45 protein-coding genes, 2 tRNA genes and 1 pseudogene (1 of these 48 running past the window's edge) are annotated in these 57,671 nt (G+C 58.8%); 35 read left to right on the plus strand and 13 right to left on the minus strand.

Annotation, left to right across the window (positions count from 1 at the left end; genetic code table 11):
• A pseudogene (locus Q6A51_RS21250) lies at nucleotides 1–415 on the minus strand (IS3 family transposase); the annotation flags it as partial.
• Nucleotides 416–723: 308 nt separating this feature from the next.
• On the minus strand, nucleotides 724–2,268 hold the full coding sequence (locus tag Q6A51_RS21255; RefSeq protein ID WP_304575673.1) for a histidine kinase: 1,545 nt from the start codon (nucleotides 2,266–2,268) through the stop codon (nucleotides 724–726).
• Nucleotides 2,269–2,397: 129 nt separating this feature from the next.
• On the opposite strand from Q6A51_RS21255, the gene serB reads away from it, so the two are divergent.
• Complete coding sequence (gene serB / locus Q6A51_RS21260) at nucleotides 2,398–3,612, plus strand: phosphoserine phosphatase SerB (RefSeq protein WP_201018200.1); 1,215 nt, start codon at nucleotides 2,398–2,400, stop codon at nucleotides 3,610–3,612.
• A gap of 48 nt (nucleotides 3,613–3,660) precedes the next feature.
• Here serB and Q6A51_RS21265 read toward each other — a convergent pair whose 3' ends face one another.
• The 4 genes from Q6A51_RS21265 to Q6A51_RS21280 form a co-directional block, all read right to left on the minus strand.
• On the minus strand, nucleotides 3,661–5,445 hold the full coding sequence (locus tag Q6A51_RS21265; RefSeq protein ID WP_201001755.1) for a molecular chaperone: 1,785 nt from the start codon (nucleotides 5,443–5,445) through the stop codon (nucleotides 3,661–3,663).
• A gap of 261 nt (nucleotides 5,446–5,706) precedes the next feature.
• Nucleotides 5,707–6,570 (minus strand): archaetidylserine decarboxylase, encoded by an 864-nt coding sequence (asd, locus tag Q6A51_RS21270; protein WP_201018198.1) that lies wholly within the window; start codon nucleotides 6,568–6,570, stop codon nucleotides 5,707–5,709.
• 48 nt (nucleotides 6,571–6,618) lie between these two features.
• Nucleotides 6,619–7,434: a rhodanese-like domain-containing protein gene (locus Q6A51_RS21275; protein ID WP_201018197.1), complete on the minus strand. Its 816-nt coding sequence runs from the start codon at nucleotides 7,432–7,434 to the stop codon at nucleotides 6,619–6,621.
• A 44-nt stretch (nucleotides 7,435–7,478) separates the two neighbouring features.
• Nucleotides 7,479–9,014, minus strand: coding sequence for an HDOD domain-containing protein (locus tag Q6A51_RS21280; RefSeq protein ID WP_201018196.1), 1,536 nt, complete (start codon nucleotides 9,012–9,014; stop codon nucleotides 7,479–7,481).
• A gap of 200 nt (nucleotides 9,015–9,214) precedes the next feature.
• Here Q6A51_RS21280 and motA point away from each other — a divergent pair, with 200 nt between their 5' ends.
• Together motA and motB are read left to right on the plus strand one after the other, a co-directional pair.
• Nucleotides 9,215–10,066 (plus strand): flagellar motor stator protein MotA, encoded by an 852-nt coding sequence (gene motA / locus Q6A51_RS21285; protein ID WP_025258287.1) that lies wholly within the window; start codon nucleotides 9,215–9,217, stop codon nucleotides 10,064–10,066.
• 3 nt (nucleotides 10,067–10,069) lie between these two features.
• Nucleotides 10,070–11,086, plus strand: coding sequence for a flagellar motor protein MotB (gene motB / locus Q6A51_RS21290; protein WP_201018195.1), 1,017 nt, complete (start codon nucleotides 10,070–10,072; stop codon nucleotides 11,084–11,086).
• A 45-nt stretch (nucleotides 11,087–11,131) separates the two neighbouring features.
• Here motB and rsgA read toward each other — a convergent pair whose 3' ends face one another.
• Nucleotides 11,132–12,163, minus strand: a complete 1,032-nt coding sequence (rsgA, locus tag Q6A51_RS21295) for a small ribosomal subunit biogenesis GTPase RsgA (protein ID WP_201001761.1) — start codon at nucleotides 12,161–12,163, stop codon at nucleotides 11,132–11,134.
• Nucleotides 12,164–12,270: 107 nt separating this feature from the next.
• Between rsgA and orn the strand changes: the two genes are divergently transcribed.
• Nucleotides 12,271–12,804 (plus strand): oligoribonuclease, encoded by a 534-nt coding sequence (gene orn / locus Q6A51_RS21300; RefSeq protein ID WP_201001762.1) that lies wholly within the window; start codon nucleotides 12,271–12,273, stop codon nucleotides 12,802–12,804.
• A 99-nt stretch (nucleotides 12,805–12,903) separates the two neighbouring features.
• Nucleotides 12,904–13,515 carry a trimeric intracellular cation channel family protein gene (locus tag Q6A51_RS21305; RefSeq protein WP_201001763.1) on the plus strand — a complete coding sequence of 204 codons (612 nt, stop codon included), beginning with the start codon at nucleotides 12,904–12,906 and terminating at the stop codon, nucleotides 13,513–13,515.
• Between the two features lie 48 nt (nucleotides 13,516–13,563).
• Here the strand turns inward: Q6A51_RS21305 and queG are convergent, their stop codons facing one another.
• A complete protein-coding gene (gene queG / locus Q6A51_RS21310; protein WP_304575674.1) occupies nucleotides 13,564–14,646 on the minus strand; it encodes a tRNA epoxyqueuosine(34) reductase QueG in 1,083 nt (360 codons plus the stop codon).
• Between the two features lie 63 nt (nucleotides 14,647–14,709).
• Here queG and Q6A51_RS21315 point away from each other — a divergent pair, with 63 nt between their 5' ends.
• The 12 genes from Q6A51_RS21315 to Q6A51_RS21370 all read left to right on the plus strand — a co-directional run bounded on the left by Q6A51_RS21315 (nucleotide 14,710) and on the right by Q6A51_RS21370 (nucleotide 29,728).
• Entirely contained in the window at nucleotides 14,710–16,206 is a 1,497-nt protein-coding gene (locus Q6A51_RS21315) for an NAD(P)H-hydrate dehydratase (protein WP_304575675.1), read from the plus strand.
• Nucleotides 16,194–16,664, plus strand: coding sequence for a tRNA (adenosine(37)-N6)-threonylcarbamoyltransferase complex ATPase subunit type 1 TsaE (tsaE, locus tag Q6A51_RS21320; protein WP_201018191.1), 471 nt, complete (start codon nucleotides 16,194–16,196; stop codon nucleotides 16,662–16,664). Before Q6A51_RS21315 ends, tsaE begins: the two co-directional genes overlap by 13 nt.
• 2 nt (nucleotides 16,665–16,666) lie before the next feature.
• Nucleotides 16,667–18,094, plus strand: a complete 1,428-nt coding sequence (locus tag Q6A51_RS21325; RefSeq protein ID WP_201001767.1) for an N-acetylmuramoyl-L-alanine amidase — start codon at nucleotides 16,667–16,669, stop codon at nucleotides 18,092–18,094.
• Entirely contained in the window at nucleotides 18,094–20,034 is a 1,941-nt protein-coding gene (gene mutL / locus Q6A51_RS21330; RefSeq protein ID WP_304575676.1) for a DNA mismatch repair endonuclease MutL, read from the plus strand. The genes Q6A51_RS21325 and mutL overlap by 1 nt, the downstream gene beginning before the upstream one ends.
• The gene (gene miaA / locus Q6A51_RS21335; RefSeq protein WP_201018190.1) at nucleotides 20,035–21,006 is read left to right on the plus strand and encodes a tRNA (adenosine(37)-N6)-dimethylallyltransferase MiaA; all 972 of its coding nucleotides are present in this window, start codon (nucleotides 20,035–20,037) and stop codon (nucleotides 21,004–21,006) included. It abuts the gene before it with no gap.
• Nucleotides 21,007–21,097: 91 nt separating this feature from the next.
• The gene (gene hfq, locus Q6A51_RS21340) at nucleotides 21,098–21,358 is read left to right on the plus strand and encodes an RNA chaperone Hfq (protein ID WP_025258296.1); all 261 of its coding nucleotides are present in this window, start codon (nucleotides 21,098–21,100) and stop codon (nucleotides 21,356–21,358) included.
• A gap of 12 nt (nucleotides 21,359–21,370) precedes the next feature.
• Nucleotides 21,371–22,672 (plus strand): ribosome rescue GTPase HflX, encoded by a 1,302-nt coding sequence (hflX, locus tag Q6A51_RS21345; protein ID WP_201001769.1) that lies wholly within the window; start codon nucleotides 21,371–21,373, stop codon nucleotides 22,670–22,672.
• A gap of 96 nt (nucleotides 22,673–22,768) precedes the next feature.
• Nucleotides 22,769–23,944, plus strand: coding sequence for an FtsH protease activity modulator HflK (hflK, locus tag Q6A51_RS21350; protein WP_201001770.1), 1,176 nt, complete (start codon nucleotides 22,769–22,771; stop codon nucleotides 23,942–23,944).
• A complete protein-coding gene (gene hflC, locus Q6A51_RS21355; protein WP_201018189.1) occupies nucleotides 23,944–24,813 on the plus strand; it encodes a protease modulator HflC in 870 nt (289 codons plus the stop codon). Before hflK ends, hflC begins: the two co-directional genes overlap by 1 nt.
• A 272-nt stretch (nucleotides 24,814–25,085) precedes the next feature.
• Nucleotides 25,086–26,273 (plus strand): ATP phosphoribosyltransferase regulatory subunit, encoded by a 1,188-nt coding sequence (locus tag Q6A51_RS21360; RefSeq protein WP_198724385.1) that lies wholly within the window; start codon nucleotides 25,086–25,088, stop codon nucleotides 26,271–26,273.
• Nucleotides 26,274–26,327: 54 nt separating this feature from the next.
• Nucleotides 26,328–27,620 (plus strand): adenylosuccinate synthase, encoded by a 1,293-nt coding sequence (locus tag Q6A51_RS21365; protein ID WP_117167321.1) that lies wholly within the window; start codon nucleotides 26,328–26,330, stop codon nucleotides 27,618–27,620.
• Between the two features lie 173 nt (nucleotides 27,621–27,793).
• Complete coding sequence (locus tag Q6A51_RS21370; protein WP_304575677.1) at nucleotides 27,794–29,728, plus strand: methyl-accepting chemotaxis protein; 1,935 nt, start codon at nucleotides 27,794–27,796, stop codon at nucleotides 29,726–29,728.
• 118 nt (nucleotides 29,729–29,846) lie between these two features.
• Here Q6A51_RS21370 and Q6A51_RS21375 read toward each other — a convergent pair.
• Nucleotides 29,847–29,933, minus strand: a tRNA-Leu gene (locus Q6A51_RS21375).
• A gap of 165 nt (nucleotides 29,934–30,098) precedes the next feature.
• A tRNA-Leu gene (locus tag Q6A51_RS21380) sits at nucleotides 30,099–30,185 on the minus strand.
• Between the two features lie 225 nt (nucleotides 30,186–30,410).
• Between Q6A51_RS21380 and rnr the strand changes: the two genes are divergently transcribed.
• From rnr to azu, 12 genes are all read left to right on the plus strand, one after another.
• Nucleotides 30,411–33,029, plus strand: coding sequence for a ribonuclease R (rnr, locus tag Q6A51_RS21385; RefSeq protein WP_304575678.1), 2,619 nt, complete (start codon nucleotides 30,411–30,413; stop codon nucleotides 33,027–33,029).
• Nucleotides 33,026–33,787 carry a 23S rRNA (guanosine(2251)-2'-O)-methyltransferase RlmB gene (rlmB, locus tag Q6A51_RS21390; protein WP_201001774.1) on the plus strand — a complete coding sequence of 254 codons (762 nt, stop codon included), beginning with the start codon at nucleotides 33,026–33,028 and terminating at the stop codon, nucleotides 33,785–33,787. The genes rnr and rlmB overlap by 4 nt, the downstream gene beginning before the upstream one ends.
• A gap of 215 nt (nucleotides 33,788–34,002) precedes the next feature.
• Complete coding sequence (gene rpsF, locus Q6A51_RS21395; protein WP_002551828.1) at nucleotides 34,003–34,428, plus strand: 30S ribosomal protein S6; 426 nt, start codon at nucleotides 34,003–34,005, stop codon at nucleotides 34,426–34,428.
• A 28-nt stretch (nucleotides 34,429–34,456) separates the two neighbouring features.
• Nucleotides 34,457–34,687 carry a 30S ribosomal protein S18 gene (gene rpsR / locus Q6A51_RS21400; RefSeq protein WP_002551829.1) on the plus strand — a complete coding sequence of 77 codons (231 nt, stop codon included), beginning with the start codon at nucleotides 34,457–34,459 and terminating at the stop codon, nucleotides 34,685–34,687.
• 37 nt (nucleotides 34,688–34,724) lie between these two features.
• Nucleotides 34,725–35,615: a YybS family protein gene (locus Q6A51_RS21405; RefSeq protein WP_304575679.1), complete on the plus strand. Its 891-nt coding sequence runs from the start codon at nucleotides 34,725–34,727 to the stop codon at nucleotides 35,613–35,615.
• A gap of 19 nt (nucleotides 35,616–35,634) precedes the next feature.
• Nucleotides 35,635–36,081 (plus strand): 50S ribosomal protein L9, encoded by a 447-nt coding sequence (gene rplI, locus Q6A51_RS21410; protein WP_025258306.1) that lies wholly within the window; start codon nucleotides 35,635–35,637, stop codon nucleotides 36,079–36,081.
• Between the two features lie 125 nt (nucleotides 36,082–36,206).
• On the plus strand, nucleotides 36,207–37,601 hold the full coding sequence (dnaB, locus tag Q6A51_RS21415) for a replicative DNA helicase (protein ID WP_200995018.1): 1,395 nt from the start codon (nucleotides 36,207–36,209) through the stop codon (nucleotides 37,599–37,601).
• A 240-nt stretch (nucleotides 37,602–37,841) separates the two neighbouring features.
• Nucleotides 37,842–40,151: a YgiQ family radical SAM protein gene (locus Q6A51_RS21420; RefSeq protein ID WP_201018185.1), complete on the plus strand. Its 2,310-nt coding sequence runs from the start codon at nucleotides 37,842–37,844 to the stop codon at nucleotides 40,149–40,151.
• A gap of 248 nt (nucleotides 40,152–40,399) precedes the next feature.
• Entirely contained in the window at nucleotides 40,400–43,672 is a 3,273-nt protein-coding gene (locus Q6A51_RS21425; RefSeq protein ID WP_304575680.1) for a transglutaminase family protein, read from the plus strand.
• A 101-nt stretch (nucleotides 43,673–43,773) separates the two neighbouring features.
• Nucleotides 43,774–46,272: a circularly permuted type 2 ATP-grasp protein gene (locus Q6A51_RS21430; RefSeq protein WP_304575681.1), complete on the plus strand. Its 2,499-nt coding sequence runs from the start codon at nucleotides 43,774–43,776 to the stop codon at nucleotides 46,270–46,272.
• Nucleotides 46,272–47,165, plus strand: coding sequence for a transglutaminase family protein (locus tag Q6A51_RS21435; RefSeq protein ID WP_201001780.1), 894 nt, complete (start codon nucleotides 46,272–46,274; stop codon nucleotides 47,163–47,165). The genes Q6A51_RS21430 and Q6A51_RS21435 overlap by 1 nt, the downstream gene beginning before the upstream one ends.
• Nucleotides 47,166–47,551: 386 nt before the next feature.
• Entirely contained in the window at nucleotides 47,552–47,998 is a 447-nt protein-coding gene (azu, locus tag Q6A51_RS21440; protein ID WP_304575682.1) for an azurin, read from the plus strand.
• A 105-nt stretch (nucleotides 47,999–48,103) separates the two neighbouring features.
• Here azu and nadE read toward each other — a convergent pair whose 3' ends face one another.
• Together nadE and pncB are read right to left on the minus strand one after the other, a co-directional pair.
• Nucleotides 48,104–48,931, minus strand: coding sequence for an ammonia-dependent NAD(+) synthetase (gene nadE / locus Q6A51_RS21445; protein ID WP_304575683.1), 828 nt, complete (start codon nucleotides 48,929–48,931; stop codon nucleotides 48,104–48,106).
• A gap of 27 nt (nucleotides 48,932–48,958) precedes the next feature.
• Nucleotides 48,959–50,182 carry a nicotinate phosphoribosyltransferase gene (gene pncB / locus Q6A51_RS21450; protein WP_201001783.1) on the minus strand — a complete coding sequence of 408 codons (1,224 nt, stop codon included), beginning with the start codon at nucleotides 50,180–50,182 and terminating at the stop codon, nucleotides 48,959–48,961.
• 685 nt (nucleotides 50,183–50,867) lie between these two features.
• Between pncB and Q6A51_RS21455 the strand changes: the two genes are divergently transcribed.
• The 6 genes from Q6A51_RS21455 (at nucleotide 50,868) to Q6A51_RS21480 (ending at nucleotide 57,479) form a co-directional block, all read left to right on the plus strand.
• Nucleotides 50,868–52,004, plus strand: coding sequence for an ABC transporter substrate-binding protein (locus Q6A51_RS21455; protein WP_201018159.1), 1,137 nt, complete (start codon nucleotides 50,868–50,870; stop codon nucleotides 52,002–52,004).
• 165 nt (nucleotides 52,005–52,169) lie between these two features.
• Nucleotides 52,170–53,084, plus strand: a complete 915-nt coding sequence (locus Q6A51_RS21460) for an ABC transporter permease subunit (RefSeq protein WP_025258316.1) — start codon at nucleotides 52,170–52,172, stop codon at nucleotides 53,082–53,084.
• A gap of 2 nt (nucleotides 53,085–53,086) precedes the next feature.
• On the plus strand, nucleotides 53,087–54,388 hold the full coding sequence (livM, locus tag Q6A51_RS21465) for a high-affinity branched-chain amino acid ABC transporter permease LivM (RefSeq protein WP_201018158.1): 1,302 nt from the start codon (nucleotides 53,087–53,089) through the stop codon (nucleotides 54,386–54,388).
• Nucleotides 54,385–55,260 (plus strand): ABC transporter ATP-binding protein, encoded by an 876-nt coding sequence (locus Q6A51_RS21470; protein ID WP_201018157.1) that lies wholly within the window; start codon nucleotides 54,385–54,387, stop codon nucleotides 55,258–55,260. The genes livM and Q6A51_RS21470 overlap by 4 nt, the downstream gene beginning before the upstream one ends.
• Nucleotides 55,257–55,973 (plus strand): ABC transporter ATP-binding protein, encoded by a 717-nt coding sequence (locus Q6A51_RS21475; RefSeq protein ID WP_304575684.1) that lies wholly within the window; start codon nucleotides 55,257–55,259, stop codon nucleotides 55,971–55,973. The genes Q6A51_RS21470 and Q6A51_RS21475 overlap by 4 nt, the downstream gene beginning before the upstream one ends.
• A gap of 741 nt (nucleotides 55,974–56,714) precedes the next feature.
• Nucleotides 56,715–57,479: an SDR family oxidoreductase gene (locus tag Q6A51_RS21480; protein WP_201001789.1), complete on the plus strand. Its 765-nt coding sequence runs from the start codon at nucleotides 56,715–56,717 to the stop codon at nucleotides 57,477–57,479.
• Between the two features lie 127 nt (nucleotides 57,480–57,606).
• Here Q6A51_RS21480 and Q6A51_RS21485 read toward each other — a convergent pair whose 3' ends face one another.
• A protein-coding gene (locus Q6A51_RS21485) for an AGE family epimerase/isomerase (protein ID WP_304575685.1) crosses the window boundary here: on the minus strand, nucleotides 57,607–57,671 show its final stretch. The gene runs 1,066 nt beyond the window's last position; only the last 65 of its 1,131 coding nucleotides appear in the window; its start codon lies off the right edge, out of view; its stop codon occupies nucleotides 57,607–57,609.

Raw genomic sequence — 57,671 nt, forward strand, 5'->3', positions numbered from 1 at the left:
GCCCTACTAATGCTCAGGTCCTGGATTTGCCCTTGCGAGAGGACTTGCCGGGTCGCTTTTTTACGACAGAAACACCGTAGTCATTTTTCAAAACGTTAACGACGGCTTCAAAGAACTGAGCCTTCTGGTTGCTCAGCGCCAGCTGTTCTTCAAGCTCTTTGATCCGCTGCTCGGGTGTCAGCGGGAGGGTTGGCTCGGTCATGGACCTGCTCCTCGACTCTCGAATTGATGCGCCTTGGCTCCAATCCTGCCGACCGTGCTTGCGTAACCACACCAATACTGTCGACCGACCCTGGATGCCATAGCGCCGTTGGGCTTCTTTATAACCCAACTCGCCTTTTTCAACCTGGTCTACGACCGATAATTTAAAGGCTAGCGTGTAGTCGCGCTGGCTGCGCCTTTTGCCCGAATCCATTGAATCCTCCTGAGGAAAGGTCAGAAGGTGTAAACCTTATTCAGGACGGGACAAACCCCACAAAAAAGCCCGCAGCGATGCGGGCTTTTTTGTGGGCTACTGATCAGTTAAGAGGCTGATTTCAAAAAACGGGTGGCTGGAGTCACAATCCGTGGGAGGGGCCTTGGCCGCGACAGCCCGGTTTCAGGCGCTGAAAATGTGTTGCCTGTAAGTTGGTCGTCGCGGCCAAGGCCCCTCCCACAGGTGAATATATATGCCTTAACTGATCGGCATTAATTCTACACCGCGCCCAGTGGACGCGAATTCATTCAGGCCTTGTGCGTCTCATGCATGCGTGCCAGCTGGCGTTCCAGCATCGACGGGTAAGGCTCCATCAGGCGCTCGACGCAGCAGGCACCTTCCGGGCTGGCGATCGGGCGGATGCGGGCGCGCTGGCGGATCAGGGCGTCGTCGTTGATCTTGCGTTCCACCAGCAGCAGGTTGCGGCTGTGCTGGGACAGCGCCAGTGCGTCCTGGGCGGTTTCGGTCAGCAGCAGATCGATCTGGCTCAGGCCGGACAGGCCTTCACCCAGCGTCAGGCCCAATTGCAATTGCAGCGTGATGCCACTGTCGGCAACTTCGATCTGCAAGGCGTGGCTCAATGCGCGCAGCAACTCGCCGCAACAGATCGCATTGGTCAGGTAGTCCTCACCGCTTTCCTGGCTGTGGAACAGCATCAACGTGCTGCCGTCATTCAAGGTATGCAGCTCGCTGTCATACAGCGACGCGGCCTGATCGAGGCAGTCACGATAGCGTTGCAGCAGATCGGTCAGGCGAGCGCGAGGCAGGCGGCGCAGTTGATCCTGAGCGCCCAGTTGCACGGCCAGCACGGCGCTGTGTTGGGGTTCGCTCGGGGTGGACAGTGCCGAAGCAGGGCGAATGGCCGGTGCGTTGCTGGAGCTGTCACGAAGATCGGCAAACGGATCTTCCTCGTCCTCTTCATCTTCTTCGGCCACGAAGCGGCGTTGCGCGGGAGGTGCGATCACACGAGGCTTTGGCGTTTCATCGAAGCTGGTATCGCGAGCTGAAAATGAAGGCGCAGGTTTCTCGTCCTCAGGCTCCAGATACGCATCGTCGTCTTCGCTGTATTCGGGTTCCGGTGGTGTTTCAGGCTCTGGAACCGGTGGTGCGAAGGAGGAGCGCAGTTGACGCGCCAGATCGCCGATTTCGTCCTGGCGGTCGGTGGCAGGTGTGTAAGGGTCGATATCGCGCAGCCAGATCCGCAGTTGCAGCAGTGGCGTGGAGATATGGCGACCCAGACGCAGGCTCAGGGTCAGCGCCAGCGCGAGCAGGATGCCAGCCAGAATACCCATGCTTTGCAGGCTGATGGTCATGGGCTGCTGGAATTGCGTCATGTCCAGGCTGATACGCAGGTGACCGGCCATCACGTCCTGGAAAGTGATCTTTATTTCATAAAGACCCTGGGCTTCACCCAGCAGGCTGTTTTTTGGACGTTGACCGGCCTCCGCGAGAATGCGGTTATCCACGCTATAGATGGCAGCGTGGGCCACCAGCGGGTTCTTGACCAGATTGCCCAGCAGCACGTTGAGGCTGAGGATGTCGTTGGACACCAGCAGCTCGGTCGCCGAGGTTGCGGTCTGTGTGGTCAGGGCCTGCCCCAGTGCGTCGGCCTGTTCGTGCATGGCCTGCTTGAATTGCAGGCCCATGACGCCGGCGTAGATCACCAGCGCCAAGGCGACCAGGATCACGTTATGGCTGGCAATACGCAAAGCAATCGGTACACGGCGGTGGCGCAGCGCACGAAAGATCAGCAGGAAGAAATTATCGGTTTTAACGGGCGTGGGCCGGTTCACAGAGCACGGCTCTTTCGGTGAAGTTGCGCGCAGTATAACGACCGTCCCAGTAGCGGCAAAGCGCTGGCTGTGCCCGGCGGTCACAGAAAGTGGTTAGAATGCGGTTTTTTTCCACTGCTGGGGTGCGCCTTGCGCGAAATCGTCCTGATTAACATCACTGGTGTCGACCGTCCGGGTCTCACTGCGGCCATCACTGGCGTTCTTGCCCAGGGGGGCGTGAACATCCTCGATATTGGTCAGGCGGTGATCCATGACACCTTGTCGTTTGGCATCCTGGTCGAAATCCCGGATACCGAACAGGGTTCTTCCGTCCTCAAGGACATCCTGTTCACGGCCTACAAGCTCGATCAACAGGTACGTTTCACTGCGGTGTCCGAAGAGGATTATCAGCAATGGGTCGACGGGCAAGGCAAGGCACGGCATATCGTGACCCTGCTGACGCGCAAGGTCACTGCCGAGCAGTTGCAATGCGTCAGTTCGATCACTGCGAAATACGGGCTGAATATCGACCATATCGATCGCCTGTCCGGGCGCATGCCCCTCGACACCCCGGCTGACAAGGGCAAAGGCTGCATCGAGTTCTCCGTGCGCGGCGAGCCTGCTGACCCCAAGGCCATGCAGGCCGAGTTCCTCAGTGTGGCCCAGGACTTGAACGTCGATATCGCGTTCCAGCAGGATTCGCTGTTCCGTCGTAACCGCCGTCTGGCCGTGTTCGACATGGATTCGACCCTGATCGAAGCCGAAGTCATCGATGAACTGGCCAAGGCGGCTGGCGTCGGTGAGCAGGTCTCGGAAATCACCGAGCGCGCCATGCGTGGCGAGCTGGATTTCCGTGCCAGCTTCAAGGAGCGTCTGGCTTTGCTCAAGGGGCTGGATGTGAACGTGCTGGATGAAATCGGTGCGTCGCTGCGTCTGACCGAAGGCGCTGAAACCCTGTTTGCCGAACTCAAGCGCCTGGGCTACAAGACGGCGATTCTCTCCGGCGGCTTCACTTACTTTGCCAAGCAGTTGCAGGCGAAGCTGGGCATCGACTATGTGTTTGCCAACGAGCTTGAGGTGGTCGACGGCAAGGTGACGGGCGTGGCCGTCGAGCCGATTGTCGATGCGCAACGCAAGGCCGATCTGCTGCGTGAGCTGGCGAACAAGGAAGGTTTGAGTCTGGAGCAGACCATCGCGGTGGGTGATGGCGCCAATGACTTGCCGATGCTGGCGATTGCCGGTCTAGGGGTGGCGTTCCGTGCCAAGCCGTTGGTCAAGCAGTCTGCCAGACAGGCGATCTCGACTTTGGGGCTGGACGGCGTTCTCTACCTGCTGGGCTTCCGCGACCGTGAGGGGCGAGGCTGATAAGCCCGTCCTGTGTGGCTGTCGTAATCCTCTGAAGGGTTGCGACGGCTACAGCGAACTCCACAACGAATCGAATTCCTGCCCCGGCTTCGGTTTCTCGCTTTCCGTCGCCTTGGGCGCATCGTAGATCTTGTACTCGAACTGGTTATAGCTGGCGCTGCTGATGTGCCGGTTGCTCAGCGCTGCGCGACGTTCTTCGCCGTTGACGTTGATCATCACCTGGCTGCCTTCCTGAAACGGCAGGCGTGGAGCCAGAACTGTCGGCGGCTTGCCCATGGCGCGTACTTCCGGAAGCATCAGGGTGCGCAGGTACTGGCTGTTCTGTTCTTCACGTATCAACTGCATGCCACAAGGCTGGGCAAACGGGGCGATCAATTCGATACCCATCTGGGTGCCGCCGCTGCGCACCTGTCGGACCCAGCGCACGATGGCGATGCTCCAGCCCTGACCGGCATCATCCTGAATCCCCACCAGTTCGCCAGCCTGTAATTGTGGCGGGACGTCCTTGGGCCATGCCAGGCAATAGCCGCCTGGGCTGTGGTTGACGATGTTCAGCTCGAAAGTCGCAAAGATATTCTGGGCATTGGAGGCTGACTCACTGTCGCCCTCCGCTGACTGATATTCGATTTCCTCGAAGGGCAGCAAGACCGACGAGGTGTTGCCGCGATGGGTATCGAAGGCGTTCGACCACGGATCGTCGGCGTTATCGTTGACCACCTTGAGGCTGAAATCCGCAACGCTGGCCGCGGCAGGCAGCAGCAATTGTTCGGTGAACGATTTCTGCCCGCCGACGTAATAGTGCAGGGCGCTCATGCCGATGCACAGCTTCAGCGTGCCCTGGCCTACGGTGCGCTGAAAGGTGCGCTCGGCTACATCGCCCCAGGCCGCTGCCAGATGTTGCAGCAGATCGGTGGTGACGCGAGGCGGGATAAGCAGTTTTGACTGCGAGCGCTGATCGGCAGGCAGTCCCAGGTATCTGTTGATCGCATCGGCCAGCGCGCGTGAGTTTATCCCCAGAAGCTTGGGCAGTTGCTCCTCGGCGAACAGGGTGCGGTACATCGGTGGCTTATCGGACGCAGGGTCCAGCGCGAACAGGCTGTTTTCATCGGCAGGCGACTGTAGCGTGACCATCGCGCTCCATGCTTCCAGTGATTCCGCCATCTTGCCGATATTCAACTGGCGCATCTGATTGCTGCGTGAGCAGCCCATCAGCAATGCGACGGCATAGGTCTGTTCGACGCTCAGGGTGCGAGTGTGGGTGCCCAGCGGTTCGTTCACCGGCGTGGTGTGCAACTGGTACTGGCGTGCGATCTGATAGATATGGTGCAGCTCAAGCCACAGACCGTCCTGAACCGGGCAATACAACTGGCTGGCGCGGATCAGCGGGCCGTTGAGCGCATGCATGGCGCGTTGCAGCGCGGTGGTGAGCAAGGCACCTTGTTCCTTGCTGTAGCGCGCCGCCACACTCTGGATGATCTGTTTGTAACCGGTTGCCAGATGATTCTGCAGGGCCTGGCAGAGGTTGGCGACCTTGCGCGGACGCTCATCGAGCACGATGGCCTGATTGAGAAAGTGCCGTTCCAGATGGCTGCAGACGAAATAGACTTCCGGGCGCAGCAGCTCCAGCAATTGCAGGCGGTTTTCGCCGGGAGTCATCAACTGGTTGAGTTCGGACAGCCCTTGATAGAGCTGGCGGGCCATTTCGCCGATGTTTGCTTTGGGCAGGCTGGAGATCCAGCGTTTCAAGTCGCGGGGATTGGGTTCACAGAATGACAGGCTCGACTGTGTTGGCGTGGGGGCACGCAACAACAGAGGTAAGCTCAAATTACTCATGTGACAGGCAAACTCCAGCTACTCCACAGGCCCGAACGGTGGCTTTTGTTGACGAACTTCAGACATCTTCGCATTGAGATGTATCGCGTATGCGCCAATTAAAGTGCGCTGCCTCCTGCAGCACCGATAGCGCGACTTTAACAGCATCGACACGTTCTCGCAGCTTTTGTGGCCTGATGCCAGTATTTGCCTGCTTTCCTGAGAGCACAAGCCTGAAGGCACAAACTCCGACGAGCTTGTACCTTCAGGTCATCGCAATGTTCAGGCCTGAGTCGCAGTTGCCATGGCTTGTCCCATTTGCACCTTGGAACCGGCGGTCAGTTCCTCGGCCCACTTAACCTGATCCGGGCCAAACAGCACGATAGCGGTCGAGCCCAGTTTGAAGCGGCCCATTTCTGCGCCTTTTTCCAGGTGGATAGGCGCACGTGCCGCTTCGTCGTAGCTCACGGTCTTCAGTTCGCGCTTGGGTGGCGTGACCAGCCCGGCCCAGACTGTTTCGACCGATGCAACGATCATTGCGCCGACCAGTACTACGGCCATCGGGCCGCGCTCGGTGTCGAACAGGCAGACCACGCGCTCGTTACGGGCGAACAGTTCTGGAACATTCTCGGCTGTAGTCTGGTTTACCGAAAAGAGGCGGCCTGGCACGTAGACCATTTCGCGCAGGGTTCCGGCCAGCGGCATGTGTACGCGATGGTAGTCCTTGGGCGACAGATAGACAGTCGCAAACTGGCCGCCCATGAACGGCGCGGAGAGTTTCGGATCGCCGCCCAGCAGCTCAAGTGCGCTGAAGCTGTGACCTTTGGCCTGGAAGATGCGGCCATGCTCGATAGTCCCCAGCTGGCTGATGGCACCGTCGGCCGGGCAGAGGATTGCGCCGGGAGTGGTGTCCAGCGGGCGAGCGCCGGGTTTCAGGGCGCGGGTGAAGAAGTCGTTGAAGTGCTCGTAGGCGGTGAGGTCTTCGACCAGGGCCTGAGACATGTCCACCTGATAGCGGCGCGCAAACCAGGCAGTGAAAGCATTCTTGAACCAGCTCACTCGGCATTCGGCAACATAGCCAGCCAGGCGAGACAGAAAATGGTGAGGCAGCAGGTGCTGACTAAGGATGAACAGACGCTCTTTCATTTATATTCCTAAAGCTTGATGGAGGTGCCGACTCGTTTGGAGTTGATCTCACTTCTCGATCGGGGTGTCTGGATGATTGCCCCATTCACCCCAGGATCCGGCATAAGCCTTGACCCGTGGATAACCGAGTGCCTTGGCGATCAGGTAAGTGAAGCCTGAGCGGTGGTGGGTCTGGCAATGGGTGATCACTTCCTTGTCGGCGGTGATGCCCAGGTTTTCCAGAATCTGCGGCATGTCCTGGCGGATACGCAGGTTGCGGGTCTTGTCCATGCCGGCAGTCCACTCAAAGTTGACTGCGCCAGGGATATGACCGCCTCGGGCTGCCACAACCTTTTCCCCTGAATATTCGGTCGGACCACGTGCATCCCAGATCGCCAGATCGGCGGCACCGAGGCGCGACTGCACGTATTCGCGGGTTGCCGTGGGTTCGCCATGCAGGGTCAGGGTGACGGGAGTGCTTGCAGCCGCAGGCACATCGGTGGTCAGCGGCAGTGACTGCGCTTCCCAGGCCAGCAGGCCGCCGTCCAGATAGTGGTAACGGGTGTGGCCGATGACATCCAGTAGCCAGATGAAGCGTCCGGCCCAGCCACCGCCTTCGTCGTCATAGACCACATAGACGGCGTCCGGATTGTGGCCGAGTTCGCTGAACAGTCTTTCGAGATCCCCATAGGCTGGCAGCAGGCCTGGCGCAGGTGGCTGGCCCAGTTGGGTACGCTTGGGATCGACGAAGCGGGCGCCGCGGATATGACCAGCCTCGTAACGGGCGCTGCTGGTCAGATCGACGAGGATCAGTTGCGGGGCGTCAAGGCGCTCAAGCAGATCTTGTGGCTCGATGACCAACGGCAAACCAGTGAAGACGGACATTTGCAGCCTCCGATAAAGAGAAAGTGCGAATTGTACGCCAGGCCTCAGGCTTTGCGTTGGCTAAAGATGGCCAGTGATCGTTCAATACATTGCGCGGTTTTTCCGAATGCCTGAACGGATATTTCCGACAATGGACCGCCTCCCTGGTCGGCGACCACCAGCAGCAGGACTCTGCCGTTGTTACCCAGCGAGCGGATCAGCCAGTGCTCTCCTTTGAAGATGCCTTTCAGGGCTGCGGGCAGCAGTGCAGAAAACTGTGCGAGGTTGGTCGGGGTGATCCGCAACTGGGTCGGCTGCGTCATCAAGCGTTGCAGGAGCGTGCTTTCTTTTATGGAGAACTGCAGGCCCGAGACTTCTTGCGGCAGGCCACCAGCCAGATGCACGCGCAGCACGCTGCCTGTCTTGTCCGCCATCAGCAGCATGACCCGCTGCATGCCGCAGGACATCAACGTGTCGCGAGCGGTCGTGGTCAGGTGGATGGAATTGATGAATGGCGTGGGTTCGACCAGCAGTTCGGCACACTGCTTGCGCCATTGTTGCAGCGCGTCGGCCGTCGGTGGTGGAGCGATCTCGTTGTCACGCCTGATGCGCCGGGCATCCCAGGGCCAGATCAGCGATTCGGCCGGATGCCACAGATCTGCTTCCGAATGCACGCGGGCACTGCTGGCGGCGTTCTGGTGGATCTGTTGCTGAACTTCATCCAGTGGCTGTTGCAGATAAAGGCTTGCGAGTCGCTCCCAGCGCAGGCAATGAGGGCTGTTCCACGCCTGCTGGGCAGACAGCGCCACGCCATTGCCCAGCAGCACGGTATTGGCCGGTTGATTCAGCCAGCGGCGCAGGTTCGGATCGGCATCCATCAGTTGTTGCTGGCGCAACGGGTCGTGATCTTCTCGGGCGATGTGCAGGGCCTTGACCAGCTCACGTCGCTCGTTGATCAGCACTTTATAGCCGCGGGTCACCCAGACCGGCAGGCGCCAGAACTCGGCCAGCGCCAGGCACAGGTCCAGCAGGCTGACGCCGAACAGCTCCTTCTCGACCACACGGCTGGGCTCGCCTTTGTGAATGACCCGCACTTCCCAGTCCTCCAGAAGTTTGGGGTGCGCGAGTGCCATGGGCCACAGCGGCGACAGAAACAGCAGGCTGCCCAGATGAATGTCCTGCCAAAGGCGCGCAAGCCGGCTGGCGAACAGGCCGTTGGCCTGTTGCGTGGCATGCTGGCTGATAAGGATCAACTGGCGGAAGGCGGCCGGTATGTCCTGGGGTTCCCTGGCGGGCAGGCGACCGAGCAGGACTTCGGTACGTGCCAGTCCCAGGCGGTTGATTGCAATCTCAAGGCTTTCAGCCGGTTCCACCATGCCATGGCTCTTGTGGTTGGCTTCACGCAGCACGCTCAATACCAGTTCCGGGCTTTCCTGCATCATGTCGGCGATGTCGCGCAGCGAGCGGCGGCTGTCTTTCAGAGCTTCGCGCACATGATTGTGGTTCACCACCGGGATGGGCAGGTCCACGGCATCCAGATGCCTGATCCAGGCATCGAGTGTTTTGGGTATCGAGTGCTTCACAGAGCTTGCGGTCGACATTGGAAGGCCTTTACAGCTGATTTTTTTAAGCAGCGCAGGCTGCGATTCTTAGGGGCTGGACAGCTGTTTTCAAGCTCTTGTTCAAGGGCCGAACTGGTTTTTAACAAGAACTGACTATAGTCTGGACCAATGAGGCCGATACGTAGAATAAGAGTTTCCGCACATGTCCCTGAACCCGACTCGATAAGTATTTTCTACCTATGGCTAAAATTATCGGCATCATCGTCGTTTTCGCGAGCGTGCTCGGCGGATACGTTCTATCCCACGGTCAGGTCGCAGCACTGTTTCAGCCTTATGAAGTGCTGATTATCGGTGGTGCGGCTCTGGGTGCATTCCTCCAGGCCAACCCTGGCTATATGACCATGCACGTCTTTAAGAAATCCTTGCAGATGTTCGGTACGCGCTTCACACACGCTTACTACCTCGAAGTGCTGGGGCTGGTCTATGAAATCCTCAACAAGAGTCGTCGCGAAGGCATGATGGCGATTGAAGGGGATATCGAGGAGCCGGCTTCCAGCCCGATCTTCGCCAAGTACCCTGGCGTGCTCAAGGATGCACGCATGACGGCCTACATCTGCGATTACCTGCGGATCATGTCGTCGGGCAACATGGCGCCCCACGAACTTGAAGGCCTGTTCGACATGGAATTGTTGAGCATGAAGGAAGAGCTTGAGCACCCTTCCCATGCCGTCACCGGTATCGCCGACGGTATGCCCGGTTTCGGTATCGTGGCAGCGGTACTGGGTATCGTGATCACCATGGCTTCCCTGGGCTCCGGTGACAAGGCCGCCATCGGTATGCACGTAGGTGCGGCTCTGGTAGGTACTTTCTTCGGTATTCTGGCGGCCTATGGCTTCTTCGGCCCGCTGGCCACTTCCCTGGCTCACGATGCCAAGGAAGAAATGAACGTCTACGAATGCATCAAGGCTTCCCTGGTGGCTTCGGCTTCCGGCATGCCGCCTTCACTGGCCGTGGAGTTCGGTCGCAAGGTTCTGTATCCAGCGCACCGGCCCAGCTTCAGCGAGCTGGAACAAGCGGTTCGCGGTCGTTAAGCCATGGAAAATAATCAGCCGATAATCATCAAGCGCGTAAAGCGCTTTGGTGGCGGACACCACGGTGGCGCCTGGAAGATTGCCTTCGCTGACTTTGCGACAGCGATGATGGCGTTCTTCCTGGTGCTGTGGCTGCTGTCTGCTGCTACGCCCGAGCAGTTGATTGCGGTCGCCGGTTACTTCAAGGACCCGGTCGGCTTCACTGACAGTGGCTCGCCTTATGTGATTGACCTGGGCGGCTCGCCTGAGATGTCGCCTAACCAGACCCTCAACCCCGAGGTCAAGACCACGCCGTCCCCGGATACCGTGCCTATCGAGTCGGATACCTCCGAATCCAAGGCCGAGCAGGTCGAGCAAGAGCGTCTGGAGATGCTGTTGCAGGAACTGCAGAACAAGGTTGAAGAGAACCCGCAACTGCAGAAGTTCAAGGACCAGATCCTGTTCGAGATCACTCAGGATGGCTTGCGGATCCAGATCATGGATGCCGATAACCGGCCTATGTTCGACTCCGGCAGTGCGCGTCTGAAGCCGTATTTCGAGGATATTCTGCTGGCCATGGCCGACACCATTCGCACGGTGCCGAACAAGATCAGTATCAGTGGTCACACCGATGCCAAGCCATATGTGGGCAGCGGTGAGTTCGGTAACTGGGAGCTTTCGGCAAACCGTGCCAACGCTGCGCGTCGTGCGCTGGTGGCAGGTGGTTATCCTGATCCGCAAGTGGCACGGGTGGTGGGATACGCTTCTTCGGCGCTGTATGACCGTGAGCATCCGTTCAACCCTGTGAACCGTCGTATCGATATTGTCGTGCTGACCAAAAAGGCCCAGCAGCGTATCGAGGGTGATCAGAATACCGGCGGTGCGCCGCAGACTCAGCCTGCTCCGGCAGCGCCTGCGGCTCCGGGAGCGTCCACGACTGCGCCACCCGATCCGCAGGCCTATGCCCAGCCTCATGAAATTCGGCAAAAGCTGAATATCTTCGAGGAAGGACAGTTACGGGCTGAACCGGCCAGGAACTGACAGATGCAAAAACGCCGCGATCATCGCGGCGTTTTTGTATGGGTTTCAGTAGCTGTCTTGCGGCAGGCTGGCAATGATCGAGCGGTAACTGTTCATGCGCTGCTGCTGTACGCGGCCATCTTCAAGAGCCTTGAGCAGGGCGCAGCCCGGTTCGCGGTCATGCTTGCAGTCGCGGAAACGGCAGGTGCCGATCAGGTCGTTGAACTCGATGAAGCCGGCTTCCACGTCGGCGCGGCTGACATGGCCCAGACCGAATTCGCGGATACCCGGTGAGTCGATCAGGTCGCCGCCACGGGGGAAGTGGAACAGGCGTGCGGTGGTCGTGGTGTGCGTGCCCTGGCCGGACAGCTCCGACAGCGGGCCGACACGTGTCTCGACTTCTGGCAGCAGGCTGTTGACCAGCGAAGACTTGCCCACGCCGGACTGGCCCACGAATACGCTGATATGGCCGTCGAGGCGGGTTTGCAGTTGTTGCATGCCGTCGCCCTGATGCGCCGACACTTCCATGACCGGATAACCCAGTGTGCGGTACACCGCCAGCAGGGCGTTGAGCGCCGGAGCGTTCTGCTCGTCGATGAGGTCTGCCTTGTTGAGCAGCAGCAAAGGGTGAATGCCGGCATGTTCGGCTGCAACCAGATAACGGTCGATCAGGTTGGCGTGAGGCTCGGGCATCGGCGCGAAAACAATCACGATCAGGTCGACGTTGGCCGCTACCGGCTTGAGCTGGCCGCGAGTGTCGGGACGGCAGAGTTCTGTTGTGCGTGGCAGTTGCGCCACGATAACGCCGATCCCCTGATTGCCGGCACGCCAGACAACCTGATCGCCGGTGACCAGCGCTGGCAGGTTGGCGCGCAAGTGGCAGCGGAAAACCTGGCCGCGTTGTTCGCCGTCCTGGGCTTCGACTTCAACCTGGACCCCGAAGTGAGCGATTACCAGGCCGGTCTGCTCAGGGCCGAGGTCGCCGCCCTCCAGGGTTTCCAGAGCCAGCGTCTCGCGTTTTGCAGCGCGGGCGGCGCGTTCGCCCTGGATCTTTTCGATGCGCCAGTTCTGGCGGCGATTGAGTTGGCGTTTGGCCATGGGTGTTCCGAGTTGATGAAGCGAATGATTGGGTCTTACATTGAATCGGGCGGAGTCTAGCATGCCGGGGTGAGCTAAACTGCCCGGCTACACCAAGGAGTCGACACATGCAGAACAAGCAGAACCTGATCTGGATCGATCTGGAAATGACCGGCCTGGACCCGGACACCGATGTCATCATCGAAATGGCAACGATCATCACCGACAGTGAGCTCAACACCTTGGCCGAAGGGCCGGTGATTGCCATTCACCAGAGTGATGAAACGCTGGCCAGGATGGACGAGTGGAATACCCGTCAGCATGGTGGCTCGGGCCTGACCCAGCGGGTGCGCGAAAGCACCATCAGCATGGCCGAAGCCGAAGCGCAGACCCTGGACTTCATCAAGCAATGGGTCCCGGAGCGCAGCTCGCCAATCTGCGGCAACAGCATTTGTCAGGACCGCCGCTTTCTGTATCGCCACATGTCGGCGCTGGAAAACTACTTCCATTACCGCAACCTCGACGTTTCCACGCTCAAGGAGCTGGCTGCACGCTGGTCGCCGGAGCTGCGCTTCAAGAAAGGCAACACCCATCTGGCGCTGGACGATATTCGTGAATCGATTGCCGAGCTGCGTTTCTATCGCGAGCATTTCATCAAGTAATGAATTGCAGCATGAGTGTGGCGAATAAACCTCGTCGCACTCTTTCAGTGCGTTGATCCGCTGGTTAGACTGCGCGCCTTTGTCGCAGGTGTGGTCGCCATGTTGCTGATGCTTTATCTGATTGCCATCACGGCTGAAGCCATGACGGGCGCCTTGTCTGCCGGGCGTCGCGGCATGGACTGGTTTGGCGTGGTACTGATCGCTTGCGTCACCGCGCTGGGCGGCGGCTCGGTGCGCGATGTACTGATCGGGCATTACCCGCTGACCTGGGTCAAGCACCCGGAATATCTGGTCCTGACCAGCGTGGCTGCGCTGGTGACCATCTTCATTGCCCCCTTGATGCGCCATCTGCGCTCGCTGTTCCTGGTCCTCGATGCCCTGGGGTTGGTGGCTTTCACACTGATTGGTTGCATGACGGCTCTGGAAGCCGGGCACGGCATGCTGATCGCAGCGGTCTGCGGCGTTATCACCGGCGTGTTCGGCGGCATCCTGCGGGACATCTTCTGCAACGACATCCCCCTGATCTTCCGGCGCGAACTCTATGCCAGCGTGTCATTCCTGGCGGCCTGGTGTTTCCTGCTGTGCCGCTATCTGGAACTGCCAACCGAGCAAGGCATCCTGATTACCCTCTTCGGCGGCTTCCTGCTGCGCCTGCTGGCGATCCGCTTCAAATGGGAAATGCCGAAGTTCATCTATAAGGATGAACACTAGTAGGAGCGAATTTATTCGCGAAGCCCGTTTTCGCGAATAAATTCGCTCCTACATTGGGTGGTGTTGTTTCAGTGCCCATTCCACATGCTCGCGCACCATCTCTGACGGGTAATCGCGGCGGGCTTCCAGGGCCTGGAGGACGGGGATGGTGGAGGGCGCGTTACCCAGTCCTACTGCCAGATTACGCAGCCAGCGTTCATAACCGGCACGTCGCAGTGGCGAGCCTTCGGTATTGCTGAGGAATTTTTCTTCATCCCAGAGGAAGAGTTCGGCCAGCCCCGCATTGTCCAGGTTGTGGCGTGGTTTGAAGTCGCTTTGGGTTGTCGGGCGGGCAAAGCGGTTCCAGGGGCAGACGATCTGGCAGTCGTCACAGCCGAATACCCGGTTGCCGATCAGGGGGCGCAGCTCTTCGGGAATGGACGTCTTGAGTTCGATGGTCAGGTAAGAAATGCAACGCCGGGCATCCAGCACGTAAGGGCCGACGAATGCAGCGGTGGGGCAGATGTCCAGGCAGGCCGTGCAGCGCCCGCAATGTTCGGTCGCGTGCGGTGCATCCACAGGCAGCGGTAAGTCCACGAACAGCTCGCCGAGGAAGAAAAAACTGCCTGCCTTGCGATTGAGCACCAATGTGTTCTTGCCGATCCAGCCCAGCCCGGCCTGTTCGGCAATGGCCTTTTCCAGCACCGGTGCGCTGTCGACGAATGCTCTGAAGCCAAACGGGCCGATAGCCTGCTGGATACGCTCGGCCAATTGCTGGACACGCTTGCGCACCAGCTTGTGGTAATCGCGGCCCAGGGCGTAACGCGAGACGTAGGCTTTTTCCGGCTCGGTCAGGCGCTGAGCCATTTCGGTGTCGCCCGGCAGATAGTCCATGCGCAGCGACACCACGCGCAACGTGCCCGGTACCAGTTCATCCGGGTGGGAACGTTTGCTGCCGTGGGCTGCCATATAGTCCATTTCGCCGTGATAGCCCGCTTCGAGCCAGCGTTCCAGGTGCTGCTCATGCTCTGCCAGGTCGAGCCCTGATATACCGATTTGCTGAAAGCCCAGCTCACGGCCCCACTCCTTGATCGATTGCGCAAGGCTGGTGAGGTCGTCGGCGGTTGGAAGTTCAGCAGTAATAGCAGGCATGTGCAGAGAGAAACCGGGTCCAAGGTGCGTATAATTCTGCCAGACATCGGAGCCCGGATACGCATGTTCGACACTAAACCTCATTTACCCGACGCGCTGTACAGCGCTGCGCAGGTCCGGGACCTCGATTCCCGGCTGATCGCTGCGGGTACGCCGGGCCTGGAATTGATGCAGCGCGCCGCCCATGCGACCTGGCGGGCGGTGCGTCGGCAGTGGCCGCAGGCTGGTGAATTGACAGTGCTGACCGGGCGCGGCAACAACGCCGGGGACGGGTATCTGGTGGCGTCCTTGGCCCGGAAGGCTGGCTGGCGGGTGAGGGTGCTGGCTGTCGGTGATCCGGCTGCGCTGGCGGGCGATGCGGCGACGGCCCACGGTGAGGCTGTCGCAACAGGTGTCGATATTCAGCCATGGTCCGCGCAACCGCTGTCTGGTGTGGTGCTGGATGCCTTGCTCGGTACAGGCTTGAGCGGCGAGGTGCGCGAGCCTTATCTTTCAGTGATCAATGCGATCAACGCCAGTGGCTTGCCGGTCGCGGCTGTGGATATCCCGTCAGGCTTGAGTGCCGATACCGGGCGCACCCTGGGTGTTGCCGTACGTGCCGACCTGACCGTGACCTTTATAGGGTTGAAGTTGGGGTTGCTGACGGGCGATGCGGCGGATCTGGTCGGAGAGTTGGTTTTCGACGATTTGCAGGCTGATTCAAGTCTGGTCGTGCAAACGCCAATCAGTGCGAAACGCCTGGATACATTTAACCTGCCGGCGCTGACGCCGCGTCCCCAGACAGCTCACAAAGGCCTGTATGGGCGTGTCCTGGTCATCGGAGGTGATCACGGTTTTGGTGGCGCTGCCTTGCTGAGTGCCGAAAGCGCCTTGCGTAGCGGCGCCGGCATGGTCACCCTTGCGACCCGTAGCGAGCATGTGTCTGCTGCATTGGTGAGAATGCCTGAAGTCATGAGTGCAGCCATTCGATCAGCCAATCAGTTGCTGGCTTTGATCGAGCCAGCCGCTGTGCTGGTGGTCGGTCCCGGATTGGGGCAGGCGAGTTGGGGGCGCAGTCTGTTGTCGGCAGCGGCTGATGCCGGGCGACCGCAGGTCTGGGATGCCGATGCCTTGAATCAATTGGCGGGTGGCTTTGTGAGCCTGCCGGAAAACAGCGTCATTACCCCGCATCCCGGTGAGGCTGCGCGGCTTCTGGGGATCGGCACCCAGGAGGTCCAGGCGGATCGCCCGACGGCGGCTCGTGCCCTGGCCCGTAAATTCAATACCGTTTGTGTGCTCAAGGGCAGCGGCAGCCTGATTGCCGATGTCGATGGACGCCTTGCCTTGTGTGATCGCGGTCATCCCGCTATGGCTACCGCAGGCCTGGGCGATGTGCTGGCCGGCCTGATCGGCGCGCTGATGGCGCAACACATGACGTCATTCGATGCGGCGTGTCTCGGTGTCTGGCTGCATGCCCGCGCCGGAGAACAGGCCGGTGTTTCAGGTCGCGGGCTGGCGGCAAGCGATACAATTCCAGCCATTCGTCAGTTATTGGAGGAGTTACAACCGTGTCTGAGTTAACGCTGCATTTGACTGGCGAAGAGGCCATGATGGGCTTTGGCTCGCGTCTGGGTCAGGTCACCCAGGGTGTGGGCGTCATTTTCCTTGAAGGCGACCTTGGTGCAGGCAAGACCACGCTTTCCCGGGGCCTCATCCGCGGGCTCGGGCATGTCGGCGCAGTCAAAAGCCCTACGTTCACGCTGGTCGAACCCTATGAAATCGGCTCGATACGTGCCTTTCACTTCGACCTGTATCGTCTGGTTGACCCAGAGGAACTTGAGTTCATGGGCGTGCGGGATTACTTCGATGGGGATGTTCTCTGCCTGATCGAATGGCCTCGGCGCGGCACGGGCTTTTTGCCAAAGCCTGACCTGACCATTACCATTAGGCCGCACGAGCAAGGTCGGTCTGTAACATTGAGCCCGCAAGGCTCGCGTGGCGAAACTTGGTGTGCCACTTTGGCGTTGGAATTCAAATAGATATGGGGTTAGGTATGCGCATGCGCGCGCTGGTTACTGTAGTGGGTCTGCTGGTGATGGCCGTGGCCGTCGAAGCGCTGGCTGCTACGCAAGTACGAAGTGTCCGCTTATGGCGTGCACCGGATAACACCCGGCTGGTTTTCGACCTGTCCGGGCCAGTCCAGCACAGTGTCTTTACTCTGACATCGCCTGATCGTCTGGTCATCGATATCAACGGTGCGACGCTCGCCGGGCCGCTGAACGTGGCAACGGCCAATACGCCTATCACCAGCATGCGTTCGGCTCAACGTACCCCGACTGATCTGCGGGTGGTCATCGACCTGAAAAAGGTGGTCACGCCCAAGAGCTTTACCCTGGCTCCCAACCAGCAATACGGCAACCGTCTGGTGGTGGACCTGTTCGACAATCCTGCCGATGCCAATCCGACTCCGACTATCCCGGATAACGTGGCCAATACCGCACCGGCTGTTCCCGTGAGCCCGGCCAAGCCTGAAATCAAGCTGGCACCCGTGCCCAACGGCAAGCGCGACATCGTGGTCGTGATTGATGCCGGCCATGGTGGTGAAGACCCCGGAGCCTCGGGTGGCAGCGGGCAGCAAGAGAAACATGTGGTGCTGTCCATTGCCAAGGAATTGCAGCGCCAGATCAATGGTGAAAAGGGCTATCGCGCTGAACTGACGCGCACCGGCGACTATTTCATTCCATTGCGCAAACGCACTGAAATCGCTCGGGCCAAGGGCGCTGATCTGTTTGTTTCCATTCATGCGGATGCTGCACCCTCCAAGGCGGCGTTCGGTGCCTCGGTGTTTGCCTTGTCCGACAAGGGCGCGACCTCCGAAACGGCGCGCTGGCTGGCGGACAGTGAAAACCGTTCCGACCTGATCGGTGGTGCCGGTGCGGTCAGTCTCGACGACAAGGACCGGATGCTGGCAGGCGTGCTGCTGGACCTTTCCATGACGGCTTCGCTGTCGTCGAGCCTGAACGTCGGGCAGAAGGTGTTGAGCAATATCGGGCGGGTGACTTCGCTGCACAAGTCCCGTGTCGAGCAGGCCGGATTCATGGTGCTCAAGTCCCCGGATATCCCGTCGATTCTGGTTGAGACCGGCTTCATTTCCAACGCCAACGAAGCGAACAAGCTGACCACTGCTTCTCACCAGCAAGCATTGGCACGCTCGATCAACTCGGGCGTCAAACAGTTCTTCCAGCAAAACCCGCCTCAAGGCACTTATATTGCCTGGCTGCGGGACAACGGTAAGCTGGCGCAGGGGCCTCGTACCCATGTCGTGCGTTCCGGTGAAACCCTGGCGATGGTGGCTGCCCGTTATGACATGAGCGTGGCGACCTTGCGCAGTGCCAACAACCTGAAGACCGATGCGCTGCGTATTGGCCAGGATCTGAGCATTCCGAGTGCGGAGGTCGCGGCACAATAATGAGTGACCTCCTTCTCGATGGCGACCAATCCGACGCCTTGAATGCAGCAGTGAATGCTGCCCGAATCGAACTGCTCAGCCCTCGGCTGGCCAACCAGATCGCCGCGGGCGAAGTGGTCGAGCGCCCGGCCTCGGTCATCAAGGAACTGCTGGAAAACAGCCTGGATTCCGGTGCTCGGCGCATTGACGTCGATGTCGAACAGGCCGGTATCAAACTGCTGAAGGTTCGTGATGACGGTAGTGGTATTTCTTCCGATGACTTGCCGCTGGCGCTGGCGCGACATGCAACCAGCAAGATCCGCGAACTGGAAGACCTTGAGCGGGTCATGAGTCTGGGGTTTCGGGGCGAGGCACTGGCGTCGATCAGTTCCGTGGCGCGTCTGACCCTGACTTCCCGTACTCGCGATGCCGACAAGGCCTGGCAGGTCGAAACCGAAGGCCGTGACATGGAGCCGCGGGTGCAGCCCGCCGCACACCCGGTCGGTACTTCGGTGGAAGTGCGTGATCTGTTTTTCAATACCCCCGCCCGCCGCAAGTTCCTCAAGGCCGAGAAAACCGAATTCGACCATTTGCAGGAAGTCATCAAGCGCATGGCGCTGGCGCGTTTCGATGTCGCTTTCCATCTGCGTCATAACGGCAAGACCGTGCTCAGCCTGCATGAAGCCCATGACGAAGCGGCGCGGGCGCGTCGTGTCGGGGCAATCTGCGGGCCGGGCTTTCTGGAGCAGGCGCTGCCGATAGAGATCGAGCGCAACGGCTTGCATCTGTGGGGTTGGGTTGGCTTGCCGACTTTCTCGCGCAGCCAGGCCGACCTCCAGTATTTCTTCGTCAATGGCCGTGCCGTGCGCGACAAGCTGGTGGCTCACGCCGTTAGGCAGGCCTATCGCGACGTGCTGTTCAATGGTCGCCATCCGACGTTCGTGCTGTTTTTCGAGCTTGATCCGGCGGCAGTGGACGTCAATGTCCACCCGACCAAGCATGAGGTGCGTTTCCGCGACGGGCGCATGGTGCATGACTTTCTGTACGGCACCTTGCACCGTGCTCTTGGCGATGTTCGTCCCGACGATCAACTGGCCAGTGCGCCGATCCCTGTGGTCGAGCGTCCCAGCGGACCTCAGGCCGGGGAGTTCGGGCCGCAGGGCGAAATGCGTCTGGCGAACAACGTGCTGGAACAGCCGCAAGGCGAGCCTTATGCGCGACCGGCGTCTGGCGGTTCGGGTGGCGGCTATCAATATCAGTACTCACCGCGTCCGACAGCGGCGTTGCCTACGGCTGAGGCGCAAAGTGCCTATCGCGAGTTTTTCGCACCGCTGCCCGAGGCTGCGCCGGCTTCACTGCCCGAGTCGCAAAGCGATATTCCGCCACTGGGTTACGCGCTGGCGCAGCTCAAGGGTATTTATATCCTGGCCGAAAACGCCCACGGGCTGGTGCTGGTGGACATGCATGCCGCCCACGAGCGCATCATGTATGAACGCCTGAAAGTCGCCATGGCCAGTGAAGGCTTGAGCGGGCAGCCATTGCTGGTGCCCGAGTCGCTGGCGGTCAGTCAGCGCGAAGCCGATTGTGCCGAAGAGCATATTGCGACCTTCCAGCGCCTGGGCTTCGAGTTGCAGCGCCTTGGCCCGGAAACCCTGGCGATCCGGCAGATTCCAGCGTTGCTCAAGCAGGCCGAGGCTAACCGTCTGGTCAGTGATGTGCTGGCCGATCTGATGGAATACGGCACCAGCGACCGGGTTCAGGCGCATATCAACGAACTGCTGGGCACCATGGCGTGTCATGGCGCGGTTCGGGCCAATCGCCGTCTGGCCATTCCCGAAATGAACGCTCTGCTGCGCGACATGGAAAACACCGAGCGCAGTGGCCAATGCAATCATGGTCGACCAACCTGGACTCAGATGGGCCTGGACGATCTGGACAAATTATTCCTGCGCGGTCGTTGAATGAATGCTTTACCTCCGGCCATCTTCCTCATGGGGCCAACCGCTGCCGGCAAGACCGATCTTGCCATCGAGCTGACTAAAGTCCTGCCTTGCGAGCTGATCAGCGTCGATTCGGCGCTGGTCTATCGCGGCATGGATATCGGCACAGCGAAGCCTTCCCGTGAGCAACTGGCTGAATTTCCCCATCGTCTGATCGATATTCTCGACCCGTCGCAAAGCTACAGCGCCTCCGATTTTCGTACCGATGCCCTGGCCGCCATGGCCGAAATTACCGCACGGGGAAATATTCCTTTGCTGGTAGGCGGCACTATGTTGTATTTCAAGGCTCTATTGGACGGGCTGGCGGATATGCCGGCTGCCGATGCAGAGGTCAGAGCCGAGCTTGAAGCCCAGGCCAGGGCTCATGGATGGCAGGCGTTGCACGATCAGTTGGCCGCTGTGGACCCTGTGTCTGCGGCACGAATCCATCCCAACGATCCGCAGCGTCTGATCAGGGCTCTGGAGGTTTATCGAGTCAGCGGGATGAGCATGACTGCGCATCGCGAGCAACAATCTGAGCAAACTGCTCAAGCCGCAGCGTCCGGGCGTCAGCAATTGCCCTATACTGTCGCCAGTCTTGCGATAGCTCCGGCTGATCGCAAGGTGCTACATGACCGTATCGCGCTACGCTTTATGCAAATGCTGGATCAGGGGTTTCTGGACGAAGTACTGGCTTTGCGCTCAAGAGGAGACCTTCATTCGGGGTTGCCATCGATAAGAGCTGTCGGTTATCGCCAGGTCTGGGATCACCTGGATGGAAAGCTGACACGGGATGAAATGCAGGAGCGGGGCATCATTGCAACGCGCCAGCTGGCCAAACGGCAATTCACCTGGCTACGCAGTTGGGAGAATTTGCACTGGTTGGACAGCCTGGCACGCGACAATCTGCCACGCGCCTTGAAATACCTGGGATCGGTCTCCATATTGAGCTGAGTCCTTGCAATAGCCGTCTATCCTTGGGGGGTGGCGGTTCAAGCCAATTGAATTCGTTTTATTATTATTGATCCTTAAAGGAGTGCGGCACATGTCAAAAGGGCATTCGCTACAAGACCCTTACCTGAATACCTTACGTAAAGAAAAGGTAGGGGTTTCGATCTACCTGGTAAACGGCATCAAGCTGCAAGGCACCATCGAGTCTTTTGACCAGTTCGTCATCTTGCTGAAAAACACTGTCAGCCAGATGGTCTACAAGCACGCCATCTCCACCGTTGTTCCTGTCCGTCCGATTCGCCTGCCTAGCGCTACCGATTCCGATTCGGGTGATGCTGAGCCAGGTAACGCCTGATAGGAGTCTGCCTTGTTCTTTGAGCGCCACAGTGGTGGTGAGCGGGCAATTCTCGTTCACTTGGATGGTCAGGACCCTGAGGCGCGCGAAGATCCGCAGGAGTTTCAGGAGCTGGCCATATCGGCTGGTGCCGATACCGTCGCGTTTATCAGCGTGCCGCGTCATCGGCCATCGGCCAAATACCTGATTGGCACTGGCAAGGTCGAAGAGCTTCGCGACCAGGTCAAGGTCGAGCAGGCCGATCTGGTTATTTTCAATCACACACTGACGCCCAGCCAGGAACGTAACCTCGAACGTGTCTTCGAGTGTCGCGTGCTGGATCGCACCGGTCTGATTCTGGATATCTTCGCGCAACGTGCGCGCACTCACGAAGGCAAGCTGCAGGTCGAACTGGCCCAGCTTGAGCACATGAGTACCCGTCTGGTTCGTGGCTGGACCCACCTTGAGCGACAGAAAGGTGGTATCGGTCTGCGTGGTCCGGGTGAAACCCAGCTCGAAACCGACCGCCGCCTGCTTCGGGTTCGCCTGCGGCAGATCAAGGCGCGCCTGGAAAAGGTTCGCAGTCAGCGAGATCAGGCCCGCAGAGGGCGCAAGCGTGCCGATATTCCTTCGGTTTCACTGGTGGGCTATACCAACGCCGGCAAATCGACGCTGTTCAATGCCGTGACCGATTCCGAGGTTTTCGCGGCCGATCAGTTGTTCGCAACACTCGATCCGACCCTGCGCCGCCTGCAACTCGATGACCTGGGGCCGATTGTGCTGGCCGATACCGTGGGTTTCATTCGCCATCTGCCGCACAAGCTGGTCGAGGCTTTCCGGGCGACGCTCGAAGAATCAAGCAACTCGGATCTGCTGCTGCATGTCATCGACTCCCATGAGCCTGAGCGCATGGCGCAGATCGAACAGGTCATGGCGGTGCTGGGCGAGATCGGGGCCGAGGGCTTGCCGATCCTTGAGGTGTATAACAAACTCGATTTGCTGGAAGGGGTCGACCCCCAGATACAACGCGATGCCGATGGCAAGCCGCAGCGTGTCTGGTTGTCTGCCCGTGATGGCCGAGGGCTGGACCTGCTCAAGCAGGCTGTAGCCGAGTTGCTCGGTGACGATTTGTTTGTGGGCACCTTGCGTTTGCCTCAGCGTTTTGCTCGACTGCGCGCACAGTTTTTTGAGCTGGGCGCGGTGCAGAGCGAGACGCATGACGAAGAAGGTGCCAGTCTTCTGGCAGTACGTCTGCCGCGAGTTGAATTGAATCGTCTGGTGAGTCGCGAAGGACAGCAGCCGCTGGAGTTCATTGAGCAACACACTTTGCAATAAAAGCGCGGTAAAGCCATTGTACGGCTTTAACGGGCATTCTGTAGCATTGGTCGGCGCGCCGTGGGCGCGTCTTTGCTTTATCAGATGGAGAGCGCTATGGCTTGGAATGAGCCGGGTGGCAACTCGAATAATCAAGATCCCTGGGGTGGAAAACGCCGTGGCGGCGACCGCAAGGGACCACCTGATCTCGACGAGGCCTTCCGTAAGCTGCAGGAAAGCCTGAATGGGTTGTTCGGCGGCGGTAAGAAACGCAGCAGTGACGGCAATGGCGGTGGTTCGGGTGGCGGCGGTGGCTTCGGCCTGCTGGGCATCGGGCTGGTCGTGCTTTTCGCTTTCTGGCTTTACAACGCTGTCTATGTCGTTGATGAGCAGGAGCAGGCTGTCGTTCTGCGTTTCGGCCAATACTACGAAACCGTCGGTTCGGGTCTGAATATCTATTTCCCGCCGTTCGATCGCAAGTACATGGAAAACGTCACTCGCGAGCGTGCCTACAGCAAGCAGGGGCAGATGCTGACCGAAGACGAGAACATCGTCGAAGTGCCGCTGACCGTGCAATACAAGATCAGCAACCTGCAGGATTTCGTGCTGAACGTCGATCAGCCTGAAATCAGCCTGCAACACGCCACCGAAAGTGCGCTGCGCCATGTCGTGGGTTCCACGGCGATGGACCAGGTGCTGACCGAAGGTCGTGAGCTGATGGCGAGCGAAATCAAGGAGCGTCTGCAACGATTCCTCGATACCTATCGCACCGGTATCACCATTACTCAGGTGAACGTGCAGAGCGCTGCTGCGCCGCGTGAAGTACAGGAAGCCTTCGATGACGTGATCCGTGCCCGTGAAGACGAGCAGCGTGCGCGCAACCAGGCTGAAAGCTATGCCAATGGCGTGATCCCGGAAGCCCGTGGTCAGGCTCAGCGCATCATCGAAGATGCCAATGGCTATCGCGATGAAGTGGTTTCCCGCGCCAAGGGTGAGGCTGACCGCTTTACCAAGCTGGTTGCCGAATACCGCAAGGCACCTGAAGTTACCCGCCAGCGTCTGTATCTGGACACCATGCAGGAAGTCTTCAGCAACACCAGCAAGGTTCTCGTGACCGGCGACAAGGGTCAGAACAACCTGCTTTACCTGCCGCTCGACAAGATGATCGAAAGCAGTCGTGGCGGTAGTGCCGGAAATACTTCGGGTTCCGGTAGTCCATCCGCGACTGGAACGGATGTCGGTACTCGAACCGATACCCCGCAGCGCGATGTACGTACCAGGGAGAGTCGCTGATGAGCAATAAATCGCTGATCACCCTTATTGTTGGCGTGGTGCTGGCAATAGTTGCCTGGAACAGCCTCTATATCGTGTCCCAGACCGAGCGTGCGGTTCTGCTGCAATTCGGTCGTGTGGTCAAGACCGATGTGCCGCCGGGCCTTCATGTGAAGATTCCTTACATGAACCAGGTGCGCAAGTTCGATGGTCGTCTGCTGACGCTCGACGCGCCTACCCAGCGTTTTCTGACGCTGGAAAAGAAAGCGGTCATGGTCGATGCCTACGCCAAGTGGCGCGTGAAGGATGCGGAGCGTTTCTACACCGCGACTTCCGGCCTCAAGCAGATTGCGGATGAGCGTCTGTCGCGTCGTCTGGAATCCGGCCTGCGTGACCAGTTCGGCAAGCGCACCCTGCACGAAGTCGTGTCGGGTGAGCGTGACGCGCTGATGGCTGACATCACCGGTTCCCTGAACAGGATGGCGGAGAAAGAGCTGGGTATCGAAGTGATCGATGTCCGGGTCAAGGCCATTGACCTGCCCAAGGAAGTCAACCGCAGCGTTTTCGAGCGCATGAGCACTGAGCGTGAGCGCGAAGCGCGTGAGCATCGTGCCAAGGGTAACGAGCTGGCTGAAGGTATTCGTGCCGATGCCGATCGTCAGCGTCGCGTGTTGCTGGCTGAAGCCTATCGTGAGTCTGAAGAGACGCGCGGTGATGGTGATGCCCAGGCTGCTGCGATCTACTCCAGGGCTTATGGTCAGGACCAGGAGTTCTATGCGTTCTACCGTAGCCTGCGTGCCTACCGCGAAAGCTTCACGAGCAAGAGTGACGTGATGGTGCTTGATCCGGGCAGCGAGTTTTTCCGCTTCCTGGAAAAAGCCAAACCGTAATTCATCAACCCGCCGGGCGGCAAAACCGCCCGGTGGGGTGATCGTACGGTAAAACGTGTGTATGATGCGGCAGCCGGGAAATTCCCGGCTTTTTTGCGTCTGCACGATTGATTGGCCGCAGCCGACTTGGCGGGCGGCAAGATTTTTCGAGGAGAGTGGTCTGCAAGGCCTGTCTCGGGTGTTTGTCGTGCCCGTAATACGGGGCGACCGCTCTCTGCTTCACTCAAGGCTTGCCTCATGGCTGGCCACCCGGATCATAGGGGAATGGCGTAATGGCAACGGTTGACCGCTGGCTGCTACCAGATGGCATCGAAGAAGTACTGCCACCAGAAGCGGCGCGTATCGAAGTAGCGCGCCGTCAGGTGTTGGATCTGTTCCAGAGCTGGGGCTATGAGTTTGTCGTCACCCCGCATATCGAATATCTGGAGTCCCTGCTCACTGGAGCAGGTTCCGATCTGGATCTGCGCACCTTCAAGGTGATCGATCCGCAGTCGGGGCGGCAAATGGGGTTTCGTGCCGATATCACGCCTCAGGTGGCGCGTATCGATGCGCATACCCTCAAGCGTGAAGGGCCAAGTCGTCTCTGCTATGCAGGCAGTGTCCTGCATGCTCAGCCGCGCGCACTGTCATCCTCGCGCAGCCCGATTCAACTGGGTGCCGAGTTGTATGGCGATGCGAGCCCGAGCAGCGATGTCGAAGTCATCAGCCTGATGCTGGCAATGCTGCAACTGGCGGATGTGCCTGATGTCCACATGGACCTCGGGCATGTCGGCATCTATCGTGGGTTGGCACGTGCTGCCGGTCTGTCGGGCGAGGTCGAGCAACAGCTTTTCGATGCGCTGCAACGCAAGGCCATCGATGAAGTGATCGCCCTGACCGCCGATCTGCCGCAAGAACTGGCCACTATGCTGCGTGCGCTGGTCGATCTGTGTGGCGGTCGTGAGGTTCTGGCTGCTGCGCGTGACCGTCTGGCGAATGCGCCTGCACCTGTGCTGGCTGCGCTGGACGATCTGCTGAGCATCGCCGATCGTCTGTCTGCACGCTTCCCGCAGTTGCCTTTGTATTTCGACCTCGGTGAGCTGCGCGGTTACCACTACCATACCGGTGTGGTGTTCGCGGTGTTTGTACCGGGTGTAGGTCAATCGATTGCCCAGGGCGGTCGTTATGATGATATCGGCGCCGACTTCGGTCGCGCCCGTCCGGCTACCGGTTTCTCCACGGACCTGAAAACCCTGGTGACACTGGGTCGTGCAGAAATCGAACTGCCATCTGGTGGTATCTGGATGCCGGACAGTACGGATGCAGCACTCTGGCAGCAGGTTTGCCAGTTGCGCAGCGAGGGGCAGCGTGTGGTTCAGGCTTTGCCTGGGCAACAGGTGAGTGCAGCGCGTGAAGCCGACTGTGATCGGCAATTGATTCAGCATGGCGAGCGTTGGCAGGTAATGCCGCTGGCTTCTTGAGTATTCCTGCCGGCCGCCGCCGGCACCAAGTTTGCGTGAATGAGGACAAGTGTTATGGGTAAGAATGTCGTAGTCCTGGGCACCCAATGGGGTGATGAGGGCAAAGGCAAGATCGTTGATCTGCTGACCGAACATGCTACCGCCGTGGTTCGCTATCAAGGTGGCCACAACGCAGGTCACACTCTGGTGATCGATGGCGAGAAGACCGTATTGCACCTGATTCCGTCCGGTGTTCTGCGCGAAGGCGTGCAGTGCCTGATCGGTAACGGTGTAGTGGTTGCGCCCGACGCGCTGCTGCGCGAAATCGTCAAGCTTGAAGAGAAAGGCATTCCGGTGCGCGAGCGTCTGCGCATCAGCCCTTCCTGCCCGCTGATCCTGTCGTATCACGTTGCGCTGGATCAGGCGCGTGAAAAGGCTCGTGGCGAACTGAAGATCGGTACTACAGGTCGCGGTATCGGCCCGGCTTACGAAGACAAGGTTGCCCGTCGTGGCCTGCGCATCGGTGACCTGTTCCACCGTGAGCGTTTCGCGGCCAAGCTGGGCGAGCTGCTCGACTACCACAACTTCGTGCTGGTCAATTATTACAAAGAGCCTGCCATCGACTTCCAGAAGACTCTCGACGAGTGCATGGAATACGCTGACCTGCTCAAGCCGATGATGCTCGACGTCACTGCTGCGCTGCATGAAATGCGTCGCGATGGCAAAGACATCATGTTCGAGGGCGCCCAGGGTTCGCTGCTGGACATCGACCACGGTACTTATCCGTACGTCACCAGCTCCAACACCACGGCTGGCGGTATCGCCACCGGTTCGGGTTTCGGTCCGATGTACCTGGATTACATCCTGGGTATCACCAAGGCCTACACCACTCGCGTTGGTTCGGGTCCTTTCCCGACCGAACTGTTCGATGACGTAGGTGCTTTCCTGGCCAAGCGTGGTCACGAGTTCGGTGCTACCACTGGCCGTGCCCGTCGTTGTGGCTGGTTCGACGCTGTCATCCTGCGTCGTGCTATCGAGATCAACAGCATCTCGGGCCTGTGCCTGACCAAGCTGGACGTTCTCGATGGGCTGGAAACCATCAATATCTGTGTTGGTTACGAGAACGAAGATGGTGCTGTAATCGAAGCGCCTACCGATGCCGACAGCTACAACGGCCTGCGTCCGGTCTACGAGCAGATGCCAGGCTGGAGCGAATCCACTCTGGGTGCCAAAACTCTGGCAGAGCTGCCTGAGAATGCTCGTGCCTACATCAAGCGTGTCGAAGAGTTGGTAGGCGCGCCTATCGACATCATCTCCACCGGCCCTGACCGCAACGAAACCATCGTTCTGCGTCATCCGTTTGCTTGATCGAACTGCTTGAGTTGTAAGAAAGGGCCGCATTTTGCGGCCCTTTCTCGTTTCTGGCTGTCTGGTATTCCAGGCACGGGATTGTGCTTGCCGAACGGCACGACGCTTGCTACATAGAAGTGTCAAAAAAGGTGCCATTATTTTAATGGCACCCATGGTGGAGGGATTCTCCTGTGTCAGCTGTGCTCTCTCTTTTACGCAGCCGCTTGCTGCGTCCGGTTTTCATCGCGCTTGGCATTGCTCTTTTGGTGCAGGTGTTGGTTGCAGTTGCTCTTACCCGGAGCACCGTTACGGCTCTTGAGGCGGATCTTGCCAGCAGGTTGGGGGTAGATTCGCAACATTTGTCCTCCGAGCTGGAGCGGGCGAGTAGCGAGGTGACATCGAGCCTCGATGCGCTCTCAGCAAGTACCCGTCAGCGCTTGAGTGCCGGTTTATCCACGCGCCTCAAGGACGAGCAGGGGCAATTGCGCGCCACTCTGGAAAAGAGCCTCAAGGATTCGGCTACCGATATGGCCGAGTTGCTGGCGGCGGTGGCGCCACGGGCCATGTGGGATAACGACACGCCAACATTGTCCGAATTCGCCCGTCGTGCTCAGCGCAATCCCAATGTGCTGTTTGTCGTTTATGACGATGCTGCGGGTGAGCACCTGACTCGCTACCTGAACCGTGACAATGTCTTGATCAAGGCGTTGCTTGCCAAGGGTGAAGGCGAGCGGGCCATGGACAAGGTTCTGAATGCTGCGAAAAACGATCCGTCGGTTTACTACATCGAGGCGCCTATCAGCCCTAATGGTGTGGAGATCGGCAAGGTGCGCATGGGCGTTTCCACGGCGGCGGTCGAGGAAAACCTGGCTGCCCTGGACAAGCGCTTCTCGTCTCTTATCACTAATGGCGAGCAACTGGTTTCCGACAGTCTGGCGAGCGCATCGAAGGACAGCTCTGCTGCATTGCGCACTCGCTTGCAGTCTGCTCAGGCAGCGGCGACGGCGATGACCAGCAATACCAGCCTGGCCGTTCAGGGTGCTGCGCAAGAGTTGCGCTGGAGGATCGGGCTTGGCCTGGCGCTGGTCGGGTTGGGTGTGCTGCTGTTATTGGCCGTTGTGCTTGGGCGTCGAGTGGTCAGCAAGCTGCACCTGCTGATTGCTGCCCTGAATGATCTGGCGGCGGGTGAGGGCGATTTGACCAAGCGCGTCAGGCTCGACAGCAATGACGAGATTGGCGATATGTCGGCGGCGGTCAACCGCTTCATCGACAAGTTGCAGCCCATCGTTCGTGAGGCGGGTGATGTTGCACAGCGTACCGGTGTTGAGATCGGTGTGATGAGCCAGCGTAATGCCGGCGCTGATGCGGCTGCCGAATTGCAGCGCGATGAAGTGGCTGCCAGCTTGAAGGCGCTTGAGCAGATGGCTGATGAGGCGCAGTCGGAAAGTCATGCCATGCAGGCGGCCTTGCGGCAGGTGGTCGACATCAAGCAGGCGACCAACGAAAACACTCGTACCTCGAATCAGGTGGGAGGGTTGATCGAGGCGCTGGCGGGGCAGGTGGAGACAGGTTCTCAAGTGATCGAGCGACTGGCGCAGCAAAGCGAGCAGATCGAAGTCGTGCTTGAAGTCATTCATGGGATTGCCGAGCAGACCAACCTGCTGGCCTTGAACGCGGCCATCGAGGCGGCGCGAGCGGGTGAGACGGGGCGTGGTTTTGCGGTGGTTGCAGATGAGGTGCGCGCGCTGGCCAGCAAGACACAAAGCTCTACCGGAGATATCCAGGAGCATATCGGAGCCTTGCAGCGTGGTGCCAAGGAGGCGGTGGCTGCCATTGGTCTTGCCGGGCGTCAGGCCAAGGAAGGGCTGGCGGTTCTGCGCGACAGTGCGAAGCTGCAGCAGACGGTGCAGGAGTCGGTCGAGCAGGTGCATGCCGCAATCGGTCTGGCTACCAAGGCGGCCGAGCATCAGGCGCAGGGTGCTCAGGCTGTGCGGGGGCGTGTTGAGGTGATTCATGCCCAGGCCGAGCGGGCTGCCAAGGCGGTGGTCGAGACTACGGCCAGCGGCAAGGTGCTCAACGGGCTGGCTGCGCAGTTGAAGGCGAGTCTGGGGCAGTTCAGGGCCTGACCTTTCGCGAATGAATCCGCTCCTGCCGGCCCTGTAGGAGCGAATTCATTCGCGAACCTTCAAAATTCCAAACCCCGGAAAGCACAAAACCGAGCACAAGGCTCGGTTTTGTTTGAATTGGTGCCCAGAAGAAGACTCGAACTTCCACGACCTTGCGGTCACCAGCACCTGAAGCTGGCGTGTCTACCAATTTCACCATCTGGGCAGCATCAGCAGCGTTGCACGCCGTTGATGGGGCGCACTATACGGAGAGCGTTTCGATCTGTAAACCCCTGTTTTGGTTTTAATAATCAAAACCCTGAAATGCAAAAACCCGCTTTCGCGGGTTTTTGTGGGAGTCTGAAGATTGCTGTAATCTGCAGCTCTGAATTGGTGCCCAGAAGAAGACTCGAACTTCCACGACCTTGCGGTCACCAGCACCTGAAGCTGGCGTGTCTACCAATTTCACCATCTGGGCAGCATCTAGAGGCGTTTGCCTGTCGATGGCGCGCACTATACGGAGCGTCTTTTGAGCTGTAAACCCCTGTTGCCAAAAATAATTGGAAAATTTCGCAAGCGGTGTCCAGTACGGTTCTGCGCGCTATCCAGAGGTTTTTTTAGTGGGCAGCGTGAGTCTGAAATTTCCCGTTTCAATAGGTGTATGCCAAACTAACCCACATATAGACAAGGTGAAAACTCTCTAATGGCCGATTGGCAGTCCCTCGATCCCGAGGCCGCTCGTGAAGCGGAAAAATACGAAAACCCTATTCCCAGCCGTGAGCTGATTCTGCAGCACCTTGCCGAGCGCGGTTCGCCGGCCAGTCGCGAGCAACTGGTCGAAGAGTTCGGCCTGTCCACAGAGGATCAATTCGAGGCCTTGCGTCGTCGTCTGCGGGCGATGGAGCGTGACGCTCAATTGATCTACACCCGTCGTGGAACCTACGCACCGGTGGACAAGCTGGACCTGATCCTGGGTCGTATCACCGGGCACCGTGACGGTTTCGGTTTCCTGGTCCCTGACGATGGCTCCGACGATCTGTTCATGAGCCCGGCGCAAATGCGTCTGGTGTTCGACGGTGATCGTGCTCTGGCACGTGTTTCGGGGCTTGACCGCCGCGGTCGCCGTGAAGGCGTCATTGTCGAAGTCATCTCCCGTGCCCATGAAACCATCGTGGGTCGCTACTTCGAAGAAAGTGGCATCGGCTTCGTCATTCCGGACAACCCGAAGATCCAGCAGGAAGTGCTGGTGACGCCTGGGCGCAACAACAACGCGAAGATTGGCCAGTTCGTCGAGGTGAAAATCACCCACTGGCCGACGCCGCGCTTCCAGCCGCAGGGCGATGTGGTTGAAGTGGTGGGCAATTACATGGCGCCCGGCATGGAAATCGATGTCGCGCTGCGCACCTACGACATTCCTCATGTCTGGCCTGAGGCCGTGCTAAAGGAAGCGGCGAAGCTCAAGCCGGAAGTCGAAGAAAAGGACAAGGAAAACCGCGTCGATCTGCGTCACCTGCCATTCGTGACCATCGACGGCGAAGATGCTCGTGACTTCGACGATGCCGTTTACTGTGAAGCCAAGCCTGGCAAGCTGCGCCTGTTCTCGGGTGGCTGGAAGCTATACGTGGCGATTGCCGACGTATCGAGCTACGTGAAGATCGGCTCGGCGCTGGATGCCGAATCCCAGGTGCGCGGCAACTCGGTGTATTTCCCCGAGCGCGTGGTGCCGATGTTGCCTGAGCAGCTTTCCAACGGCTTGTGCTCGCTGAACCCGCTTGTTGATCGTCTGGCCATGGTCTGCGAGATGACCATCTCCAAGACCGGCGAGATGACCGACTACGTGTTCTACGAGGCGGTGATCCACTCCCATGCGCGCCTGACCTACAACAAGGTCAGCACGATACTGGAGCAGCCGAAAACGAGCGATGCCAAGGCCCTGCGTGGCGAATACGCCGACGTGGTTCCGCATCTCAAGCAGCTTTACGCCTTGTACAAGGTGTTGCTGGGCGCGCGTCATGTGCGTGGTGCAATCGATTTCGAGACTCAGGAAACCCGGATCATTTTCGGCTCCGAGCGCAAGATCGCCGAAATTCGTCCGACCACTCGCAACGATGCCCACAAGCTGATCGAAGAGTGCATGCTGGCTGCGAACGTGGCTACGGCCGAGTTCCTGAAAAAACACGAAATACCTGCGCTCTATCGTGTTCATGATGGTCCGCCGCCAGAGCGTCTGGAAAAGCTGCGCGCTTTCCTGGGCGAGCTGGGCTTGTCGCTGCACAAGGGCAAGGAAGGGCCTACGCCGAAGGATTACCAGGCGTTGCTCGAAACCGTGCGTGATCGCCCGGATTACCACCTGATCCAGACCGTGATGCTGCGTTCGTTGAGTCAGGCGGTCTACAGCTCTGACAATAACGGCCACTTCGGTCTGAATTACGAAGCGTATACACACTTCACTTCGCCGATTCGTCGCTATCCCGACCTGCTCACGCACCGCGCTATCCGCAGCGTGATCCGCTCGAAACAGGATACGCCGCACGTCCGTCGTGCAGGTGCTGCCACGATTCCGAAGGCGCGCATCTATCCTTACGACGAAGCCACGCTGGAGCAGTTGGGCGAGCAGTGCTCGATGAGCGAGCGCCGTGCCGACGAGGCCACGCGCGACGTGGTCAACTGGCTCAAGTGCGAGTTCATGAAGGATCGCGTAGGCGAGTCGTTCCCGGGTGTGATTACCGCTGTGACCGGCTTTGGCCTGTTCGTCGAGTTGACCGATATCTACGTCGAAGGTCTGGTACACGTTACGGCCTTGCCGGACGATTACTATCATTTCGATCCTGTGCATCACCGCCTTGCGGGTGAGCGTAGCGGTCGCAGCTTCCGCTTGGGCGATACGGTCGAAGTGCGTGTCATGCGCGTCGATCTGGATGAGCGCAAGATCGACTTCGAGATGTCCGAGAAGACTGCCAGTGCGCCTGTCGGTCGCAAGCGTCGCGGTCAGGAAACGGCACCGGCACCTGCTGCCGAGAAGGACAAGTCCGTTTCGGCCAAGCCGGCCGGGCGTCGTGGTTCTTCGGCCAAGGAAGCGGTATCCGAAGCCTATCGTCCCAGTGATGCCGCAGCGAAAAACGCTGAAGTGCGCAAAAGTCGGGAAATGAAAAAGGCTCTTCTGGAGCAGGCAAAGACCGGTGGCAAGGCCTCGTCGGGTAAATCCGGCAAGCCTGGAACTGCTACGTCGAAACCCAGTAAACATCGTAAGGGCCCGTCCAAGTCGGGTTCTGCTCCAGCCGCGAAAAGTAGCGGGGCGCGTAAACCCAAGGCCAAGTCATGAGTCAGTTGGAAAAAATCTACGGCGTGCATGCCGTAGAAGCGTTGCTGCGTCACCATCCAAAGCGGGTCAAGCATATCTGGCTGGCTGAAGGCCGGAATGATCCGCGTGTGCAGGTTCTTGTCGAGCTGGCTGGTCAGAACCGCGTCACCATCGGGCAGGCCGAGCGTCGCGAAATGGACGCCTGGGTCGAGGGTGTGCATCAGGGTGTGGTTGCCGATGTCAGTCCGAGTCAGGTCTGGGGCGAGGCAATGCTCGATGAGCTTCTGGATCGTACCGAAGGTGCGCCGCTGATTCTGGTACTGGACGGTGTTACCGATCCGCATAACCTCGGCGCGTGCCTGCGCACCGCCGATGCGGCTGGCGCGCTGGCGGTGATTGTGCCCAAGGACAAGTCGGCGACCTTGACGCCTGCGGTGCGTAAAGTGGCGTGCGGCGCGGCGGAAGTCATTCCGCTGGTTGCCGTGACCAACTTGGCCCGCAGCCTGGAAAAACTCCAGCAGCGTGGTCTGTGGGTTGTCGGCACTGCTGGCGAAGCCGAACAGGAACTGTATCAGCAGGATCTCACCGGTCCGACCATCCTGATCATGGGTGCCGAAGGCAAAGGCATGCGCCGCCTGACCCGCGAACACTGCGATTATCTGGTGCGCCTGCCGATGGCTGGTAGCGTCAGCAGCCTGAACGTTTCAGTCGCGACCGGCGTCTGTCTGTTCGAAGCGATGCGTCAACGCAGCGTCAAAGCGGCCGCCACGCGGAAGTAGGCGTTAGCTGCAAGCTGTCGGAGTGCGGCTTGCAGCTTATGGCTTGCCGCTTGAAGCTGCTTCTTTCCCTTGCAGCTTCTTTCCCCCTTCTCTACAATTGCGCCCCTTGCTGTCACGGCAGGCGCTTTCGTGTCTGTCCCTGAGCAAGACTAACAGTGTCATTCACTCCTTGTCTGACCGCTTTGGCGGCAGGCTACAACCCGTAAGGAGCATTCATGCGTCATTACGAAATTATCTTTTTGGTCCACCCGGATCAAAGCGAGCAAGTCGGCGGCATGGTTGAGCGTTACACCAAGCTGATCGAAGAAGACGGCGGCAAAATCCACCGTCTGGAAGATTGGGGTCGTCGTCAACTGGCCTACGCAATCAACAATGTTCACAAGGCTCACTACGTGATGCTGAACGTTGAGTGTACTGGCAAGGCCCTGGCCGAGCTGGAAGACAACTTCCGTTACAACGATGCTGTGATCCGTAACCTGGTCATCCGTCGCGACGAAGCCGTAACTGGCCAGTCCGAGATGCTCAAGGCTGAAGAGAACCGCAGTGAGCGCCGTGAGCGTCGTGACCGTCCTGAGCACTCCGACAGCGCCGATGGCGATGACGGTGACAACAGCGACGTTAGCGATAACGCTGACGAGTAATCCACGGACCTTTTGAGGAGCCTATTACATGGCACGTTTCTTCCGTCGTCGTAAATTCTGCCGCTTCACCGCTGAAGACGTGAAAGAGATCGATTACAAAGATCTCAACACTCTGAAAGCTTACGTATCCGAGACCGGCAAAATCGTTCCAAGCCGTATCACCGGTACCAAAGCACGTTATCAGCGTCAGCTGGCCACCGCTATCAAGCGCGCCCGCTTCCTGGCCCTGCTGGCCTACACCGACAGCCACGGCCGCTGAGACCGGGCAGTCGACAAAGTAGTAAGGGATCGAATGTATGCGTGCCTTAGCTGAATTCATCATGCGGGGACGTGTGCAGGCCACGCTGGTTGTGGCCGGATCTGCGGCATTGCCGCTGTTGTTCTGGTTGAGTGCCGCTGCGGCTAGCCTTGTGCTGCTGCGGCGCGGTTCGGACGCCATTGGTGTCGTCGGTGTGGGAGTGCTGTCAGCATTGGTTTGCTGGTACTTCCAGAAAGATCCCACTGCCCTTCTGGTGCTGCTGGGGTCTTGTGGCCTGTCGCTGGTTTTGCGCGCAGGTCATTCCTGGAATCGCGTGCTGCTGGTCAGCGTGGCAGTCGGAGTGTTGTGTGCAGTGAGTCTCGGGACGTTATTCAGTCCCATGGTCGATAGTCTGGCGCGTGAGTTCGAGAGAGTTCTGCCCCAGGCTTTCGGTGAGGTCTACGAGAAGCTCTCGGCTGACCAGCGAGCGTCCCTCGCTTCACTGACTGCACCCCTCGTTATCGGTTCGATGGCGGTGATGTTTCAGATTTTCAGTGTGTTGTGCCTGATTCTTGGGCGCTATTGGCAAGCGTTGTTGTACAACCCGGGTGGTTTTGGTCGTGAGTTTCGTCAGATCAGAATCCCCAAGGGACTGGCGTTGTCGCTGTTGGTAGTCATGTTTGTAGGGCCGTCCTTCGGCACACAAATGCTGATTCTGTTGCCGTTATGCAGCGTACCGCTGGTCTTCGCCGGGCTGGCCCTGATTCACGGGCTGGTGGCGCAAAAAAGACTGGCCGGTTTCTGGCTGGTGGGGTTGTACGTCACGCTGATGCCATTCATGCAGCTGATAGGTCCGTTGCTCGTGGTTACGGCCATTGTCGACAGCCTGATTGATTTTCGCGGTCGTCTGGGGTCGAAGGACTCTGATAACGCGAACGGTGAAGGTTAAAAGTTAAGAGGATTTTCACATGCAACTGATCCTTCTGGAAAAAGTCGCGAACCTGGGCAACCTGGGCGACAAAGTAAACGTTAAGGCTGGCTACGGTCGTAACTACCTGCTGCCATACGGCAAAGCAACCGCTGCAACCGCTGCCAACCTGGCTGCGTTTGAAGAGCGTCGTGCAGAGCTGGAAAAACTGGCTGCCGAGAAGAAGGCTTCTGCCGAAACTCGCGCTGCCCAACTGGCTGAGCTGGAAGTGACTATCACTGCCACCGCTGGTGACGAAGGCAAGCTGTTCGGTTCGATCGGTACTCACGACATCGCTGATGCACTGACCGCCTCTGGCGTTGAAGTTGCAAAAAGCGAAGTTCGTCTGCCGAACGGCACTATCCGTAACGTCGGTGAATACGATGTTGCCGTGCACCTGCACAGCGACGTTGAAGCAACCGTTCGCGTTGTCGTGGTAGCAGCTTAAGCAGTACGCAATCGTCTGGCGGCTAGTCCGTTAGAGGGTTAACATCGGGCACGATCCTGTTTTACAGGTCGTGCCTTTTGTCTTTCTGCTAGCCCCTATTCTGTAAATCTCGAATTCAAGTGGCCATGAACGATATTTCCGCCCCCGAGCAATACGATCTGCAAACCGCTGCCCTCAAGGTGCCTCCGCATTCCATCGAGGCCGAACAGGCTGTACTCGGTGGCTTGATGCTGGACAACAACGCCTGGGAGCGTGTGCTCGATCAAGTTTCCGATGGCGATTTCTATCGGCATGACCACCGCCTGATCTTTCGCGCCATTGCCCGGCTGGCCGATCAGAACAGCCCGATTGACGTGGTCACCCTGTCTGAGCAACTGGACAAGGAAGGCCAGACATCCCAGGTCGGTGGTCTGGCATATCTCAGTGAGCTGGCGAAAAACACGCCATCGGTCGCCAACATCAAGGCTTATGCCCAGATCGTTCGTCAGCGGGCGACCTTGCGCCAGTTGATCGGCATCAGCAACGAGATTGCCGACAGTGCGTTCAACCCTGAAGGCCGTACCGCCGAGGAGATTCTCGACGAGGCTGAGCGGCAGATCTTCCAGATCGCCGAGGCGCGTCCGAAGACGGGTGGGCCGGTGGGGGTCAATGACCTGCTGACCAAGGCCATCGACCGTATCGACACGCTGTTCAACAGCGATAACGCGATTACCGGCCTGTCTACGGGCTATACCGATCTGGACGACAAGACCAGCGGCCTGCAACCGGCCGACCTGATCATCGTTGCGGGTCGTCCGTCCATGGGTAAGACCACCTTCGCCATGAACCTGGTGGAAAATGCGGTTTTGCGCAGCGACAAGGTTGTGCTGGTCTACTCGCTGGAGATGCCAGGTGAATCGCTGATCATGCGTATGCTTTCCTCGCTGGGCCGCATCGACCAGACCAAGGTGCGGGCCGGTCAGCTGGATGACGACGACTGGCCGCGTCTGACATCGGCCGTGAACCTGCTCAATGACCGCAAGCTGTTCATCGACGATACGGCAGGTATCAGCCCGTCCGAGATGCGTGCCCGTACCCGTCGTGTTGCCCGCGAGCACGGCGACATCGCGATGATCATGATCGATTACCTGCAGCTGATGCAGATTCCGGGCTCGGCCGGTGACAACCGGACCAACGAGATTTCCGAGATTTCCCGCTCGTTGAAAGCCCTGGCCAAGGAATTCAACTGCCCGGTCATCGCGCTCTCGCAGCTCAACCGCTCTCTGGAGCAGCGTCCCAACAAGCGCCCGATCAACTCCGACTTGCGTGAATCCGGAGCGATCGAGCAGGACGCCGACGTCATCATGTTCGTGTACCGTGACGAGGTTTACCACCCGGAAACCGAACACAAGGGTATCGCCGAGATCATTATCGGCAAGCAGCGTAACGGCCCTATCGGTACGTCCCGTCTGGCGTTCATCGGCAAGTACACCCGCTTCGAGAACCTGGCGCCGGGCAGTTACAACTTCGATGACGAGTGATGTGTAGGTGTAATGCCGATCAGTTAAGGTCATAAATCACTTTGTGGGAGGCAGCTTGCTGGCGACTTCAGTGTACAGACGCAGAATATCTGTCGGTTTTGAGGCTTTTTCGCCAGCAAGCTGCCTCCCACAAGTTTTGTTTGTGCCTTAACTAATCCGACCACTATCGTCGGATTTGATCATTTTTTGTGCTATATTCCGCGCCCGCGATTTTTCCAACGTGCAAACGTAGGTCCTGACATGCAAGCAGCCAAGCCGTTATTTGACTATCCCAAGTACTGGGCCGAATGTTTCGGGCCTGCACCTTTCCTGCCGATGAGCCGGGAAGAAATGGATCAGCTTGGCTGGGATTCCTGCGACGTCATCATCGTCACCGGCGATGCGTATGTGGATCACCCGTCTTTTGGCATGGCGATCATTGGCCGCCTGCTCGAATCGCAGGGTTTTCGCGTCGGGATCATCGCGCAGCCTGACTGGCAGTCCAAAGACGACTTCATGAAGCTCGGCGAGCCGAACCTGTTCTTCGGTGTCGCTGCTGGCAACATGGACTCGATGATCAACCGCTACACCGCGGATAAGAAGACCCGCTCCGACGACGCCTATACACCGGGCGGTATGGCCGGCAAGCGTCCTGACCGTGCGAGTCTGGTCTACAGCCAGCGCTGCAAGGAAGCCTACAAGCATGTGCCGATCGTGCTGGGCGGTATCGAAGCCTCGCTGCGCCGTATCGCGCATTACGATTACTGGCAGGACAAGGTTCGCAACTCGATCCTGATCGACGCCTGCGCCGATATCCTGCTCTACGGCAACGCCGAGCGTGCGATTGTCGAGGTCGCTCAGCGTCTGTCCTACGGCCACAAGATCGAAGACATCACCGATGTTCGCGGCACGGCTTTCATTCGCCGTGATACTCCGGCGGGCTGGTACGAAGTCGACTCCACGCGCATCGACCGTCCGGGCAAGATCGACAAGATCATCAACCCGTACGTGAACACTCAAGACACCCAGGCCTGCGCCATCGAACAGGAAAAAGGCCCGGTAGAAGATCCGAACGAAGCCAAGGTCGTGCAGATCCTGGCAAGCCCGCGAATGACCCGTGACAAGACGGTCATTCGCCTGCCTTCGGTCGAAAAAGTACGTAACGACGCCGTGCTGTATGCCCACGCCAACCGTGTGTTGCACTTGGAAACCAACCCGGGCAACGCCCGTGCGCTGGTACAGAAGCATGGCGAGGTCGATGTCTGGTTCAACCCGCCGCCCATTCCGATGACTACCGAAGAAATGGACTACGTGTTCGGCATGCCTTATGCGCGTGTTCCGCACCCGGCGTACGGCAAGGAGAAAATCCCGGCCTACGACATGATCCGTTTTTCGGTCAACATCATGCGCGGCTGCTTCGGTGGCTGTACCTTCTGCTCGATTACCGAGCACGAAGGCCGGATCATCCAGAACCGTTCCGAAGACTCGATCATTCGTGAAATCGAAGAAATTCGCGACAAGGTTCCAGGTTTTACCGGCGTTATTTCCGATATGGGCGGCCCGACCGCGAACATGTATCGCATTGCCTGCAAAAGCCCGGAAATCGAGTCGGCCTGCCGCAAGCCGTCCTGCGTCTTCCCCGGTATCTGCCCGAACCTGAACACCGACCATTCGGCGTTGATCCAGTTGTACCGCAGCGCCCGTGCCTTGCCGGGTGTGAAGAAGATCCTCATCGCTTCCGGCCTGCGCTATGACCTCGCGGTCGAGTCGCCGGAGTACGTCAAGGAACTGGTGACTCACCACGTAGGTGGTTACCTGAAGATCGCCCCGGAACACACCGAGGAAGGTCCGCTCAACCAGATGATGAAACCGGGCATCGGCAGCTATGAAAAATTCAAGCGCATGTTCGAGAAGTACTCAAAGGAAGCAGGCAAGGAGCAGTACCTGATCCCTTACTTCATCGCCGCCCACCCGGGCACCACCGATGAAGACATGATGAACCTGGCGTTGTGGCTCAAGAGCAATGGTTTCCGTGCCGATCAGGTGCAGGCGTTCTATCCGTCGCCAATGGCTTCGGCGACTGCCATGTATCACTCGGGCAAGAACCCGCTGCGCAAGGTCACGTACAAGAGCGACGGCGTCACCATCGTCAAGAGCGAGGCGCAGCGTCGTCTGCACAAGGCGTTCCTGCGCTATCACGACCCCAAGGGCTGGCCAATGCTGCGTGAAGCACTGGAGCGCATGGGGCGTGCCGACCTGATCGGTCCAGGCAAGCATCAGTTGATCCCGCTGCATCAACCGGCGACCGACAGCTACCAGAGCGCCCGTCGCAAGAACTCGACGCCTGCTGGCAGTCACAAGGTCGGCAAGGCTGCCAAGACCAACCTGATCCAGACCCAGCACACTGGCCTGCCGCCACGTGGCAGTGATGGCAGCAAGCCTTGGGACAAGCGTGAGGAAGCCAAGGCTGCCGCGCTGGCCCGCAACAAGCAGGCCGCCAAGGAGCGTATGGAAGCGGCCAAGGGCGGGAAGGGCAAGAAGCCAGCCCGCAAGCCAGTGGTTCCCCGCTAACGGCTCATCCCTCTCCCTTGTAGGAGCGAATTCATTCGCGAAAGGCTTCGCGAATGAATTCGCTCCTACGCAGTTGTACCCCTACTGCCTCATTTCCGTGCGACCCTTGCACCGCTAATCTGAATTGGCGCGATTTTGGTGCTGTGCTTAGCTGATCCAGTCACTTCAATATCGCTGGCGCTGGCTTTGCCCCGCATGGCATAAGTCTTGCGCGGTTCAATTACCGTCCAGGCCGCAGGAGGCACGCCGTGTCGATTCATATTGCCTTGCACCATGTCACGCATTACCGCTACGAACGTGCGGTTGAACTGGGTCCCCAGATTGTTCGCCTGCGTCCGGCCGCTCATAGCCGAACCCGCGTGTTGTCGTACTCCCTGAAAGTATTGCCCGAAAACCATTTCATCAACTGGCAGCAGGACCCGCAGGGCAATTACCTGGCGCGTCTGGTATTCCCCGAGAAAACCAAAGAGCTGCGGGTTGAAGTCGATCTGGTTGCCGAGATGGCCGTGTTCAATCCTTTCGACTTTTTTCTTGAGCCCTACGCGGAAAAGATTCCGTTTTCTTATGCCAGCGAAGAACAGCGCGAACTGGCGCCGTATCTGGAAAAACTGCCGCTCACACCGCGGTTTACGGCCTATCTGGAAAGCATCAGCCGTGAACCTGTGCCGGCCATCGACTTTCTGGTGGGGCTCAACCAGCGTCTGAGCCAGGACATCGATTACCTGATCCGTATGGAGCCTGGGGTTCAGACGCCTGAGTTCACTCTGGAAAACGCTTCCGGTTCCTGCCGCGATTCGGCCTGGTTACTGGTGCAGTTGCTGCGTCATCTGGGCATGGCAGCGCGTTTTGTGTCGGGTTATCTGATCCAGCTCAAGGCTGATGTCGAGGCGCTGGACGGGCCGTCGGGTACGGATGTCGATTTCACCGATCTGCATGCCTGGTGCGAGGTCTATCTGCCGGGCGCCGGTTGGGTCGGGCTGGATGCGACGTCCGGCCTGTTTGCCGGGGAAGGCCATATCCCTCTGGCTTGTAGCCCGGAGCCTTCTTCGGCTGCACCGATCAGTGGTCTGGTCGAGCCTTGCGAAACCGAGTTCAGCCATGAAATGTCGGTGGAGCGGATCTGGGAAGCGCCTCGCGTCACCAAACCTTACACCGAAGAGCAGTGGCAGGAGATTCAGGCCCTCGGGCACCAGATCGACGCTGATCTGGTCCGCGATGACGTGCGCCTGACCATGGGCGGCGAGCCCACGTTCGTTTCTATCGATGATCGTGATGGCAGTGAGTGGAATACCGCCGCCCTCGGGCCGAACAAGCGGGCGCTGTCGGCCGAGCTGTTTCAGCGCATGCGTGGGCATTATTCCCCCAAGGGCATTGTTCATTTCGGGCAGGGCAAGTGGTACCCCGGCGAGCAACTGCCGCGCTGGTCGCTCAACAGTTTCTGGCGCAAGGACGGCAAGCCGGTCTGGAACAACGATGCATTGATTGCCGATGAAGCCCGGGATTACGGCGCGACCGGTGAGCTGGCCGGACGTTTTCTGAGCAGTGTTGCCGAGCGCCTGAAACTGCCGACCCGCTTCGTCTTCCCGGCCTACGAAGACAATCTCTATTACCTGTGGCGCGAAGGCGCTTTGCCTGTGAACGTCACGGCCGAGGATTCCCGGCTGAGCGACGAGCTTGAGCGGGCACGCTTGCGCAAGGTGTTCGAGCAAGGTCTGGATAAAGTCATAGGCCAGGTGCTGCCTCTGGCGCGCACGGCTGCGGGTGATCGCTGGCAGAGCGGGCGCTGGTATCTGCGCGATACCCACTGCCGTCTGGTGCCGGGTGATTCCGCGCTCGGCTATCGATTGCCTCTGGCTTCGCAGCCATGGGTCAAGGCGGCGGAGTATCCGTTCATTCATCCGACCGACCACAACCAGGATTTCCCCGAGCTGCCTGAGCGCGAAGAACTGCATTCCGACGACCCGGTCGACACCGATCGGCCGCAACCGGTCATTGATCAGTCCGCCGACTGGCTGACTCGCACGGCCTTGTGTGCCGAGGCGCGTGGTGGGCGCTTGTATCTGTTCATGCCGCCACTGCAGAAGCTGGAGGAATATCTTGAACTGGTCGCGGTGATCGAGGCCACAGCCGAAGAACTGCAATGCCCGGTCCTGCTGGAGGGCTATGAGCCGCCGAGCGACCCGCGCCTGAGCAACTTCCGGATTACGCCTGATCCGGGCGTGATTGAAGTCAACGTGCAGCCTTCTTCTTCCTGGGATCAACTGGTGGAGCGCACTGAGTTCCTTTACGAGCAGGCGCGCCTGACGCGCCTGACCACCGAGAAGTTCATGATCGATGGTCGCCATACCGGCACGGGCGGTGGTAACCACTTCGTTCTCGGCGGTGCGACACCGGCTGACTCGCCGTTCCTGCGTCGCCCCGATCTGCTGCGCAGCCTGATCAGCTATTGGCACAACCATCCGTCGCTGTCGTATCTGTTTTCCGGCCTGTTCGTCGGCCCGACGTCTCAGGCGCCGCGGATTGACGAGGCGCGCAACGATTCACTCTATGAAATGGAAGTCGCCTTCGCACAAATGCCCAAGCCGGGCGAGGAGGTTGCTCCGTGGTTGATCGATCGCCTGTTGCGCAACCTGCTGATCGATGTGACCGGCAACACCCATCGCGCTGAATTCTGTATCGACAAGCTGTATTCGCCGGATGGTGCGACAGGGCGTCTCGGGTTGCTGGAACTGCGAGCCTTTGAAATGCCACCCCATGCGCGTATGAGCCTTGCCCAGCAATTGCTGTTGCGTGCGCTGGTTGCCCGTTTCTGGCGCGAGCCCTATGCACCCGCGAAGCTGGCGCGTTGGGGGACAGAGCTGCACGACCGTTTCATGCTGCCGTATTTCATCGAGCAGGACTTCGCGGACGTCATTGCCGAGCTCAATGATGCCGGTTATCCAGTGCGGGCCGAATGGTTTGCCGCGCATCTGGAATTCCGTTTCCCGAAAGTGGGCGATTACGCGGTCAACGGCATTGAGCTGGAGCTGCGTCAGGCGCTGGAGCCCTGGCATGTGCTGGGCGAAGAAGGTTCGGGCGGCGGTGCCGTGCGTTATGTGGACTCTTCTCTGGAGCGCCTGCAGGTGCGGATCAATGGTTTGCCGCCTCAGCGCTACATGCTGACCTGCAACGGCATTGCCGTGCCTTTGCAGCCCACCGGTCGTGTGGGGGAGTTCGTCGCAGGCGTGCGTTATCGAGCCTGGCAGCCTGCCAATTGCCTGCAACCGACCATCGGCGTTCATGCGCCTCTGGTCTTCGACCTGGTGGACACCTGGATGCAGCGCTCGCTGGGCGGCTGCGAGTATCATGTCGCCCATCCGGGCGGCCGCAACTATGAAACATTGCCGGTCAACGCCAACGAAGCGGAAAGCCGGCGCCTCTCACGGTTCTTCCGTGTGGGGCATACCGCAGGCAAATTGGAGATTCCATCGCTCAACATTAGCGATGAATTGCCGATGACGCTGGATATGCGCCTGCATTAATAAAAACGGCTCAGTCAGTTGGATGCACACGGACGTGTCCACATCGGTGTGACATCTGACTGCGCTAACCTGAAGCCCTTATGCTGTTTGCCGAGCCTTCCATGCCTGACCTGCTTGACCGTTACCCGCTTTCCGAGGGGACCTATCACGAGATGCTCGATGCCAGTGGGGCCGTTCGGCCGCACTGGCAACGCCTGTACGAATACATGCAGCGCAGCACCTCTGCACAGATGATCCAGCGTCAGGCCTTGTTGACCCGGCAGATCCAGGAAAACGGCGTGACCTATAACGTCTATGCCGACCCCAAAGGAGCTGACCGCCCGTGGGAGCTGGATCTGCTGCCGCACATCATCCCGGCGGACGAATGGCAGCATGTCTCTGCCGGTATCGCCCAGCGCGCTCGCCTGCTCAATGCCGTACTCGCGGATCTGTATGGTCCGCAGACCTTGATTGCCAATGGCTTGCTGCCTGCCGAACTGGTGTTCGGGCATAACAACTTTTTGTGGCCATGCCAGGGCGTCAAACCGCCTGAAGATATTTTCCTGCACATGTACGCCGTCGATCTGGCGCGTACGCCGGACGGGCGCTGGTGGGTAACCGCCGACCGGACCCAGGCGCCTTCGGGGGCCGGTTATGCTCTGGAGAACCGGCAGATCGTCGCTCGGGCGCTGCCGGAGGCTTACCGGGACCTGCAAGTCAGGCATTTGTCGGGGTTCTTTGGTGCCTTGCAACAGACTCTGGCCCGTCAGGCACCCACCAGCAACGAAGCGCCGCTGGTGGTGCTCCTGACGCCAGGTCGCTTCAATGAAAGCTATTTCGAGCATTTGTATCTGGCTCGCCAGCTGGGGTATCCACTGGTCGAGGGCAGTGACCTGACCGTGCGTGATGCCACGGTCTATCTGAAGACCCTCAGCGGCCTGCGCCGGGTTCACGCGATCATGCGTCGCCTGGACGATGACTTCTGCGATCCGCTGGAATTGCGCACAGATTCTGCGCTCGGTGTGCCTGGTCTGCTGGAAGCGGTACGCCAGGGCAATGTGCTGGTGGCCAATGCGTTGGGCAGCGGGGTTCTGGAATCACCGGGGTTGCTGGGCTTCCTGCCTAAAATCAGTCAGTACCTGTTTGGCGAGGACCTGATCCTGCCATCGGTCGCTACATGGTGGTGCGGTGAGCCCCCGGTGTTGGCTCAGGCGCTGGAGAAACTTCCCGAACTGTTGATCAAGCCTGCGTTCCCCTCGCAACGATTCGCTCCGGTCTTCGGTCGCGATCTGAACGAAGAGCAGCGTCAGGCACTGGCTGCACGCATGCAGGCCCGGCCTTACGCCTATGTCGCACAGGAACTGGCGCAACTGTCCCATGCGCCAGTCCTGCAATCCGATGGCCAGGGCCTGCAACCGCGCGCCATTGGCATGCGCGTATATGCGGTGGCGGGGATGGATGGTTATCGCGTGCTGCCGGGTGGTTTGACCCGTGTTGCCGCCGAGGCCGATGCAGATGTGATTGCCATGCAGCGCGGTGGCGCGAGCAAGGACACCTGGGTGTTGGGCGAGCACTATTCTCATCTGGGAGAGCCCTGGAAGGGGCAGCGACCGCTGGGCGTCTATGACCTGATTCGTCGCGACCCGTATCTGCCGTCGCGGGTTGTGGAAAACCTCTACTGGTTCGGACGTTATTGCGAGCGCTGCGATGACAGCGCCCGTTTATTGCGAATCATGCTGACGCGCTATATCGACGGCGATGATCCATTGGCCTTGCAGGCCTCCGTCGAGCTTGCCGAAAGCCTGAACCTGTTGCCTGAGGCCGAGGAGGATGAAGAGTTGCCTGAGCGGCTGCTCACGGCCTTGCTGGGGGATGACTGGGTGTTCAGCCTGCGCTCCAACCTGCAACGCATGCAGTGGGCCGCGTCCCAGGTGCGGGGCAAGCTTTCCCGTGAAAACTGGCAGGCGCTGGTGGAGTTACAGCGCGAAGCTGCGAGCCTGGAAACCAAGGAGCCGGATTTCGGTGAGCTTCTGGATTTCCTCAATCGTCTGGTGATGTCTCTGGCTGCCTTGTCCGGGTTTGCGCTGGATGACATGACCCGTGACGAAGGCTGGAGCTTCCTGATGATCGGGCGACGTATCGAGCGTCTGAAGTTTCTCAGTTCCAGCCTGGCCGCTTTCCTGCGTGCGGCGGCGGTTTCCGATCACTCGGGGCTGGACTGGTTGCTGGAGCTGGGTAACAGCAGCATTACCTACCGTTCACGTTACATGGCCGTGCCGCATCTGATTCCTGTGCTGGACCTGTTGCTGCTCGATGAGCAGAACCCTCATGCCGTGCTGTTCCAGCTGAAACAGGTGGAGCGTTCGTTACGGCGCTTGAATGACGATTTCGGTGCGCCGTGCGACAGAAGCCTCGCAGTCCTGATTCAGCGTCTGTCCAACTTCGATCTTGGCAGCCTGGAAAATCCATTGTTTGGTGAAAGCAGCCTCAAGGCTGTGCTGGAAGGGCTGGCTGATCTGCTGCAAAACATTGGCGATACCAGCGGGCAGGTTTCCGACCGCCTTGCTCTGCGCCACTTCGCCCATGTCGATGATGTCAGCCAACGTACGGTATCCGTTTGATGAGTGCCCATTACCAGATTCTCCACGACACCCATTACAAGTACGACAGTCCGGTTTCCCTGGCGCAGCAGCTGGCGCATCTGTGGCCGCGCAGCAGCCCTTGGCAGCGTTGCACCGAGCAGCATCTGGAGATTCTGCCGACGCCCACGACGCGCCGCGATGAACTGGATGTCTTCGGCAATCCATTGACCCGTCTGGCTTTCGAGCGCCCCCATGACGAATTGCAGGTCAATGCCCGGTTGCGGGTGGAAGTGCTGGAGCGGCCACAACTGGACTTCAATCTTTCGCCTGAATGGGAAGTGACGCGCAGTGCTCTGACCTACAGCGCGCAATCGATGACTGCCGATATTCTTGACGCCTGTCGTTATCGTTTCGAGTCGCCCTATGTGCATCTCAAGCGCTCGTTTGCCGAGTTCTCGCAGGAGTGCTTTGCGCCGGGGCGCCCGTTGCTGTTGTGTGTGCAGGCCTTGATGGAGAAGATCTTCGAGGAGTTCACCTTCGATGGCGAGGCCACGCAAGTCGCGACACCGCTGGTGGAAGTGCTGGAAAGGCGTCGCGGGGTTTGTCAGGACTTTGCCCATCTGATGCTGGCGTGCCTGCGTTCTCGCGGCCTGGCGGCACGTTATGTCAGCGGTTACCTGCTGACCCAGCCGCCGCCCGGCCAGCCACGGCTTATCGGGGCTGACGCTTCCCATGCCTGGGTTTCAGTGTTTTGCCCGGCATCGGGCTGGGTCGATTTCGATCCGACCAACAACATTCAACCGGCGCTGGAGCACATCAGCCTGGCATGGGGGCGTGATTTCTCCGATGTCTCTCCTTTGCGCGGCGTGATTCTGGGCGGCGGCAGTCATGATCCCGAAGTGCGGGTGACGGTGATGCCCCTCGGCGAATAGCTCATTCGAGCGTGATCATTAATTCCTCAAGCCCATGAATCGTTCATTAAGCGGCGCACTCGATTATCGGGCAGTGCGCCGCGCCTGATCGCAGGCATCGTGTGGGCAACTGGCGCTGGCGCCGCAGGCGTAAGCGGCAAGTAAACTGCGAAACAGGCTATTGAGCTGCATGATGGACACTCCATGGGTTGCAATGCGCCGATGGTAGAGTGGCCCGCACTGACTGGCTCTTTGATTGTTTCGATGATGGCGATAGTCGGCATCATCCTGCGCCGCTTATCGATAAGCCTTCCTTGAGAGTCACGTTGACGCAGGTCATTGGAACCTGGCCCTGAATGGGGCAGTCTCTCATCACATTAATGAAGCACCCTGCCTTGGAGATTCATATGATTCGCAAGCTTGTAGCTATTTCTCTGTTGACGTTGGCCAGTGGTCAGTTGTTGGCTGCCGAATGCTCCACCACCGTCGATTCGACCGATCAGATGTCGTTCAGCACCAAAGCCATCGAGATCGACAAGAGCTGCAAGACGTTCACCGTCAACCTCACTCACTCCGGCAGCCTGCCGAAGAACGTGATGGGCCATAACTGGGTATTGAGCAAAACGGCTGATTCGCAGGCTATCGCCACTGATGGTCTGAGCGTTGGTATCGACAAGGGATACCTGAAGGAAGGCGATCCTCGCGTGATCGCTCACACCAAATTGATTGGTGCCGGGGAAACCGATTCTGTGACCTTCGATGTGTCGAAGCTGGATCCGGCTGGCCAGTACCAGTTCTTCTGCACCTTCCCGGGCCACATCAGCATGATGAAAGGCACGGTTACGCTGAAGTAAGTTGATGCTTTCGCGAATGAATTCCCCGTAGGAGCGAATTCATTCGCGAAGTGCAGGTGCCCATATCGTCAGTTCCACCGCCTTCCCGGATAAATCCGGTCCTACTTAAGGCGCGTACGGCAACTCACGCTTGTGCTGGGTCTTGGAGTAGGTGTCGCAAATGATCCTGAATGCCTCTTCACACACAGGTTCGCCGTGCAGGAATGCATCAATCTCGGCGTAAGTCACGCCATGGGACGCCTCGTCCGGTTTGCCGGGTACCAGGTCTTCCAGATCCGCTGTCGGTACTTTCTCGACCAATGATTCCGGCGCGCCGAAATGGCGGGCGATGGCGCGCACCTGGTTTTTCACCAAGCCGCTGAGCGGAGCCAGGTCGCAGGCACCGTCACCGAACTTGGTGAAGAAGCCCATGACGGCTTCTGCCGCATGATCGGTCCCTACTACCAGCCCTTGATAGGCTCCGGCGATGGTGTATTGCGCCACCATGCGGATGCGCGCCTTGGTGTTGCCGAGCACGAAGTCCACAGTGCTGGCCGCCTTGCCGTCGAAGGCTTTCACTTCAGCGGCCAGAGCCTTGACGCTTTCGCCGATATTCACGGTATGACGTTCGTCTGGCTCGATGAAGTCCACCGACGCCTGGGCTTCGTGTTCGTCGTGTTGCACCACATACGGCAGGCGTACGGCGACGAAGCGATAGCCGTCGTCGCCTGTGCTGCTGCGCAGTTCCTTTACAGCGCGCTGACACAGCAGGCCTGCGGTCAGTGAGTCGACGCCGCCGCTGATCCCCAGTACCAGCGTCTTGAGCCGTGCATTGAGCAGGCACTCCTTGATGAAGTCCACGCGACGGGCCACTTCGGCCTGCAGAGCGTTGTGGTCGGCGAAGGGCGGTTGGACATTGAGCTGTTCAGCAATCTGCAGTTGTACGGCGTGCATGAGTCACTCCTTGTAAGTGGGGACAATTCAAACGGGTTTTTCAGGGGCAGTCAAAGCGGGCACCTTGAACACGTGTCGCAGGTACGAGACGAAGTTCGGGTCCTTGCATTGCGCCTTGCCTGGCTCATCGGAAATCTTTGCCACGGGTTGCCCGGCGCATGCGGTCATTTTCAGCACCATGTTCATCGGCGCTATGCCTGGAATATCGGCTGTCAGGTTAGTGCCTATGCCAAAGCTGACATTGATGCGGCCACGCAAGGCCCGAAAGATTTCCAGCGCCTTGGGCAGGCTCAGGCCGTCGGAGAAGACCAGGGTCTTGCTCGTTGGATCAATGCCCAGCCTCTGATAGTGCGTGATGCATTTTTCAGCCCACTTCACCGGATCTCCCGAGTCATGGCGCAAGCCATCGAACAGCTTGGCGAAATACAGATCGAAGTCGCTCAGGAAGGCATCGGTGGTGATGCAGTCGGTCAGGGCGATACCCAGTAGCCCGCGATACTCTCGAACCCAGCAGTCCAGCGCTGCGATCTGGCTGTCGATCAGGCGCGGGCCGAGTTGCTGGTGCGCCATGATCCATTCGTGAGCCATGGTGCCCAGCGGCTTCAGATCAAGCTCGCGGGCCAGATGCACATTACTGGTACCGACAAACTGGCCGGGGAAGTCACGCTTGAGCACTTGCAGGATCGCTTCCTGTACGCCGTAGGAAAAGCGACGGCGGGTGCCGAAGTCGGCGACTTTCAGCTCTGCCAGCTCGTCCGGGCTGGCGTTGCTGGTCAGCCACTCGAACTTGTCGTAGAGACGTTCCCGAGCCTGGCTGAGCATGATGTCCGGGTAACGATGGCGGTTACGAACTTCGCTGACGATGGCCAGCAAGGGGACTTCAAACAGGATTACATGCAGCCACGGACCGTTCAGGCGAATGCACAGCTCATCGTTTTCGATGCTGGTTTTCACATAGCGGGTATTGAAGCGGAACAGCCCCAGGAACCTGAGAAAGTCCGGTTTCAGAAAGGTGATGCGCTCCAGGAATGCCAGGTGCTCGTTGCTCAGCGACAACTCGCAAAGCAACTCGATCTGATGCCTGATCTCGGCCAGATAGGGCCGCAGGTCTTCGCCGTTACGGCAGCGGAACTCCCATTCCACATCGGTGTTGGGATAGTTATGCAGAACCGCCTGCATCATGGTGAGCTTGTAAAAATCGGTATCGAGCAGATTTTGCACGATGCGATTCGAGAAGGCGCTCCCGCTCATTGATTCGGGTCTCCAGAGCAGCCGATAACGTTTGGCTCGCGAACTTCGTGTTCTGAGTGCTCGCGGCCTGCCGGGTTCGCATTGTCACCCTTAACTTGCCGGATGATCCAACGGTTCCCGCATTCAATGCAGAAAATCCTTGGGGCGGCGTGTTTCAGGCATCAGGAATAAATGGAATGACGTTTGGCCGAATGGTCGTTTGATCGCTGGTCCCAAGCCGGTTATTAGTAGATGCCCGTTCATCTGTTACGTCCGTTTGAACCTGCACCAGTAACAGACCCGTGGATGCGCATCGCCAGACCGGCATTGCACAGGCCGGGCCTTGCGGGCTGAGTTTGCTCATCATCGACAGCGTTTTCCTGTGCTTCCACTAACCTCAAATGGTGCGTCTCGTAGCGCATGCGCACCGGGGGTGTGCACTTCGGTGACGTGCCCGGTTACAGCCGGGTTGCACGTTGGGGAGGGTGTCGGTTGCTGTTTCTGATTTTTAAGGTTGCGCCTGTCTTGTGTCTGGTTGCACCTTTCGCGCGGTAGACGGTTGCACGGCCTTTTTGCAAGGGCTGGCGACTGGTGGTGCGCCTCCCTGAGCATCACGTGTTCCCGAATGAAAAGTGATGGCACGCCCCTTGCTCTAAGCAACTCTTGTAGTTGCAGTGCTAATTAAAAAATCTCAGGAGCACCACTCATGTCGCATACGTTTTACAGGAAAGGTTTTCTGGCAATCGCAGTGGCAACTGCATTGGGCGTGTCTTCGTTTGCTCAAGCCGACGTGAAGATTGGCGTCGCAGGCCCCATGACTGGCGCCAACGCATCGTTTGGCGAGCAGTATATGAAGGGCGCTCAGGCGGCAGCGGATGCAATCAACGCGGCAGGTGGGGTCAATGGCGAGAAAATTGTTCTGGTTCGTGGCGATGATGCCTGCGAGCCGAAGCAGGCTGTGGCTGTCGCCAACCGTCTGGTCGATCAGGACAAGGTTGTCGGCGTCGTGGGGCACTTCTGTTCCTCTTCCACCATTCCGGCTTCTGAGGTTTACAGTGAGGCAGGTGTGATTGCCATCACCCCGGGCTCCACCAACCCGACGGTTACCGAGCGCGGTCTGGGAGAAATGTTCCGCATGTGCGGTCGTGACGATCAGCAAGGCGTGGTCGCCGGCGATTACATCGTCGATGTGCTCAAAGGCAAGAAGATCGCGGTTATCCACGACAAGGACACCTACGGTCAGGGGTTGGCCGATGCGACCCGTGCCCAGTTGGCCAAGCGCGGCGTGAAAGAGGTCCTCTACGAAGGCCTGACCCGTGGCGAGAAAGACTTCAGTGCTCTGGTTACCAAGATCCGTTCGGTGGGTGCCGATGTCGTCTACTTCGGTGGTCTGCACCCGGAAGCCGGCCCGCTGGTTCGTCAACTGCGCGAGCAGGGCCTCAAGGACGTCAAGTTCATGTCCGATGATGGCGTCGTGACTGATGAACTGGTGACGACCGCAGGCGGCCCACAGTACGTGGATGGCGTGTACATGACCTTCGGTGCCGACCCGCGCCTGCTGCCAGAAAGCAAGGCGGTGGTCGATGAGTTCCGCAAGTCCGGTTACGAGCCTGAAGGCTACACCCTGTATGCCTACGCTTCCGTACAGGCGCTGGCTGCCGGCTTCAACGGTGCCAAATCCAACAAGGGCGATGCTGCGGCTGTATGGCTGAAAGCCAACCCGGTCAAGACTGTCATGGGCGAGAAAACCTGGGATGCCAAAGGCGACCTGAAAGTCTCCGACTATGTGGTTTATCAGTGGGATGCCACTGGCAAATACAAACAGCTCGAAAAACAGAAGTGAGATAGACGCATCGTCAGGCCTGCCTCTTGAGGCGGCCTGGCATGGTAACGGGCTCACACCTCAGCGGGCCTGGACTCTTCTGTAGCCGTACGGCCTGCTCGTTATGCCTGATGAGGGTATGGCGAGCAGGACCCTGAGCGGCCTTCAAGTTTGTGAGCGTGCGTGATGGACGGTATTTTCCTGCAGCAAATGGTCAACGGACTGACTCTCGGGTCTGTCTACGGCCTCATTGCCATCGGCTACACGATGGTCTACGGCATTATCGGCATGATCAACTTCGCCCATGGCGACGTTTACATGATCTCCGCCTACCTGGCCGCAATCGGCCTGGCGGTTCTGTCTTTCTTCGGTCTGGAGTCGTTTCCATTCCTGATTCTCGGGACGCTGATCTTCACTGTCGTGGTGACAGGTGTCTACGGCTTCGTCATTGAGCGGGTGGCTTACAAGCCGCTGCGCAACTCGACCCGGCTGGCACCGCTGATCAGCGCCATCGGCATTTCCCTGATCCTGCAGAACTACGCGCAGATCAGTCAGGGCGCACGGCAGCAGGGCGTTCCAACGCTTCTTGAAGGTGCCTGGCGCTTTGAAGTCGGTACCGGCTTCGTGCAGATCACCTACACCAAGATCTTCATCCTCATCGCCGCTTTTGCCGGCATGGCGTTGCTGACCTACATCATCAAGTACACCAAGCTGGGTCGCATGTGCCGCGCCACGCAACAGGATCGCAAGATGGCGTCGATTCTGGGGATCAACACTGACCGGGTCATTTCCTACGTGTTCATCATCGGTGCTGCAATGGCTGCGCTGGCGGGTGTGCTGATCACGATGAACTACGGCACATTCGATTTCTATGCAGGCTTTGTCATCGGTATCAAGGCGTTCACTGCTGCGGTACTGGGCGGGATCGGTTCGCTGCCGGGCGCGATGCTGGGTGGTTTGATCCTGGGGGTTGCCGAGTCGCAGTTCTCCGGCTTGATCAATTCCGATTACAAAGACGTGTTCAGTTTCGGCCTGTTGGTACTGATCCTGATTTTCCGTCCCCAAGGCCTGCTGGGTCGCCCACTCGTGGCGAAGGTATAAGTATGTCTGCTCCTATCGCTAAACCTATCGATATCAAGAAAAGCCTGATCGACGCCGTGGTTGCCGGCTTGCTGGCGCTGATCGTCTTTGGCCCGATTGTCGGCATTGTGCTCGACGGCTACAGCTTCAACCTGCAACCGACCCGTGTCGCCCTGCTGGTGGCGGTGGTCATGGCGGGGCGTTTCCTCATGAGCCTGTTCCTGCAAACGCCCAAGGGCATCCGCATTGGCCAGAGTTTCGAGAGTTCCGCTTCGGGTGTGCATGTGCTCAAGCCCGATCACAAATCGAGCCTCTACTGGATCATTCCGCTGTTGATCGTGATTGCCATCGTGTTCCCGATCTTTGCCAACAAGTACCTGCTGACCGTGGTTATCCTCGGGCTGATCTACGTTCTGCTCGGGCTGGGCCTGAATATCGTGGTCGGTCTGGCCGGGTTGCTCGACCTGGGTTATGTGGCGTTCTATGCCATCGGTGCCTACGGTCTGGCGCTGGGTTATCAGTATCTGGGCCTGGGCTTCTGGTCGGCGCTGCCTCTGGCGGCGATTGCTGCCGCGCTGGCCGGGTGCATTCTGGGTTTTCCGGTATTGCGCATGCACGGTGACTATCTGGCCATCGTGACCCTTGGGTTCGGTGAAATCATTCGTCTGGTGCTCAACAACTGGCTGTCCTTCACCGGCGGCCCGAATGGTGTTCCCGTGCCTTCGCCAACTTTCTTTGGCCTGGAGTTCGGGCGTCGCGCCAAAGAGGGCGGCATTCCGATTCACGAATATTTCGGCTTCGATTACAACCCGGATCTGAAATTCCTGTTCATCTACACCGTGCTGTTCATCGTGGTGCTGGCCGTGCTGTTCATCAAGCATCGCCTGACTCGCATGCCCATCGGCCGTGCCTGGGAAGCGCTTCGTGAAGACGAGATCGCCTGTCGTTCGATGGGGCTCAATCATGTGCTCGTCAAGCTGTCGGCGTTCACCATCGGGGCTTCGACGGCCGGTCTGGCCGGTGTGTTTTTCGCCAGCTATCAGGGCTTCGTCAACCCGACTTCCTTTACCTTCTTCGAGTCGGCACTGATCCTGGCTATTGTGGTTCTGGGTGGCATGGGCTCGACGGTGGGCGTAGTGATCGCGGCCTTTGTGCTGACTGTGGCTCCAGAGCTGCTGCGCAGTTTCTCCGAGTACCGGGTACTGCTGTTCGGAATCCTGATGGTATTGATGATGATCTGGCGGCCACGCGGCCTGATTCGTATCAGCCGCACTGGCGTGGTCCCGCGCAAAGGCTCACTGGTTAAAGAAGGAGTGGCGTCATGAGCAATGAAGTCATTCTCTCGGTCGAGCATCTGATGATGCATTTTGGCGGCATCAAGGCGTTGAGCGATGTCAGCCTGCAAGTTCGTCGCAACTCGATCTTTGCTCTGATCGGCCCAAACGGCGCGGGCAAGACCACGGTCTTCAACTGCCTGACCGGTTTCTACAAGGCCACGGGTGGACGTATCGAGCTGCATACCCGTGGCAAGACCACCAATGTGATCAAGCTGCTGGGTGAGTCGTTTGCCGCAACAGACTTCGTATCCCCCAAAAGCTTTTTCAGCCGCGTGTACTACAAGATGTTCGGCGGCACCCACCTGGTCAACCGGGCCGGACTGGCGCGCACCTTCCAGAACATTCGGCTGTTCAAGGAAATGTCGGTGGTGGAAAACCTGCTGGTGGCCCAGCACATGTGGGTCAATCGCAGCCTTATCAGCGGCATCCTCAATACCAGGGGGTATCGCAAGGCTGAGGAGGATGCACTCAATACGGCGTTCTACTGGCTGGAAGTGGTGGACCTGGTGGACTGCGCCAACCGCCTTGCGGGTGAATTGTCCTACGGTCAGCAGCGTCGTCTGGAGATCGCCCGGGCCATGTGTACACGGCCTCAGGTGATCTGCCTCGATGAGCCGGCCGCAGGTCTCAACCCGCAGGAAACCGAAGCCCTGAGCGGCATGATCCGCCTGTTGAGGGACGAACACGACATGACCATCGTGCTGATCGAGCACGACATGGGCATGGTCATGAACATTTCCGACGATATTGTGGTGCTGGACCACGGCAACGTGATTGCCGCAGGCGGGCCGGAGCAGATCCGCAACGATCCGAAAGTGATCGCCGCGTATCTGGGCGCTGATGAAGAGGAGCTGGTATGAGCAAACCGATCCTCGAAATGAAAGAGATCGATGTGTTTTACGGGCCGATCCAGGCCCTCAAGAAGGTCTCGCTGCATATCAATGAAGGTGAAACGGTGAGCCTGATCGGCTCCAACGGCGCGGGCAAATCCACGCTGCTGATGTCGATCTTCGGCCAGCCGCGAGCTGCCAGCGGGCAGATCATCTACCAGGGCATCGACATCACGCAGAAGTCGTCGCACTACATTGCTTCCAACGGCATCGCGCAATCGCCGGAAGGGCGCAGGGTGTTCCCCGACATGTCAGTCGAGGAAAACCTGCTGATGGGCACTATCCCTATCGGTGACAAGCATTCGGCTGAAGACATGCAGCGCATGTTCGATCTGTTTCCCAGGCTCAAGGAGCGCCGTAACCAGCGCGCCATGACCATGTCCGGTGGCGAACAACAGATGCTGGCCATCGCTCGTGCCCTGATGAGTCGTCCGAAACTGCTGCTGCTCGATGAGCCGAGCCTTGGTCTCGCGCCGATCATCGTCAAGCAGATCTTCTCGACCCTGCGCGAGCTGGCGGCCACCGGCATGACGATCTTCCTGGTCGAGCAGAATGCCAACCATGCACTCAAGCTGTCTGACCGGGCGTACGTGATGGTCAACGGTGAGATCCGTCTGTCGGGCTCTGGCCAGGAATTGCTGGTAAATGAAGAGGTCAGGAACGCTTATCTGGGTGGGCACTGATTCAGTCAGAAAAACAGCGTTTATCCACGCGCCCCGGGTGTTTTTCACTCGGGGCGCTGTTTTTTCCCGATTGTGGAAAACAATTTTGACATGCCCTTGAAACGCGACATAAAGCCGCTGCAAACGGTTGTTTTGTCACGGTTTTGACTTGTTCAGGTTTACTGTGGAACTGGCTGTTAATAACTTGGGAGTATTTGGCTGGAGGCCTTTAGATATAAGGGCTATAGCGTGGTGGTTGTTTTTTGATCAGCTGTTTTTGGATGTTCTTTACAGGCTTTTGTCAACGTCCAGATACCTGTTTGTTCATACAGTTGGTTTGTGCGCGCAGCCTGTGGATAAGTCTGTGGGCAAGCGTTGGAAATAGTCGGGTAGGCGGCATCTTCATTGGGCTGGCGGGCAGCACAGGGTTTTACCTGCTATTACAGGGCCTGGGTGTTGGTTACAAAGTCAAGGGGAAAACTTCTCTCGATGGGCTACAGCCCTTTAAATGCAAGCCATGCGGGGTTTTACACTTGCCCCCAGAGATTGTGGGCCTGACTGTGGATAAGGTGGGCAAAACCGCGTGTAGCCCTTGTAGAACGTGGCTTCGCTGGTGTTGTTCGTTTTTTGTACAGTTATGGTTTTCTGTGAGCAGCTTTGTCCACATGCTTGATCCAGATGGCTCCGGGCGGGCATCCTGCCGGTCTTGCTGTGAACTTATTAACAGGCTGCGCTTTTATTGCGCCATGTCAGGAGAACGAAATGACTTCCACCGTATTCATCACGGGCGCTACTTCCGGGTTTGGCGAAGCCTGTGCCCGTCGCTTTGCAGAGGCCGGTTGGTCGCTGGTGCTGACCGGTCGCCGCCAGGAGCGTCTGGACGCCTTGAGCGCCGAACTGTCGAAGAAAACCAGGGTTCACACGCTGACGCTCGATGTGCGTGACCGCGCCGCCATGGAAAGCGCCATCGCCGATCTGCCGGAAGAGTTCTCGACCATTCGTGGACTTATCAACAACGCTGGCCTGGCGCTGGGGATCGACCCGGCACCCAAGTGTGATCTGGATGACTGGGACACCATGATCGACACCAACGTCAAAGGTCTGGTCTACACGACGCGCCTGCTGCTGCCGCGTCTGATCGGCCACGGTCGTGGTGCCAGTATCGTCAACCTGGGCTCTGTGGCGGGCAACTACCCGTATCCGGGCGGTAACGTCTATGGCGGCACCAAGGCATTCGTGGGCCAGTTCTCGCTGAACCTGCGCAACGACCTGATCGGCACTGGCGTGCGTGTAACCAACCTGGAGCCGGGCCTGTGTGAAAGCGAATTCTCGCTGGTGCGTTTCGGTGGTGATCAGGCCAAGTACGACGCGACCTATGCCGGTGCCGAGCCTATCCAGCCGCAGGACATTGCGGAGACGATCTTCTGGATCATGAACACCCCGGCACACGTCAACATCAACAGCCTTGAGCTGATGCCTGTCAGCCAGACCTGGGCCGGCTTTGCGATCGACCGCAATCGCGGCTGAGCGAAACCTCTTCGCGAATGAATTCGCTCCTACCCACGGCTGCGTAGGAGCGGATTTATCCGCGAGACGTCATTGAAGTCGATACATTCTTTTCGGATGTACGAGCCTCTCGCGAATGAATTCGTTCCTACAGTTGTTCAGCCAGGCCTATGTAACAGGTAGCCAGGTGATAGGGCGTTGTTGACGGCATAT

Origin of the sequence: Pseudomonas serbiensis, assembly GCF_030580745.1 — a bacterium.
Classification (GTDB): Bacteria; Pseudomonadota; Gammaproteobacteria; order Pseudomonadales; family Pseudomonadaceae; genus Aquipseudomonas; species Aquipseudomonas serbiensis.

Excerpts from the sequence above, each read along its gene's own strand:
- Q6A51_RS21265 (WP_201001755.1), bottom strand. The coding sequence starts at position 5,445 with ATGAGTAATTTGAGCTTACCTCTGTTGTTGCGTGCCCCCACGCCAACA.
- asd (WP_201018198.1), bottom strand. The coding sequence starts at position 6,570 with ATGAAAGAGCGTCTGTTCATCCTTAGTCAGCACCTGCTGCCTCACCAT.
- Q6A51_RS21275 (WP_201018197.1), bottom strand. The coding sequence starts at position 7,434 with ATGTCCGTCTTCACTGGTTTGCCGTTGGTCATCGAGCCACAAGATCTG.
- Q6A51_RS21280 (WP_201018196.1), bottom strand. The coding sequence starts at position 9,014 with ATGTCGACCGCAAGCTCTGTGAAGCACTCGATACCCAAAACACTCGAT.
- motA (WP_025258287.1), top strand. The coding sequence starts at position 9,215 with ATGGCTAAAATTATCGGCATCATCGTCGTTTTCGCGAGCGTGCTCGGC.
- motB (WP_201018195.1), top strand. The coding sequence starts at position 10,070 with ATGGAAAATAATCAGCCGATAATCATCAAGCGCGTAAAGCGCTTTGGT.
- rsgA (WP_201001761.1), bottom strand. The coding sequence starts at position 12,163 with ATGGCCAAACGCCAACTCAATCGCCGCCAGAACTGGCGCATCGAAAAG.
- orn (WP_201001762.1), top strand. The coding sequence starts at position 12,271 with ATGCAGAACAAGCAGAACCTGATCTGGATCGATCTGGAAATGACCGGC.
- Q6A51_RS21305 (WP_201001763.1), top strand. The coding sequence starts at position 12,904 with ATGTTGCTGATGCTTTATCTGATTGCCATCACGGCTGAAGCCATGACG.
- queG (WP_304575674.1), bottom strand. The coding sequence starts at position 14,646 with ATGCCTGCTATTACTGCTGAACTTCCAACCGCCGACGACCTCACCAGC.
- Q6A51_RS21315 (WP_304575675.1), top strand. The coding sequence starts at position 14,710 with ATGTTCGACACTAAACCTCATTTACCCGACGCGCTGTACAGCGCTGCG.
- Q6A51_RS21325 (WP_201001767.1), top strand. The coding sequence starts at position 16,667 with ATGGGGTTAGGTATGCGCATGCGCGCGCTGGTTACTGTAGTGGGTCTG.
- mutL (WP_304575676.1), top strand. The coding sequence starts at position 18,094 with ATGAGTGACCTCCTTCTCGATGGCGACCAATCCGACGCCTTGAATGCA.
- miaA (WP_201018190.1), top strand. The coding sequence starts at position 20,035 with ATGAATGCTTTACCTCCGGCCATCTTCCTCATGGGGCCAACCGCTGCC.
- hfq (WP_025258296.1), top strand. The coding sequence starts at position 21,098 with ATGTCAAAAGGGCATTCGCTACAAGACCCTTACCTGAATACCTTACGT.
- hflK (WP_201001770.1), top strand. The coding sequence starts at position 22,769 with ATGGCTTGGAATGAGCCGGGTGGCAACTCGAATAATCAAGATCCCTGG.
- hflC (WP_201018189.1), top strand. The coding sequence starts at position 23,944 with ATGAGCAATAAATCGCTGATCACCCTTATTGTTGGCGTGGTGCTGGCA.
- Q6A51_RS21360 (WP_198724385.1), top strand. The coding sequence starts at position 25,086 with ATGGCAACGGTTGACCGCTGGCTGCTACCAGATGGCATCGAAGAAGTA.
- Q6A51_RS21365 (WP_117167321.1), top strand. The coding sequence starts at position 26,328 with ATGGGTAAGAATGTCGTAGTCCTGGGCACCCAATGGGGTGATGAGGGC.
- rnr (WP_304575678.1), top strand. The coding sequence starts at position 30,411 with ATGGCCGATTGGCAGTCCCTCGATCCCGAGGCCGCTCGTGAAGCGGAA.
- rlmB (WP_201001774.1), top strand. The coding sequence starts at position 33,026 with ATGAGTCAGTTGGAAAAAATCTACGGCGTGCATGCCGTAGAAGCGTTG.
- rpsF (WP_002551828.1), top strand. The coding sequence starts at position 34,003 with ATGCGTCATTACGAAATTATCTTTTTGGTCCACCCGGATCAAAGCGAG.
- rpsR (WP_002551829.1), top strand. The coding sequence starts at position 34,457 with ATGGCACGTTTCTTCCGTCGTCGTAAATTCTGCCGCTTCACCGCTGAA.
- Q6A51_RS21405 (WP_304575679.1), top strand. The coding sequence starts at position 34,725 with ATGCGTGCCTTAGCTGAATTCATCATGCGGGGACGTGTGCAGGCCACG.
- rplI (WP_025258306.1), top strand. The coding sequence starts at position 35,635 with ATGCAACTGATCCTTCTGGAAAAAGTCGCGAACCTGGGCAACCTGGGC.
- dnaB (WP_200995018.1), top strand. The coding sequence starts at position 36,207 with ATGAACGATATTTCCGCCCCCGAGCAATACGATCTGCAAACCGCTGCC.
- Q6A51_RS21420 (WP_201018185.1), top strand. The coding sequence starts at position 37,842 with ATGCAAGCAGCCAAGCCGTTATTTGACTATCCCAAGTACTGGGCCGAA.
- Q6A51_RS21430 (WP_304575681.1), top strand. The coding sequence starts at position 43,774 with ATGCCTGACCTGCTTGACCGTTACCCGCTTTCCGAGGGGACCTATCAC.
- Q6A51_RS21435 (WP_201001780.1), top strand. The coding sequence starts at position 46,272 with ATGAGTGCCCATTACCAGATTCTCCACGACACCCATTACAAGTACGAC.
- azu (WP_304575682.1), top strand. The coding sequence starts at position 47,552 with ATGATTCGCAAGCTTGTAGCTATTTCTCTGTTGACGTTGGCCAGTGGT.
- nadE (WP_304575683.1), bottom strand. The coding sequence starts at position 48,931 with ATGCACGCCGTACAACTGCAGATTGCTGAACAGCTCAATGTCCAACCG.
- pncB (WP_201001783.1), bottom strand. The coding sequence starts at position 50,182 with ATGAGCGGGAGCGCCTTCTCGAATCGCATCGTGCAAAATCTGCTCGAT.
- Q6A51_RS21455 (WP_201018159.1), top strand. The coding sequence starts at position 50,868 with ATGTCGCATACGTTTTACAGGAAAGGTTTTCTGGCAATCGCAGTGGCA.
- Q6A51_RS21460 (WP_025258316.1), top strand. The coding sequence starts at position 52,170 with ATGGACGGTATTTTCCTGCAGCAAATGGTCAACGGACTGACTCTCGGG.
- livM (WP_201018158.1), top strand. The coding sequence starts at position 53,087 with ATGTCTGCTCCTATCGCTAAACCTATCGATATCAAGAAAAGCCTGATC.
- Q6A51_RS21470 (WP_201018157.1), top strand. The coding sequence starts at position 54,385 with ATGAGCAATGAAGTCATTCTCTCGGTCGAGCATCTGATGATGCATTTT.
- Q6A51_RS21475 (WP_304575684.1), top strand. The coding sequence starts at position 55,257 with ATGAGCAAACCGATCCTCGAAATGAAAGAGATCGATGTGTTTTACGGG.
- Q6A51_RS21480 (WP_201001789.1), top strand. The coding sequence starts at position 56,715 with ATGACTTCCACCGTATTCATCACGGGCGCTACTTCCGGGTTTGGCGAA.